General features: G+C 69.4%; 52 protein-coding genes, 1 tRNA gene and 4 pseudogenes (1 of these 57 running past the window's edge). 31 read left to right on the top strand and 26 right to left on the bottom strand.

Annotation, left to right across the window (positions count from 1 at the left end; all coding sequences use genetic code 11):
• On the bottom strand, window positions 1-403 hold the beginning of the coding sequence (locus ACIPYQ_RS15315; protein ID WP_401250797.1) for an epoxide hydrolase family protein. It extends 806 nt beyond the left edge of the window; the window shows 403 of its 1,209 coding nt (coding positions 1-403); it begins with the start codon at window positions 401-403; the stop codon falls past the left edge of the window.
• 290 nt (window positions 404-693) lie between these two features.
• Here ACIPYQ_RS15315 and ACIPYQ_RS15310 point away from each other — a divergent pair, with 290 nt between their 5' ends.
• Window positions 694-1,353, top strand: coding sequence for a ScbR family autoregulator-binding transcription factor (locus ACIPYQ_RS15310; RefSeq protein WP_401250794.1), 660 nt, complete (start codon window positions 694-696; stop codon window positions 1,351-1,353).
• 168 nt (window positions 1,354-1,521) lie between these two features.
• Window positions 1,522-2,418, top strand: coding sequence for an alpha/beta fold hydrolase (locus tag ACIPYQ_RS15305; protein ID WP_401250791.1), 897 nt, complete (start codon window positions 1,522-1,524; stop codon window positions 2,416-2,418).
• 46 nt (window positions 2,419-2,464) lie between these two features.
• Here ACIPYQ_RS15305 and ACIPYQ_RS15300 read toward each other — a convergent pair whose 3' ends face one another.
• Entirely contained in the window at window positions 2,465-2,905 is a 441-nt protein-coding gene (locus ACIPYQ_RS15300) for a hypothetical protein (RefSeq protein ID WP_401250788.1), read from the bottom strand.
• Window positions 2,906-3,007: 102 nt separating this feature from the next.
• Between ACIPYQ_RS15300 and ACIPYQ_RS15295 the strand changes: the two genes are divergently transcribed.
• On the top strand, window positions 3,008-3,355 hold the full coding sequence (locus ACIPYQ_RS15295; RefSeq protein ID WP_401250786.1) for a hypothetical protein: 348 nt from the start codon (window positions 3,008-3,010) through the stop codon (window positions 3,353-3,355).
• 94 nt (window positions 3,356-3,449) lie between these two features.
• Here the strand turns inward: ACIPYQ_RS15295 and ACIPYQ_RS15290 are convergent, their stop codons facing one another.
• From ACIPYQ_RS15290 to ACIPYQ_RS15280, 3 genes are all read right to left on the bottom strand, one after another.
• Window positions 3,450-4,547: a MerR family DNA-binding transcriptional regulator gene (locus tag ACIPYQ_RS15290; protein WP_401250783.1), complete on the bottom strand. Its 1,098-nt coding sequence runs from the start codon at window positions 4,545-4,547 to the stop codon at window positions 3,450-3,452.
• Entirely contained in the window at window positions 4,517-5,176 is a 660-nt protein-coding gene (locus ACIPYQ_RS15285) for a class I SAM-dependent methyltransferase (protein ID WP_401250780.1), read from the bottom strand. Before ACIPYQ_RS15285 ends, ACIPYQ_RS15290 begins: the two co-directional genes overlap by 31 nt.
• Window positions 5,177-5,287: 111 nt before the next feature.
• A complete protein-coding gene (locus ACIPYQ_RS15280; RefSeq protein ID WP_401250777.1) occupies window positions 5,288-5,428 on the bottom strand; it encodes a hypothetical protein in 141 nt (46 codons plus the stop codon).
• Window positions 5,429-5,803: 375 nt separating this feature from the next.
• On the opposite strand from ACIPYQ_RS15280, the gene ACIPYQ_RS15275 reads away from it, so the two are divergent.
• Window positions 5,804-6,187 carry a hypothetical protein gene (locus tag ACIPYQ_RS15275; RefSeq protein WP_401250774.1) on the top strand — a complete coding sequence of 128 codons (384 nt, stop codon included), beginning with the start codon at window positions 5,804-5,806 and terminating at the stop codon, window positions 6,185-6,187.
• A gap of 255 nt (window positions 6,188-6,442) precedes the next feature.
• Here the strand turns inward: ACIPYQ_RS15275 and ACIPYQ_RS15270 are convergent, their stop codons facing one another.
• Window positions 6,443-7,414, bottom strand: a complete 972-nt coding sequence (locus ACIPYQ_RS15270; protein WP_401250771.1) for a helix-turn-helix transcriptional regulator — start codon at window positions 7,412-7,414, stop codon at window positions 6,443-6,445.
• A gap of 97 nt (window positions 7,415-7,511) precedes the next feature.
• Here ACIPYQ_RS15270 and ACIPYQ_RS15265 point away from each other — a divergent pair, with 97 nt between their 5' ends.
• Entirely contained in the window at window positions 7,512-8,165 is a 654-nt protein-coding gene (locus ACIPYQ_RS15265; RefSeq protein WP_401250769.1) for a TIGR03086 family metal-binding protein, read from the top strand.
• A gap of 178 nt (window positions 8,166-8,343) precedes the next feature.
• On the opposite strand, the gene ACIPYQ_RS15260 is transcribed toward ACIPYQ_RS15265, so the two are convergent.
• Window positions 8,344-8,547 carry a cold-shock protein gene (locus tag ACIPYQ_RS15260; RefSeq protein ID WP_314247744.1) on the bottom strand — a complete coding sequence of 68 codons (204 nt, stop codon included), beginning with the start codon at window positions 8,545-8,547 and terminating at the stop codon, window positions 8,344-8,346.
• A 317-nt stretch (window positions 8,548-8,864) separates the two neighbouring features.
• Here ACIPYQ_RS15260 and ACIPYQ_RS15255 point away from each other — a divergent pair, with 317 nt between their 5' ends.
• On the top strand, window positions 8,865-9,473 hold the full coding sequence (locus ACIPYQ_RS15255) for a ferredoxin (RefSeq protein ID WP_401250765.1): 609 nt from the start codon (window positions 8,865-8,867) through the stop codon (window positions 9,471-9,473).
• Between the two features lie 58 nt (window positions 9,474-9,531).
• Here ACIPYQ_RS15255 and ACIPYQ_RS15250 read toward each other — a convergent pair whose 3' ends face one another.
• Window positions 9,532-10,125: a hypothetical protein gene (locus ACIPYQ_RS15250; RefSeq protein ID WP_401250762.1), complete on the bottom strand. Its 594-nt coding sequence runs from the start codon at window positions 10,123-10,125 to the stop codon at window positions 9,532-9,534.
• Between the two features lie 1,010 nt (window positions 10,126-11,135).
• Window positions 11,136-11,510 (bottom strand): hypothetical protein, encoded by a 375-nt coding sequence (locus tag ACIPYQ_RS15245; RefSeq protein ID WP_401250759.1) that lies wholly within the window; start codon window positions 11,508-11,510, stop codon window positions 11,136-11,138.
• Window positions 11,511-12,093: 583 nt separating this feature from the next.
• Here ACIPYQ_RS15245 and ACIPYQ_RS15240 point away from each other — a divergent pair.
• The gene (locus tag ACIPYQ_RS15240; protein WP_401250897.1) at window positions 12,094-13,437 is read left to right on the top strand and encodes a beta-propeller fold lactonase family protein; all 1,344 of its coding nucleotides are present in this window, start codon (window positions 12,094-12,096) and stop codon (window positions 13,435-13,437) included.
• 367 nt (window positions 13,438-13,804) lie between these two features.
• Complete coding sequence (locus tag ACIPYQ_RS15235) at window positions 13,805-14,926, top strand: tetratricopeptide repeat protein (RefSeq protein ID WP_401250756.1); 1,122 nt, start codon at window positions 13,805-13,807, stop codon at window positions 14,924-14,926.
• Window positions 14,927-14,945: 19 nt separating this feature from the next.
• On the opposite strand, the gene ACIPYQ_RS15230 is transcribed toward ACIPYQ_RS15235, so the two are convergent.
• Complete coding sequence (locus tag ACIPYQ_RS15230; protein WP_401250753.1) at window positions 14,946-15,311, bottom strand: hypothetical protein; 366 nt, start codon at window positions 15,309-15,311, stop codon at window positions 14,946-14,948.
• A gap of 1,450 nt (window positions 15,312-16,761) precedes the next feature.
• Between ACIPYQ_RS15230 and ACIPYQ_RS15225 the strand changes: the two are divergent.
• Window positions 16,762-16,995, top strand: a pseudogene (locus ACIPYQ_RS15225) (hypothetical protein); the annotation flags it as partial.
• Window positions 16,996-17,359: 364 nt separating this feature from the next.
• Here the strand turns inward: ACIPYQ_RS15225 and ACIPYQ_RS15220 are convergent.
• Entirely contained in the window at window positions 17,360-17,491 is a 132-nt protein-coding gene (locus ACIPYQ_RS15220) for a hypothetical protein (protein ID WP_401250750.1), read from the bottom strand.
• 544 nt (window positions 17,492-18,035) lie between these two features.
• Here ACIPYQ_RS15220 and ACIPYQ_RS15215 point away from each other — a divergent pair.
• On the top strand, window positions 18,036-18,599 hold the full coding sequence (locus tag ACIPYQ_RS15215) for a hypothetical protein (protein ID WP_401250747.1): 564 nt from the start codon (window positions 18,036-18,038) through the stop codon (window positions 18,597-18,599).
• Window positions 18,600-18,716: 117 nt separating this feature from the next.
• Here ACIPYQ_RS15215 and ACIPYQ_RS15210 read toward each other — a convergent pair.
• Window positions 18,717-19,122, bottom strand: a pseudogene (locus tag ACIPYQ_RS15210) (type II toxin-antitoxin system PemK/MazF family toxin).
• Window positions 19,123-19,288: 166 nt separating this feature from the next.
• On the opposite strand from ACIPYQ_RS15210, the pseudogene ACIPYQ_RS15205 reads away from it, so the two are divergent.
• Window positions 19,289-20,528: pseudogene (locus ACIPYQ_RS15205) on the top strand (IS701 family transposase).
• Between the two features lie 437 nt (window positions 20,529-20,965).
• Here ACIPYQ_RS15205 and ACIPYQ_RS15200 read toward each other — a convergent pair.
• Window positions 20,966-22,111, bottom strand: coding sequence for an integrase (locus tag ACIPYQ_RS15200; RefSeq protein ID WP_401250745.1), 1,146 nt, complete (start codon window positions 22,109-22,111; stop codon window positions 20,966-20,968).
• A 399-nt stretch (window positions 22,112-22,510) separates the two neighbouring features.
• On the opposite strand from ACIPYQ_RS15200, the gene ACIPYQ_RS15195 reads away from it, so the two are divergent.
• The 4 genes from ACIPYQ_RS15195 to ACIPYQ_RS15180 all read left to right on the top strand — a co-directional run bounded on the left by ACIPYQ_RS15195 (window position 22,511) and on the right by ACIPYQ_RS15180 (window position 28,197).
• Window positions 22,511-22,849 carry a hypothetical protein gene (locus ACIPYQ_RS15195; protein WP_401250742.1) on the top strand — a complete coding sequence of 113 codons (339 nt, stop codon included), beginning with the start codon at window positions 22,511-22,513 and terminating at the stop codon, window positions 22,847-22,849.
• 210 nt (window positions 22,850-23,059) lie between these two features.
• Window positions 23,060-23,473: a hypothetical protein gene (locus ACIPYQ_RS15190; RefSeq protein ID WP_401250739.1), complete on the top strand. Its 414-nt coding sequence runs from the start codon at window positions 23,060-23,062 to the stop codon at window positions 23,471-23,473.
• 619 nt (window positions 23,474-24,092) lie between these two features.
• Window positions 24,093-25,475, top strand: a complete 1,383-nt coding sequence (locus tag ACIPYQ_RS15185; protein ID WP_401250737.1) for a S41 family peptidase — start codon at window positions 24,093-24,095, stop codon at window positions 25,473-25,475.
• A 1,990-nt stretch (window positions 25,476-27,465) separates the two neighbouring features.
• The gene (locus ACIPYQ_RS15180) at window positions 27,466-28,197 is read left to right on the top strand and encodes a hypothetical protein (protein ID WP_401250734.1); all 732 of its coding nucleotides are present in this window, start codon (window positions 27,466-27,468) and stop codon (window positions 28,195-28,197) included.
• Between the two features lie 97 nt (window positions 28,198-28,294).
• On the opposite strand, the gene ACIPYQ_RS15175 is transcribed toward ACIPYQ_RS15180, so the two are convergent.
• Complete coding sequence (locus ACIPYQ_RS15175; RefSeq protein ID WP_401250731.1) at window positions 28,295-28,897, bottom strand: barstar family protein; 603 nt, start codon at window positions 28,895-28,897, stop codon at window positions 28,295-28,297.
• Window positions 28,898-29,276: 379 nt separating this feature from the next.
• On the opposite strand from ACIPYQ_RS15175, the gene ACIPYQ_RS15170 reads away from it, so the two are divergent.
• Window positions 29,277-29,669 (top strand): hypothetical protein, encoded by a 393-nt coding sequence (locus tag ACIPYQ_RS15170; protein WP_401250729.1) that lies wholly within the window; start codon window positions 29,277-29,279, stop codon window positions 29,667-29,669.
• Window positions 29,670-30,070: 401 nt separating this feature from the next.
• Here ACIPYQ_RS15170 and ACIPYQ_RS15165 read toward each other — a convergent pair whose 3' ends face one another.
• From ACIPYQ_RS15165 to ACIPYQ_RS15155, 3 genes are all read right to left on the bottom strand, one after another.
• Window positions 30,071-31,870 (bottom strand): WG repeat-containing protein, encoded by a 1,800-nt coding sequence (locus ACIPYQ_RS15165; protein WP_401250726.1) that lies wholly within the window; start codon window positions 31,868-31,870, stop codon window positions 30,071-30,073.
• Between the two features lie 841 nt (window positions 31,871-32,711).
• Window positions 32,712-33,002, bottom strand: coding sequence for a hypothetical protein (locus ACIPYQ_RS15160; RefSeq protein ID WP_401250723.1), 291 nt, complete (start codon window positions 33,000-33,002; stop codon window positions 32,712-32,714).
• Between the two features lie 130 nt (window positions 33,003-33,132).
• Window positions 33,133-33,429 (bottom strand): hypothetical protein, encoded by a 297-nt coding sequence (locus tag ACIPYQ_RS15155; RefSeq protein WP_401250720.1) that lies wholly within the window; start codon window positions 33,427-33,429, stop codon window positions 33,133-33,135.
• 398 nt (window positions 33,430-33,827) lie between these two features.
• Here ACIPYQ_RS15155 and ACIPYQ_RS15150 point away from each other — a divergent pair, with 398 nt between their 5' ends.
• From ACIPYQ_RS15150 to ACIPYQ_RS15135, 4 genes are all read left to right on the top strand, one after another.
• A complete protein-coding gene (locus ACIPYQ_RS15150) occupies window positions 33,828-34,865 on the top strand; it encodes a lysostaphin resistance A-like protein (RefSeq protein WP_401250717.1) in 1,038 nt (345 codons plus the stop codon).
• Window positions 34,866-35,176: 311 nt separating this feature from the next.
• On the top strand, window positions 35,177-35,455 hold the full coding sequence (locus ACIPYQ_RS15145; protein ID WP_401250714.1) for a hypothetical protein: 279 nt from the start codon (window positions 35,177-35,179) through the stop codon (window positions 35,453-35,455).
• A gap of 1,302 nt (window positions 35,456-36,757) precedes the next feature.
• Window positions 36,758-36,910, top strand: a complete 153-nt coding sequence (locus ACIPYQ_RS15140) for a hypothetical protein (protein WP_401250711.1) — start codon at window positions 36,758-36,760, stop codon at window positions 36,908-36,910.
• A gap of 964 nt (window positions 36,911-37,874) precedes the next feature.
• Window positions 37,875-38,954, top strand: coding sequence for a hypothetical protein (locus ACIPYQ_RS15135; RefSeq protein ID WP_401250708.1), 1,080 nt, complete (start codon window positions 37,875-37,877; stop codon window positions 38,952-38,954).
• A gap of 532 nt (window positions 38,955-39,486) precedes the next feature.
• Here ACIPYQ_RS15135 and ACIPYQ_RS15130 read toward each other — a convergent pair.
• Window positions 39,487-39,792: a hypothetical protein gene (locus tag ACIPYQ_RS15130; protein ID WP_401250705.1), complete on the bottom strand. Its 306-nt coding sequence runs from the start codon at window positions 39,790-39,792 to the stop codon at window positions 39,487-39,489.
• A 403-nt stretch (window positions 39,793-40,195) separates the two neighbouring features.
• Window positions 40,196-40,741, bottom strand: coding sequence for a hypothetical protein (locus ACIPYQ_RS15125; protein ID WP_401250702.1), 546 nt, complete (start codon window positions 40,739-40,741; stop codon window positions 40,196-40,198).
• 385 nt (window positions 40,742-41,126) lie between these two features.
• Here ACIPYQ_RS15125 and ACIPYQ_RS15120 point away from each other — a divergent pair, with 385 nt between their 5' ends.
• Window positions 41,127-42,014, top strand: coding sequence for an SDR family oxidoreductase (locus ACIPYQ_RS15120; protein ID WP_401250699.1), 888 nt, complete (start codon window positions 41,127-41,129; stop codon window positions 42,012-42,014).
• 250 nt (window positions 42,015-42,264) lie between these two features.
• On the opposite strand, the gene ACIPYQ_RS15115 is transcribed toward ACIPYQ_RS15120, so the two are convergent.
• Entirely contained in the window at window positions 42,265-42,891 is a 627-nt protein-coding gene (locus ACIPYQ_RS15115) for a transposase (RefSeq protein ID WP_401250696.1), read from the bottom strand.
• A gap of 17 nt (window positions 42,892-42,908) precedes the next feature.
• Window positions 42,909-43,856 carry an ISL3 family transposase gene (locus tag ACIPYQ_RS15110; RefSeq protein ID WP_401250693.1) on the bottom strand — a complete coding sequence of 316 codons (948 nt, stop codon included), beginning with the start codon at window positions 43,854-43,856 and terminating at the stop codon, window positions 42,909-42,911.
• Window positions 43,857-44,123: 267 nt separating this feature from the next.
• Between ACIPYQ_RS15110 and ACIPYQ_RS15105 the strand changes: the two genes are divergently transcribed.
• On the top strand, window positions 44,124-44,642 hold the full coding sequence (locus tag ACIPYQ_RS15105; protein ID WP_401250894.1) for a pyridoxamine 5'-phosphate oxidase family protein: 519 nt from the start codon (window positions 44,124-44,126) through the stop codon (window positions 44,640-44,642).
• Between the two features lie 18 nt (window positions 44,643-44,660).
• A pseudogene (locus tag ACIPYQ_RS15100) lies at window positions 44,661-45,081 on the top strand (IS5/IS1182 family transposase); the annotation flags it as partial.
• A 40-nt stretch (window positions 45,082-45,121) separates the two neighbouring features.
• On the opposite strand, the gene ACIPYQ_RS15095 reads toward ACIPYQ_RS15100, so the two are convergent.
• Complete coding sequence (locus tag ACIPYQ_RS15095; RefSeq protein ID WP_401250690.1) at window positions 45,122-46,024, bottom strand: NAD(P)-dependent oxidoreductase; 903 nt, start codon at window positions 46,022-46,024, stop codon at window positions 45,122-45,124.
• 51 nt (window positions 46,025-46,075) lie between these two features.
• Between ACIPYQ_RS15095 and ACIPYQ_RS15090 the strand changes: the two genes are divergently transcribed.
• On the top strand, window positions 46,076-46,432 hold the full coding sequence (locus ACIPYQ_RS15090; RefSeq protein ID WP_362236992.1) for a helix-turn-helix domain-containing protein: 357 nt from the start codon (window positions 46,076-46,078) through the stop codon (window positions 46,430-46,432).
• Window positions 46,433-47,520: 1,088 nt separating this feature from the next.
• Here the strand turns inward: ACIPYQ_RS15090 and ACIPYQ_RS15085 are convergent.
• Entirely contained in the window at window positions 47,521-48,531 is a 1,011-nt protein-coding gene (locus ACIPYQ_RS15085; protein ID WP_401250688.1) for a hypothetical protein, read from the bottom strand.
• Between the two features lie 320 nt (window positions 48,532-48,851).
• Between ACIPYQ_RS15085 and ACIPYQ_RS15080 the strand changes: the two genes are divergently transcribed.
• On the top strand, window positions 48,852-49,142 hold the full coding sequence (locus ACIPYQ_RS15080) for a hypothetical protein (protein WP_401250685.1): 291 nt from the start codon (window positions 48,852-48,854) through the stop codon (window positions 49,140-49,142).
• Window positions 49,143-49,727: 585 nt separating this feature from the next.
• Here ACIPYQ_RS15080 and ACIPYQ_RS15075 read toward each other — a convergent pair.
• Window positions 49,728-50,120 (bottom strand): hypothetical protein, encoded by a 393-nt coding sequence (locus ACIPYQ_RS15075; RefSeq protein ID WP_401250682.1) that lies wholly within the window; start codon window positions 50,118-50,120, stop codon window positions 49,728-49,730.
• Between the two features lie 166 nt (window positions 50,121-50,286).
• Here ACIPYQ_RS15075 and ACIPYQ_RS15070 point away from each other — a divergent pair, with 166 nt between their 5' ends.
• Both ACIPYQ_RS15070 and ACIPYQ_RS15065 read left to right on the top strand, forming a co-directional pair.
• Window positions 50,287-51,456, top strand: coding sequence for a sensor histidine kinase (locus ACIPYQ_RS15070; protein WP_401250679.1), 1,170 nt, complete (start codon window positions 50,287-50,289; stop codon window positions 51,454-51,456).
• Between the two features lie 136 nt (window positions 51,457-51,592).
• Window positions 51,593-52,249, top strand: coding sequence for a response regulator (locus ACIPYQ_RS15065; RefSeq protein WP_401250677.1), 657 nt, complete (start codon window positions 51,593-51,595; stop codon window positions 52,247-52,249).
• A gap of 133 nt (window positions 52,250-52,382) precedes the next feature.
• Here ACIPYQ_RS15065 and ACIPYQ_RS15060 read toward each other — a convergent pair whose 3' ends face one another.
• A complete protein-coding gene (locus ACIPYQ_RS15060; protein WP_401250674.1) occupies window positions 52,383-52,682 on the bottom strand; it encodes an ArsR/SmtB family transcription factor in 300 nt (99 codons plus the stop codon).
• An 83-nt stretch (window positions 52,683-52,765) separates the two neighbouring features.
• Here ACIPYQ_RS15060 and ACIPYQ_RS15055 point away from each other — a divergent pair, with 83 nt between their 5' ends.
• The 3 genes from ACIPYQ_RS15055 to ACIPYQ_RS15045 all read left to right on the top strand — a co-directional run bounded on the left by ACIPYQ_RS15055 (window position 52,766) and on the right by ACIPYQ_RS15045 (window position 53,822).
• Window positions 52,766-53,143, top strand: a complete 378-nt coding sequence (locus ACIPYQ_RS15055) for a hypothetical protein (protein ID WP_401250672.1) — start codon at window positions 52,766-52,768, stop codon at window positions 53,141-53,143.
• Between the two features lie 3 nt (window positions 53,144-53,146).
• Window positions 53,147-53,296 carry a DUF6192 family protein gene (locus tag ACIPYQ_RS15050; protein WP_401250891.1) on the top strand — a complete coding sequence of 50 codons (150 nt, stop codon included), beginning with the start codon at window positions 53,147-53,149 and terminating at the stop codon, window positions 53,294-53,296.
• A gap of 283 nt (window positions 53,297-53,579) precedes the next feature.
• Window positions 53,580-53,822 carry a hypothetical protein gene (locus ACIPYQ_RS15045; RefSeq protein WP_401250669.1) on the top strand — a complete coding sequence of 81 codons (243 nt, stop codon included), beginning with the start codon at window positions 53,580-53,582 and terminating at the stop codon, window positions 53,820-53,822.
• A 110-nt stretch (window positions 53,823-53,932) separates the two neighbouring features.
• Here the strand turns inward: ACIPYQ_RS15045 and ACIPYQ_RS15040 are convergent, their stop codons facing one another.
• Window positions 53,933-54,643, bottom strand: coding sequence for a hypothetical protein (locus tag ACIPYQ_RS15040; protein ID WP_401250666.1), 711 nt, complete (start codon window positions 54,641-54,643; stop codon window positions 53,933-53,935).
• A gap of 581 nt (window positions 54,644-55,224) precedes the next feature.
• Here ACIPYQ_RS15040 and ACIPYQ_RS15035 point away from each other — a divergent pair.
• Window positions 55,225-55,343 (top strand) — tRNA-Arg (locus ACIPYQ_RS15035).
• Window positions 55,344-55,482: the final 139 nt, after the last annotated feature.

The raw sequence follows: 55,482 nt of genomic DNA, 5'->3' as shown, positions 1-55,482 counted from the left end.
GGAAGGCGTCGGCCGGATCCCCGCCGTGCGCCCGCGGATCGGTCAACGGACCCGCCACCCGCTGGAATTCGACGAACGACCCCGGCCAGCCGTGGGTCATCAGCAACGGCGTCGCGTCCGGCTCGGGCGAGCGGAGGTGTGCGAAATGCACCCGCGCCCCGTCGATGAGCGTGGTGCACTGCGGCCACTCGTTCAGCCGCGCCTCCGCTGCCCGCCAGTCGTACCCGTCACGCCAGTACGCGACGAGCTCGCGCACCCGCTCGAGCGGAATTCCGTACGCCGACCCCGCCCCGGGCAGCTCGTCCGGCCATCGCACCCGCCCCAACCGCTCGCGGAGGTCGTCCAGCTCCCCCTGCCCCACTTCGAGCCGGAACCCGCGCAGCCCTTCACCAAGATCACTCATGGTCCGCATGCTAGACAGCCGGGCTTCCGGGGGGGGGTGCGGGCGGTGACGGACGGCGCTGCGTACGGAGTCAACACAGCGACAACGGAAGGCCGTTGCACCCGAACCCCGCCCGTACCCCTGCCCGTCCACCAGGAAGCAACAACGCAAATACCTCACAACTCCCCGAACCACTCCCCCACCTCGCGAAACAAGTACCTGTCGACTGGTTTTCTTTCGGGTGGCCCGATTACATTGACGACACACCGCAACGAAAACCGTTCAAAAACAGCGACCTGGGGGACAAGCACGTGGCGAGGGCCAGACAGGAACGGGCCGAGATCACCCGCCAGGCCATTCTCGACGGCGCGGCCGCGGCGTTCGACCGCAGCGGATTCGAAGGCACCAGCCTCAGTGACGTCGTCAAGCACGCCGGAGTCACCAAAGGCGCCCTGTACTTCCACTTCCCGTCCAAGGAAGCCCTCGCCCGCACCCTGATGGACGAGCAGTTCCAGGTCGCCGAGCACCTCCCCACCATCGAGAACCCGGGCCTGCAGACCGTCATCGACCTCACCCACCAGATGGCGCACGGGCTGCGCACCGACGTCCGCATCCGCGCCGCCATCCGCCTGGTCGTCGAGTTCGGCTCCTTCACCCACCCCGACCCCACCCCGTACGACACCTGGATCGCCACCTGTCGCAGCTGCCTGACACCAGCTCAGGAAGTCGGCGACATACACGCCACGGTCGACATCCAGGCCCTCGCCGCCCTGCTCGTCGCAGCCTTCACCGGCATCCAGGTCACCTCGCACGTCCGCACCCGCCGCGAAGACCTGCCGGCGCGGGTCACCGACCTCTGGAACTTCCTCCTCCCCACCATCGTCCCCCCACAGCGCATCGCCCGCTTCCACCCCACCGGCACTCCCCGGCCCGGCTCCCCCCGGCCCGACTCTCCGCCCCTCACCGGCTGACCCCGCTCAGGGCGGCCTCGCACACGCCGTGGCGAACCACGGGGGTGCTCGCCACGGCGTGGCCGAGGCCGCCCTGCCCGCAACTGTCACCCAGCGGATCCCGCCAGGTCTTCGAGCCACTGGCGGCGCGCGTACTTCAGAGCCCCTGCGGCGACTAGCGTGTGGGCCGTGCCAGAACGGAAAGCGCGGAATGTCGGCCCGTCCGGAATCGAGATCGCCTACGAACGCTTCGGTGCGCCCGGTGCACCACCGGCCCTGCTGATCATGGGAGCCGGCGCGCAGATGATCAGTTGGCCGGAGGGGTTCTGCCAGGCCCTGGTGGACCGCGGCCTGCAGGTGATCCGGTTCGACACGCGCGACACCGGGCGGTCGACGCACTTCCCTGACGCCCCCGTGCCGGATTTCGCGGCGGCCCTGGCCGGTGACCTGTCCACGGCGTCCTACACGCTCTCCGACATGGCGTCCGACACCGTCGGCCTGCTCGACGCGCTCAGCCTCGCCGACGCGCACCTCGTCGGCTCCTCGATGGGCGCGATGATCGCCCAGATGGCCGCGATCGAGCATCCGGAGCGGGTGCGCTCGCTGACGTCGATGATGTCCACGACGGGTGAACCCGGTGTGGGCGAGGCCGATTTCTCGCTCTTCGCCGAGCTGGGAGGGCCGCCCGCGGACCGGGAGGCCTTCGTCGACTGGCAGGTGCGCGCCCTGCGCCTCGCCGCGTCACCGGGGTTCGCGTTCGATGCGGCCGCTGCGGCCGAGCGGGCCGGACGCGTCTTCGACCGCGGGTACGACGCCCTGGGCATGCAGCGCCAGGGCCTCGCGGTCGTCGCAACGGGCGACCGCACCGAGCGGCTGCGGGCGCTACGGGTACCCACTCTGGTGCTGCACGGCGACTCCGACATCGTGTGCGACGTCAGTGGCGCCCGGGCCACGGCTGCCGCCGTCCCGGGTGCCGAACTGGTGATCGTGGAGGGCATGGGCCACAGCCTTCCGGAGCACCTTTGGCCCGAGCTCGCCGCACACATCGCCACACTCATCCACCGCGTCGAGCGGCGCCGGCTGTGACCGTCTCGCCGGAGGCGAGACCCCTGCCGCGTAGGTCACGCCTCCGTCAGCTCACATGCCCCGGCCCGGTCACGGCTCGTGCTTCCCAGGTGTCCCGGTCCGAGACGTGGACGGAGACCGGCCGGTCGAACCATCCAGCGGCTTCCGGAAGGTCCCTGATCAATGCGGGCGTCTCGGGCTCGAACCTCAACACGGCCAGCGTCTTCCAGCCGTGCGGAATCAGGTCCCACCCGAATCCGAACTGCTGGGTGACGGCGACGACGGTCGCGGTCACCGAAACGACAACGCTCGCGTCGGAGGCCCGGAAGCAGCAGTCGAAGCTTCTGCCCACCGGCACGTCGGCGTAGTTGTAGGAGAGGAAGAGGGCCACCTCGTTCGCGGAGAGCAGGGGAAGCCCTTGCCCGATGGCGGCGAGTGCGGACGCGTCGGCACGGCTTTCGATGAGCAGAACGCGGTCAGCGAGTGGGGTGTCCTCTTCGGTCCTCATGCCGTCATTCTCATGGCTCTGATGCCCGGGCCCGGCTACTCACGGCAGCCTGAGTAGCCGCCCCCAGGCGGTGCCGGCCGCTCTCCGCCTAGCCTGCTTCCCATGAGTTCCACGCAGCAGGCCGCCGAACCGGCAGACCAGGTAGACCAGGTAGACCAGGCAGAACCGCAGTCCACCGGCACGGGATCGCTGCTCCTGGGCATCGCCGGGGTCGCGACGATCGGCTGTCCCCTCCTCCCGGAGGCCCTCCCGCCCTTGATCCGCTTCTTCCCCCTCTACCTCATGCTCCCTCTTGGGATCTGCGCGATCGTCTGGGGCCTTCCCGACGTGTGGCGTTCGCGGCGGGGAGGGGTGCCGTGTCCGGTCCGGGCTCGCGTCGGGGTGTTGCTCGGTGCGGTGGCCATCGCGGTGCCGCTGGTCTTCCTCCTCTTCTACGTTCGCATCGGGTGAACCGTCACCGGCCGAGAGGAGGGAGGCGATCCGCGTCTGCTCGGCACGCTGGTGGCGTTGTGCCCGCCGGACAGCGGGCGGTGCTGCCAGACCGTCAGGCTACGAGCAGGCGGAGGCCGAGGTCTGCCGCGTCGAGGGCGGCGAGGTCGCTGTTGCGGTCGGCCCAGCGGCCGGACTCGAGGTCGTCGGCGAGGCTTCGTACCGCCCGCTGCTCGGCCTCCGGCCCGACCCTCGTCCACACCGATGTCGCACGGCGCACGTGCTCCTCCAAGTACGCCCCCGGTCGGCGCCAGTACGCCTCGAACAGGCCGTCGGCACAGTCCCACGGGACGGGCACCGGCTCGGCGCGTGCTCCGATCGCATCGGCCATCCCGGCGAGCGAGGGAAATCCTGCGAGGACGTCGGCGAACTCCGGCAGGTAGTCGCGGGTCAGCCAGAACCGGTCCTGCCATCCGGGCTCGTCGGTGTCGAACGTCAGCACCACCACGCGGCGGGCCACGCGCCGCATCTCGCGCAGCCCGGCTATGGGGTCGCCCCAGTGGTGAACGGTGGAGACGGCCATCGCGACGTCGAAGGAGTGGTCCTCGAACGGCAGCCTCTCCGCGCCCGCGGCTACGCACGGCGCCGAGCCGGGAGGCCGCTGCCCCCGCATGACCGCCGATGGCTCCACCGCGGTCACCTCGCGGTCAGCAGGTTCGTAGGAGCCGGTGCCGGCCCCGACGTTCAGCACCGTCTCCGCGTCTCCGAGCGCGTCCCAGATCTGCGCGGCGATCCGCGGCTCGGTACGCCGTGTCGCGGTGTAGGCGCCGCCGATCGCGTCGTACAGCCGTGCACCGAGTACCTCCAGTTGCTCTTCCGGTGTCACCTTCAGTCCCTTCGCCCGTGCCTCGAGTTCCCTGTCAATGGCCGTCACCATGGCGTCGGCGCGCTCACGCCGCTCCAGCAGCAGGCCGCGTAGTCGACGCAGGTGCGCGACCGCATCGGTCGACGGGTCGCCGACGAGTTCCGCAACCTCCCGGAGCCCGAAGCCCAACCGCCGATAGGCCAGCACCTCTCGCAGCCGCTCCACGTCGCCGGCCGAATAGGCCCGGTACCCGGCCTCGGTCCGCGCCGACGGCCGGACGAGCCCTATCTCGTCATAGTGATGCAGCGTGCGGACGCTCACGCCGGCCAGCTCTGCGACGCGTCCCACAGTCCAGTGATCTTCCACGCACCGACTATGCAGCCTGACGCCACGTGAGGGTCAAGCTGCAGCACTGGGCGCGTTGGGGGCTCATCGATGGGCCGACCGCCAGCCGGATCGTGAGTACGGGCCGCGCTCAACAGGGCGAGCATGGCCGCCATGCGGGTCGGGGGTTGCCAGGTCCAGGTGCGTACGGAGGTGAAGCCGGCCGCCAGGACCATGTGCGCGAGGGCCGAGAGCGCGGTGGGGAGCCACTTCTCATGGGCGGCGAGGAACATGCGGCCGCCGGGGCGCAGGATGCGGTGGAGTTCGGTGAGGCCGGCGGGTACGTCGGGCCAGAGTGGGAGGTTGTTGCCAGAGAGCAAGAGGTCGACGGAGTCGTCCAGCTCGCCGGTGCTGAGGCGGAGCCGGCCCCGGGCGATTGCGGGCGCGCAGCGGCGGCAGACCATGGCGAGCATGACCCCGGACGGTCCGACGCCGATCACATGGGCCGAGCGGCAGGCCGCGGCGTCGAGCCCGACGCCGGGGCCGGGGCCGGGGCCAACGACCAGGACGACCTCCTGTTCGGTGGGCGCGGCGAGGGCAGAGCGGTCAACCGTGTCGAGGCACGCCCGACGGGGACCCAGGTCGAGGGTCATTCCGGTGCGGCATGAGGATGTCGGCGGCGGCTTCGCCCAGACTCGCGAAGCGCCGGCGCACGCCGGCCACCGCGGCGGGAGCGTTGCCCACACCGTCGTGCGACGAGGCACTCAACTGCCGAGCGGCCGGCCGATACGGGACGGGTGAGGGCTGCCCTCGGCCTCGGAGGCGGCATTGACGATGATCTCCGGGACCGGCAGCCCGGTCCGGGCGAAGCGACCGAGCACCCGGTGTGCGTAGTTGGACGTCACCAGCCACCCATCCGCCGGTCGGCAGCGCCTCCAGCAGCTCCGCCGCCCCCTCGAACGCCCCGTAGACCCCCGAGCGCGCGTCCCCGTCCTCCAGCTCGTGCAGCAGGGCGAGGAACTTCTGGGGATCGCTCCCGGCAGCCACCTGCGCAAACGTCTCCATCGGCCACGTCCGCAACGCCACGCGGCAAACCTTGGAGTCACCTGTCACCGGAGGATCATGCCGGCAGTCCTGTAAGCCCGATCAACTCGGCGGCCGCGGGCGTTTCAACGCCCACCTGCAGACGCCCACCCTGGCCGACTCCGGACCATGCCCGCGGACGCGGGGTCGGCTCGGTCCGGGCGCAGCTCGTCGGACCATCCGCATATCGTGACGTCATGCTGAGTGATTTCTTGCAGGTGGGCGCTTTCGTCGCCGTCCTCTGGTGCTTCGTTACGGCCGTCAGGCGCGCGGCCCGTGGCGACCGGTGGGCACTGTGGACCCTGCTGCTGGCCGTCCTGACCGGCGTGCACTACCTGGTGGGCCTGACCCACCTCCTGGTCCTGGACATCCGCGAGATGTGCGAACTCACCCTTCACACCCGCTTCGACCCCGACGAACACGTCGAGACGCTGCTCCCCCTGTCGAATACCTGCAACGCCGACGACGACCTGGTCCCCGCCTACGTGAACCCCGCCCTCGCCGTCCTCGCCGCCGCAACCCTGGCAGCCGGCACGGCAACCGTCACACGCGCAGTCCGCGCACGACGCATTCCTGTCTGAGCGCGGAGGCCCGGCCCCGAACGCGCAACGTACGCAACCGGAAAGCCAACGGGCGGACGTTGTCGTGCCTGCCGTTGTTACCTGACCTGTGCGGTCAGCAGCAGGACCAGGGCCTCCCGCCGAAATCCCACCGGCCAGGCCCTGGGGCCGGGCTCCGTGACCCGCCGACCGGACACACTGGACACGCCGGGCACGGCCGGCGCCTGTTGCCCGGGCAGGACAAGAACGCACACCCCGAAAGCGGTTCGCCATCGCCTACTGGCCGTGGGGTGCGTGTGGTTCCTCCCCCGCGTACATCCCCGTGAGTTCGGCGGCGATCCGGGCCAGCCACTGTCGTACCTCCGGCGGCTCCAGTACCTCGACCCCCGCCCCCAGCCCGGCCAGGTGCCCGGCCAGGGCCTTGGCGGCCGGGCCGTCGACCCACACCTCGGTCCAGCCGTCGGGCAGCGGACCGCCGACGCGCACGCGGCCGCCGAGGAACCGTTGCAGCAGGGCCAGCGTGTCGGGGTGGACGCGGGCCCGGGCGGTCACCGCGTGCATGCCGTCCTGGAAGGCTCCGGACAGCGTCCGCCAAGCCGTGGCGAGGTCGAAGTCGGGCGGCCGGACCACCGGTTCGCCGGTCGGCTCGACGGAAGTGACCCGGCTGAGCCGGAAGGTGCGCAGGCCCTTGCCCGTACCGGCGACCAGGTAGTCCACCCCGGCCTTGGCCACGAGCCCGAGGGGGTCGACGGTGCGTTCGCCGACGGGTTTGCCGACGCCCGCGTACCCGAGGCGGACGCGGATCCCGTCCACGACGGCGCCCTGGAGCGCGGAGCGGTGGGCGGCATCGGCGGTGACGGCGTTGCGGGACCAGTCCGTGGCGTCGACGACCCCCGCGCGGGTCGCGGCATGGGCCTGCGCCCGCATGGTCGGCGGGAGGGCCCGGACCAGCTTGCGCAGCGTGGTGCGCAGTTCGGGGGTGGCCGACAGGGGGCCCGTGACGAGGAAGAGCGCCCGGGTCTCGTCGGCGGTCAGGCCGGTGAGGTCGGTACGGGCCCCGCCGACGAGGGACCAGCCGCCGCCGCGGCCGCGCTGCGAGTAGACGGGGATGCCGGCCGCGGCCAGGGCCTCCAGATCTCGGCGCGCGGTGCGCTCGGACACCTCCAGCTCGGCGGCCACTTCGGGGACGGTGACACGACCGCGTTCTTGGAGGAAGAGCAGGGTCGCCACCAGCCGGTCGGCTCTCATGTGCCCTTTTCCTCCTTCGTGGGTGCTGCGTCATCGCCTTTCATTCTCTTCGGAAAACTGGCCAGAAGGTGGCCACTTTTACTTACAGGATGAACCCATGAACAAGACCGAGCAGCTCATCGAGACCCCGTCCGACTCCACCGGTACCGTCGCCGCCCCCTCCTCCCCCTCCTCCCCCTCCTCCTTCGATCCGCGGACCGACCTCGCCGCGGCCGTCGAGCTGGCGGGCCGTACGCTGGCCGCCGTCCGGCCCGAGCAGTACGACGCCCCGACCCCCTGCGAGGAGTTCGACGTACGACGACTGTCGAGCCACCTCGTCGCCGTCGTCCGCCGGATCTCGGTGATCGGGCGCGGCGAGGACCCGTTCAGCGTCCCGTCCTTCGCCGACGAGATCGCCGACGGCGCATGGGCGGAGGCCTGGGTGCCGGGCGCCCGCGAGGTCGCGGAGGTGTGGGCGGATCCGGGCATCCTCGGCCGGCAGCTGCGCCTGCCGATGGGCGTCCTGCCGGGCGCGGCCGCCGCGGCCGTCTACACCCACGAACTCACGGTGCACACCTGGGACCTGGCCAGGGCGACCGGACAGGATCCGGACTGGGACCCGGCTCTCATCGAACGTGTGATCGGCGTCGTACGTCGCGCGCTGCCGGCCGAAACCCGCGGTGGGCGGATCCCCTTCGGAGAAGTGGTGGCCTTGGACCCCGAGGCCCCGGCCATCGACCGGCTGGTGGCCTGGGCCGGACGCCGGCCCTGAGGGCCCCGGTGCGGGGGACGGCCTCGTAGGTCGGCTGGAAGGGGCTGCTCAAGGTCAGCCCCGCAACCCCTCCAGTCGCGACCCGCGACCCGCGACGCCGCCCTGCGGAATCGGAACCTCTTGGACATGTGCGGGCAAGGGTCGGGTTCCGCGGCAGCAGCGGTCAGGCGAGAAAGAATCAGATGGGGCGGACCTGCTGCGCCTGGGGACCCTTGGGGCCCTGGCCAGTGGTGAACTCCACCCGCTGGTTCTCCTCGAGCGACCGGAACCCGGACGCATCGATCTCGGAGAAATGCACGAATACGTCCGGAGTACCGTCATCCGGCGCAATGAATCCGAACCCCTTCTCCGCGTTGAACCACTTCACAGTCCCCTGAGCCATGACACGCCTTCCCGATCTGCCCCAGCCCGCGAACACCGCGGCCGGCAGCAACCCGTTACTCCCCCACCCCGCACAGGCGAAACACCACCAAAGAGTGAAAAACTGGGAGGGAAAGAGACGAGACCGAACACGACAACTCCCCCGCCTCCACAACCAGGAGCCCCTCGACGGCCCGGACCATGCCATCGGGGACGTGGGCAGGGGCGATCCGGCCGAGTACGGCACGTGGGTCACACCGCCAACGCGCTGCGCCCGCTGCCCGGTATCGACCAGGGCACCATCCCTTCCCACCCCCGCCGTCTGACAGGATGCGGACCATGAGCTACTGGGATCCACTGCCGGCCGTCCGGGCCGCGGAGACCGGTCCGCTGCCCGCGCCGGACGGCGGCACGTGGCTGCCCTCCGCGGAATTCCGCGGCCGCTGGTGGAACCCCCGCCCCGAACGCTGGGCAGAACGCGACTGGCGCAACGTGCCGGGGCCGTTCTACGGGGCCGGGACCGACACGTGCTGGATGGGCCGGCTGATCGCCCCCGCGCACGTGCTCTACGACGACGAGTGGGGCGCCGAGTTCGTCTACCGGCAGCCCCGTGACACGGCACAGGCGCTGGCGCTGCTGGGCGCGGTCGCGCAGGACCCGATGGTCGGGTACGCCTGCGACGGTGACGACCATTGGACTCCGGAGCTCGTCCGCGACTGGTGGAGGGAGCGGGGCCGGGTGCGGGAGTGGGCCGCGGCCCTGGACCGTACGTGGTCCGTCTCGGACCGGGCCGCGGAACGCGAGGCGGCCGGCGGGAGCCGGGAGTACGTCGCGTACATCGACGGAGGCCTTGCGCAGGACCTCCGCCACTACCTCTTCTGGCTGTCCGAAGGCCGCCCGGCCAACCCCGGCGAACCCCTACCGCCCCTCTCCACGCGCGGCGCGTAGGCCGTCTCTTTCGGATCTTGTCTGACCGGCGCCGCCCGGAACGGTCAGACGAGTCGGCTCAGGCCGTCTGCCGCCAGCCGCCGCCCTCCACGGCCCAGCCTGTGATCTCGGGCTTGACCGGAGGGAGCGCCCACGGGTCCAGGGCTCCGTCGCAGAGCTCCGCCAGGAACTGGACCATTCCGCCTTCGTAGTGCCACCAGGGGCCGTTGCGGGAGCAGATGGTGACCGGCCAGTGCTCCGGATCATCCCCGAGCACACTCCAGAAGAACTGGTCGCCCTCCGCCGAGTCGCCCCAGGGCATCAGGCGCGTCGAGACGAGCTCCAAGGGGCGCAGTTCGGCGGGGTAGTCGGAGTCCCATCGCTTCGATTCCGTGCCCTCCGCCTTGGCCTGGCCGATTTCCTCCCCGGGCCAGGGGAGCATGATGTGCAGGAAGTCGTCCAGGCCGAAGGCCGGATACCACTCGGCGAGCGACTTGAAATCGGACGGCAGAGCCCTGCCGGCTCCTTCCTCGACCTCCTGCCAGTCGAAAACGGCCTGCGTCTGTCGGCGCAGTGCCACCAGCCCGGGGACGGTGCGTTCCAGTGCGGCGATCGCCTCGTCCGGGTCGAGGATCCTGCGTACCGGCTTCTGGGTTCCTATGAGCTCTTCCACAGACGCAGCCTGCCAGACGGCTCCGACAATCCCGCTGCTGGGTGATCCGAAGGAAACGGCGTTGCCCGCTCGACACAAGCTCGCCCCCTGGTGTTTCGGCGGACGTACCATCTCGCGTAGCGCATCGTCCGGATCGGTCGGATCAGTCGGCTACGGGGCGTGCAGTCCGTCGGCGGCGGTGATCCGGCACAGGATTTCGCGGTAGCCCGGCCAGTCCTGGCTGCGCCCGAACCAGTCCATCTGTACGACATGATGCAGGTGAGCCCACACCTCCCGCGGTGCCGCGCCCCTCGCCGCTGCTACGTGCTGCGCGCTCTCGTCGCTGTCGTCGCTGTCGTCGCTGTCGTCGCTGTCGTCGCTGTCGGTGGCACGATCGGCCCTTCAACCGGTCGCGGCCTGCACCGGTCCCGAGATCTCTCGCCTTCGTGTCGGTAGCCGTGGCCCGGCGCCGGGTACGTCCGGGAGTCGGGCAACGCCGTGGAAGACGATCAGCTCGAACTCCGACCACTCCCCCGCCATGGCGTTCCCATCGCCGGCTTCGTCCCAGCAGGAGCAGCGACCCCTCCCGGTCCACGTCCTGGCGCGCCGTGCGCCCCGGCCGCCGCGCGGTGTCCGGCGGCCGGCGAAGCGGGGGCGCGGGAGGTGCAGGGCGCCCGAACGCCACGCGCCGGCCAGCACCACCGTCCCGGCCAGCAGGCTCAGGAACAAGGCCGATGGTCTCGTGCCCGGACAGGTGGCTCACCAGCCACGAGCGGCCGGCACCGGCCCCGCCTTGATCCGTGCCTGCATCCAGGCGGGTCGCCTCCCCGGGTACGAAGCCGCTGCCCTTGACCGTCACCGTGAAACAGGAATGGTCGTCGGCCGCCGGGCGGTGCGATTCCAGCGGGCCCCGGTCCGCGGCGTCGCGCTGCGCCGTGAGCAGTTGGGCGACGCTGCTGGCGCAGGCCCTGGGCCGAACACCAGCCTGCCAGCTGATGAGACGGACCAGCACTCACTCACTGAGCAGCGCCTCAGACCCCGAAGACGCGAGTGACCCACTGATCCGTTCGGGCCTCGAAGTCCGACGCTGAGGTGATGCCCGAGGCCGGTAGGGAACCCGCGTCGTCGAGGCTGGCGATGAAGTCCACGTCGGCCCAGCCACCCCGGAACAGCACAACCGACAGCTCGGCCTCTCCCAGACCCGAGATGACCACGCCAATCGAGTCGGGGTCATGGACCCGAGCCCTGTGGGTCTCCAGAGACTGAGGCCACGACGCCTCGGCATCCCTCCAGGTCACCTGGCCCACTTCGAGGCCGGCCGTCCTCCAGCCCACCGTCTGGCCGGCCAGAACCCCAGCCACCTCATCAAGATCAATAACCCTCTCCATCAGGGGATCATCCCTCACGGACGAACCCGATGGTCCGGGCGTCCGGCACCGAGACCGCGAGACGAGGGCATCAGCCCCGACAACCGTTCCCACTTCTGACCTACGCAGCCACTCCTTCGATCCGGGCCATGCCGAGTACGCGCGAGAGGACCAACGACCTGCTCAACGCCCGCTTCGGGTCCGGCATGGCGGGGCCGGTGTCCAGTTGCCGCTGGGCCGGCTGCACGCTGCAGCTCTACTTCGGCCTGGGGCGCCGGCCCTCCCGTACAACGGTGGCCGGCGCCCGGTCCCGTGGAGGGCGGTCGGGTGGGGTGCGTCCGGTCGGGTGGGGGAGGCAGGGGTCTGGGGCGGGTCGGGTGCGGCGGCATGTGGAGGGGTGATCGTCTGGCGGCGCCCGTCTGCCCAGCGCGCGTTCGCCAGCGTCGCGAGGCGAGAGGGTCGTCAGCGTGGTCGAGGAAAGGGATTCGATATGGGCCGAGGACAGGGTCGGGCGCGGGAGGGTGAGCCAGAGGTAAGTGTGGCAGTCAGTGGCCGCCTTGAGGGGGGACTGTCGGGTAGGCGGTTTTGCCGGTACGTGCTGAGGCTGCTGTTGTCCGCAGCGGTGGCGGCATCGGCTGTAGTCGCCCTCCCAGCCGGCCAGGCAGCGGCGGTACCACCGGGGACCTACGCCTACATCACGAACTACAACACCAACACTGTCTCGGTGATCGACACCGCCACCAACACGGTGACGACCACCATCCCCGTCGGCAATGGCCCGCAGGGGGTGACGGTGGGGCCAAACGGTACGCGCGTCTACATCCTCAACAGCATCAGCGAGGACGTGTCAGTGATCGACACCGCCACCGACACGGTGACCGCCACCATCCCCGCTGGCGACTTCCCCTTCGGGCTGGCGGTGACACCAGACGGCACCCGCGTCTACGTCCTCAACTCCGTCGTCGGGACCGTGTCGGTGCTCGACACCACCACCAACACGCTGACCGCCACCATCCCCGTGGGCTCCCAACCCGTCAGGGTAGCGGTGACTCCGGACGGCACCCGCGCCTACGTCACCAACCGACTCAGCGACACCGTGTCAGTGATCGACATCGCCACCAACACGGTCACCACCACCATCCCCACCGGCGACGGCCCCTGGGATGTGGCGGTGACTCCCGACGGCACCCGCGCCTACGTCACCAATGTCGACGCCCTCGGCCTCGACAGCGTGTCGGTGATCAACATCGCCACCAACACGGTCACCGCCACCATCCCCGTCGGCAGGAATCCCAACGGCGTGGCGGTGACGCCGGACGGCACCCGCGCCTACCTAGTCAACTCCTTCGACAACAACGTAATGGTGATCGACATCGCCACCAACACGGTGACCACCACCATCCCCACCGGCATCTCTCCCGTCGACGTGGCGGTAACGCCGGACGGAACCCGCGCCTACCTCGTCCACTCCGCCACTGACATCGTGTCAGTGATCGACATCGCTACCAACACGGTGACCACCACCCTCCCTGTCGGTACCCCACGCGCGTTGGCGATCGCGGCCGTTGGCAACATTCCGGTACCGACCGATCCGGTGCCGACCGAGCTGAAGCTCAAGGCTGCCAAGAAGAAGGGCTCCAAAGGCGGCAAGGCGCTCACGCTGACCGCCCGACTGACCGCCGAAGGCCAGCCACTACAAGGCGAAACCATCGCCTTCGCCACCGACGGCACGACGCTCTGCACCAAAACCACCAACGCCCAGGGCCAAGCAACCTGCACGATCCACGGCAGGCATGCCAAGCACACCTGCTACACGGCAACCTTCACCGGCGACGACACCTATCAGGCATCCACAGCCACCACCTGCCCCCGCTCTCTCGACGGCAAGGACAAAGACAAGCACCCGTCCGGATCGCGCACAGCCGACGACGTCTTCACCCCGCCGCTTTCACCGGCAGGCACATGAACCCAACCCATTGACCAGGCAGCCCAGCCCTCCGCCACCACAGCCCTGCCCCTGCCCGGGCGGGGCGGGGCCGGCGCAGTGACGTTTGGGGAAGATCACACGTCTCCCTCCGGGGGGCCTCCATCTGGCCTCGGCCTTTCGGGGATCCGGATCCATTGGGTGCGGCCCGGTCAATAGGGCAGGGCGCGGATACCTTGGGCTGCTTGGCGCCCTGCGATGGTCCGGCCTTCAAGGACCGTGCAGGGCGCGGGCCCGGTTGCGTGCGGCCAGCATTCGGCCTACCGCACAACCGCAGCCCAACGCCGTACCACGTCCACAACGAATCGCCAGGCGACCCTACTTGCGGCTGTACTGAAAGCGCACGGAGATGGGCAGCCAGCACTTTCCCGGTTGGCCTTATGGCGTACCTCACAGAGCGGCACAATGCTGTTGCGTGAGCGTGTGGCTACGCAGGGGGATCGGCAGCCGGGAGGTCGGCATGGGGGCAGATGATGGTTCGTTGTACGACCAGGCGAGTGCTCTGCACCGGCGGGGGCGGCCCGAGGCTGCCGTGCCCTTGCTGCAAGAACTCCTGACGCAGGAGCCCGACCACATGGCCGCGCGCTACGCGCTGGGGATTTGCCTGACCGATACGGGCAGGTATGGCGAAGCACAAGCGCAGTTTCGACGTCTCCTGGACGACGATCCGCAGCACTACGAGGCCTCCTACCGCCTCGGTCGGCTCCTTCAGGCAGACACCGATCTGCACGGCGCGGCGGAGGCTTACGCCAAAGTCCTCGAAACTGCCCAGCAGGTCCTGGGAGTTGCCGAGTTCCGCGACACCGGAACCAGGCTCCGGGCCTGCCAGGACGCTCTCGGCCGCACAGCCCCTGCCACCCCCTCGATCCAGTCAGGACTGCCTGTCACCGGCAGGCCCATCACCCCGGGTCCGCCTTCCCTGCGCGCCCAGTCCGACACCCACCGTGTCGCCGACCGCGGCGCACCGAAGTACGAGGTGAACCTCAAGGCACGGCACCTCCTGTCCTCGATCGCGAAGCGCTTCCTGATCGCCGTCGCGCTGACCCTGGCCGGGTACGTCCTCACCGAGCTGGGCGTCGGCCTCGGTATGGCCGTGTACAACACGGTCCCCGCCCTCGTGGCGTGGATCTACTTCCTGTCCTCCTTCGTTCTTCTGCTGGTGAAACCGCGGACGAACGGCGCCGACTTCTACGAGTACGGTGTCGACATCAAGTCCGGTTTCATCCGCCGCAAGGTCCAGTTCGTCTGGTACTACCAGATCGTGGAGTCACCGAGCTACGTACGAACCTTCGGCACGTACCTCACCCACACGGCCTCGCTCGGCCTTCGCTACAACGAGTCGGGTGCCTACTCCACGGCCTACGTGGAGCTGCACGGCATCGGAACCCCGCAGCAGGTGAAGGACCTTGGCCGGTACGTCGAATCGCGGATCTTCCCTGAGCGACGCGATGTCCGGGGGATCATGACGTGATCCCGCCCGGTCGCGCGGCCTAACCCATCACCTCGGGCGGGGCCAGTAGGGCAATGCTCTCGAAGCTGCCTGCTCCATGGTCACCGTCCGCAGTGCCGTCTGGGATGCCATCCGTCACCGTGCCGTCAGGCAGCCCGCCGTCGAAGTCGAACGAGATCGACCCGAAGTCCCCGCCCGGAAGGTCATGCCCCTGCTGCGCGCCGCCGCTGGAAACGGAGGGCTGATGTCCGTTCCCCTGCCCGGATTCCCCGGAGGCGGAGGACGGCTGCGCGGGAGCGGCCTGGTCGCTCTGCTCTGTCTGAGGAGTGGCCGTCACCGTCTCTGGCAGCGATTCCGACGACAGGGTTGCCCCTGTGGCGGGCCCGATGACGGGGATCCCGTTCACCGAGTTCTCGCCTTGAAGCTGGCCGGCGTCGGGAGGAGGGGAAACGGGCGTCGTCTCGGTGCCTGCGTCATCGGGCGAAGCGGCCGGCCCAGCCGCGGGGGCTGTCCCCTCGTCGGAGCCCCCTGAGACCTGGACGGGGGTAGGGCTGGAAGCGGGGGGCACGGCAAGATGCCCATCGCCCGTCAGGGCGCCACCCGGCGACAGGGCGTGCAGCCCACCATGTGGAGCCCCACCATGGCCCGTGGATCCGGTCCCGGCCGGATGGGCGGGGTGCGCCACTCCTTGAAGGGTTGCGGGATCCGCGGCGGAGCCTGGTACTCCGTGCGCGTGCGGTGCGTTCAACAGTTCCTTGCCCGGGACTGCATGCGGCGCTTTGTCAGACCAGTCGGCCGAATGAAGTGGCTGTTCCTTGCCCTCAGTCGCGTGCAGTGCTTTTCCACCCCAGCCAGCCGCGGGCTCTTGCGCCGACGGCGCTCCGTGGTGTCCTGCAGGGCCCCCGCCGGCGTCCGAGTCCGGCGCACCTGCGTCCTGGGGAGGAGGCGAGGCCGGAGGTGGAGGAGGTTGGTTCTGCTCTGTGCCGGCGTCCGGACCGGACGCACCAGCGTCACTGCTGGGAGGTGGGGTGTTTGTCCACGTGGGAGGCCTGTGCCAGATGTCGTTCTGCGGAGCGATGCGCTCCTTGCCTTCGTTGTTCCCTCCACCGTCGGTTCCACCGGACGGTGTCGACGCTGGGTTCTGTCCGGTTGCGGGCCTGGTGCCGTGGTCTGGTGATGGCGGATTGCCTCGCCTTGGGAGCCTCCACCAGGGCCCCGTACGCCGCCCCGCGCCTTGACCGGTCCTGCGTCGACCCTTACCGGGCATAGAGCCACCCCCGATGAGTTGCATTTCCGCCAGCGCAGGCCAATTGTCCTCAATCTGGTCCGGATTGTCAGCAAGCCGCCTACTTCCAATAGACGCGATCTCCCGGTGCCCTCCACCAAGACCACGGCCTCAGCGAGACCTTCGCCGGGTAGGTACTCAGGGCCTCACCCGAGTGAGTGGTCCGATCACACAAGGACGGGCTCCGGGTGGAAGTCGACAGTACGGAAGTCGCGTGCGGTGGGGGTAAAGGTGCAGCGGGTGGAGCAGCGGACGCCGCGGGTGGCTTCGGCACCGGATCGGTAGCCGCACGCCTCCAGCAACCGGCCCGCGCTGGCCCGCCGGTCCCCGGCCGACGTGCGGTAGACCGGCGCTCTTCTCCCCTCTCGGCACCGGGTCACAGGCCCAGATCGAGGAGCGCGTTCTCCACGACCTGCCGCCCACGCCTCCGCAGTCGGCAACACGCGTCTGCCCCGCGGCGTTCACCAGCCGCGGTCACCTTCAGGACGCCCACCCCTGACCGTAACCGGTTGATCACCTTCACCTCGCCGAGCACCTCCAACGAGGCCGCCCCGAGCGCGGTCAGCCGGTGGACCGCGCGCTGGCCGAGGTCGCGCGCCGTGCGCTCGCCGACAAGGAACGCCTTCCGCAGGTGGAGGCCTGGTTCAAGGCAGAGACCGGCGGCGGCTACTCCCCCAGGGTGCTGGACGAGCTACGCGAGATCATCAAGGCCTTCGGGCGCCTACGGCTTCGACCGCGCGCACACCGTCGCCTTCGCGGTTCCTGCCCTTCAGTCCTCGTGGCTCAGGCGCACCACCCGGCAGCAACGGCCTCACCGCGACGATCACCGTCGCCTTCCAGGGCCACTACAGCCGGTTCGTCGACACGGCCGCTGACCTCTGACCGTCCCGTCGAAGACGACCGCGCGACGGTAGTCCGCTTCGGATGGCACTGCGATCCGTAGTCACGCCGGCCCGGCCACGCTTCTTGCCCTTGTGCCGGGCCTCGTACTGTCCGCGGTCGAAGGCCAGCGGGCGCCGCCCCCGGCGTGGGGAGGCTTGCCGTGGTCACCACGACGGCGATGGGCCGCCGATACCCCCATCGGCCCGCGGTGTGCAGCGGGCCGGCAGAGGTATCGGCGGTCTGGGGCAATGGAGAACCGCTCGCGGGTAGCCCTGCGAACGGGCCGCTCACTTGTCCCGTTGGGCGCCCCATTTGCGGACTCCCCAGACGGCGAGCGCCGTGCACGCAGCCGTGATCAGGCTGGCGGGGAGTTCGGTGAGCAGGCCCCGAACTACGAGGGTCAGCACTGCATCGATCATGGTGTCTCCCGGTGCGATTCCAATCGGTCTCACCTAGGTTCGACCTGGCCGCAGGGGCGCTGACGTGGTCGGACGTCGCCAGACAACTCAAGGCGGAGATTTACGAGTTCGGACGCTGTACGTTGTCCGTCGGACGTAGTTGGACACTCTGCGGGGATGACGCATGGCTCAGCTCACGCCTCCCACGCTTCCGCCTGGGCCTCGCAAGAGGCTGAGCGATGAACTCCACGCGGTTCATCGACGAGCAGGATGGCCCTCGGTACGGGAACTGGCCCACGCGCTTGGCACTGGAGTGGTCAGCTCAAGTCGTATCCACGACGCCTTCTCAAAGCCCCGACTGCCGACGTGGGGGCTCCTGCAGGTGTTGGTGGTTGAACTCGCGAACCGGACACCGGGGGCCGATGCGGCAACTGAGGTAAAGCGGCTCCACACCCTTTGGGATGAGGCTGCTCAAGCGGAGCCTTCGCCGCAGGCCGGCGATGAGCCGAGGCCTGGGCAGGCCGTGACGTTGCCTCATGCTCCCGCAGCTGACTGGTCCAGGCCTATGCACCGAAGCCTGCTGCTCGTCGACCTTGACGGCTTCGGCAACCGGGACGATCTCGAGCAGGCATACATGCGCCGAACGCTGTCCGGCGTCCTTGACCGCGTCGCAGCGGCTGCCGGAGTCGGCCCGGAGTCGCGGCAGCAAGCCGACCGCGGTGACGGCGTCATGGAGCTGATCGATGCCGCTGTTCCCGTGGCCGGCCTCCTGCGCACCCTGCTCAAAGTCGTTCCTGCGGACCTGAATGCGGTCAACCGGCTCGCATCGGACTCGGCCCGGATCCGTCTGCGCCTGGTTCTGGCTACGGGCAGCGTGGCCGTGGATGACCATGGGGGCTGGGTGGGCGCCGCGCTCAACGACGCCTGCCGACTGCTCGACGCAGACGTGCTGCGGCCGGCTCTGCGTGAACGAAACGACGACTACGCGCTGTCCGTATCGGGGTCCGTGTACTGGGGGACCGTGCGCCAGAATCACGACGGCGTCCCTGCGAAAGACTTCTACGAAGTCAACGTCCGCACAAAGAACGGCATGCAACAGATGTGGTTGTACCGGCCACCGTCAGACTAGTACTCCAGCCGTAGATCCTGATCTCGGTGGTGAGGGGTGCCGAGGCGGCAGGTGGCCGGCGTCGATCATCTTGCCCGAGATCGCCCACGCCGTCGCGGGCGTCGGCTCCTTCTCCCTCTACCCGAGTTCACCGCGACGGAGGGCCATCCCTTATCTCGCTGAGCTTCGCGGTCGTGGCCAGGGTCCGCTCCTGCGCTTGTTCAGCGAGTCGGAGGGCGTCGTCAATCTCGCTGAGCTTCACGGAGGACAGGACGGCCGCCCGCTCTATCAGGTCGTCCCGGGACACAGTGGTCAGCCACGTGCACGGGGTGAAGCCTGGACGCGGGAACGCGAGCCGCAGCACGCCTTCGAACGGCAGTCCTTCACCGGCGCCGACCGTCACTTCGATGCCCAGACCGCTGATGTCGACGCCCGCCGGAGCGACGACCTGCATCACCCGGATCCCGGACGTGTCGTCTCCCGACAGCAGTACGACCAACCTCCGCTCGTCGAACTGGACCCACCAGACTTCGCCACGTTGCACAAGTCCTCCAGACACATGACGGCAGGCAGACGCTGCGCGACCCTGACGCGCTGTGGAGACGGGTGCGGCCACCGTTGATCATCGGTGTGTGAAGACTGAAGATCATGCGGTGGCCACAGGTCACAGCGTAGACCCTGCCCGCTGGCAGGAGGCGTTCGAGAGCCTGATGGCCCGGATCGCTGGCCGGTTCGCACGGGTCGAACCCCGACGTCGGGTCGAGCGGTTGGTACTCGGGCTGCTGTCGGACCTGCCACGCAAAAACTGCTGGACCATCGCAGAGTGGGCCGGAGAGAGCACCCCGGACGGCATGCAGCACCTGCTCGGGCGGGCCAAGTGGGACGCCGACCAGGTCCGCGACGACGTGCGGGCCTACGTGGTGGAGCATCTGCGGGACGACCGGGCGGTTCTGGTGGTCGACGAGCCCGGCGACGTGAAAGAAGGGCACCGACACCGTCGGTGTCCAGCGCCAGTACACCGGCACCGCGGGCAGGATCGAGAACGCGCAGGTCGCCGTCTATCTCGTCTACGCCGGCCGCCGCGGACACGCCGCGGTAGACCGGGAACTGTACGTTCCGCGTTCCTGGACCTCGGACCACGACCGCTGCCGGGCCGCCGGACTCGGTGACACGACCGAATTCGCGACCAAACCGCAGCTTGCCGCCTGCATGGTCACCCGATTCCTGGACGCCGGCCACTGGGCCGCCTGGCTCGCGGGAGACGAGGTCTACGGCGGCAACCCGACGCTACGCGCCGTGCTGGAAGAACGCGGCACCGGCTACGTCCTCGCGGTGGCCTGCTCGTACGAAGTCAGCACAGGCGCCGGGAAGTTCCGCGCGGACACGCTGGCCAGGAAAGTGCCCAAGAGGGCCTGGCAGAAGCTGTCCGCAGGAAGCGGAGCCAAGGGCCACCGCTTCTACGACTGGGCCGTCATCGACCTCACCGACCCCCGGCCCGGGAGCCGGCAGTTGCTGATCCGCCGCAACCGCAGCACCGGCGAACTCGCGTACTACCGCTGCTACTCGCCGGCCGCCGCAGTGCCGCTAACCACCCTGGTGCGCGTCGCTGGACCAAGGTGGCGGGTCGAGGAGTTTTTCCAGTCCGGCAAGGGCCTGGCGGCCTTGGACGAGCACCAGGTCCGCCGCTACCCGTCCTGGTCCCGCTGGGTCACCCTGGCCATGCTCGCGCACCCCTTCCTCCCCGTCGTCCGCGCGAACGAACACGACCGCGATCCCGCACCAGACGCCCTCATACCGCTCACCTGCAACGAGATCCAACAGCTGTTCACCACGCTCGTCATCCGGCCCGCCTTTGACCCGGTCCACCGGCTCGGCTGGTCCGACTGGCGACGCCGCCACCAGGCCCGATCCCAGACCAGCCACTACCGGCGGCAAGCCGCTCGAACGTGAAGATCACGATTTACGGCTGGAGCATTAGGCGCAATGGCCTGTCAAGGGGTCATCTCATTTGGCGAGTCTGCGGGTAGCAGATGAGGGTGCAGGCGATGCTGGTGAAGGCGAGGAAATGCTCGGCTTTGCGCTCGTAGCGGCGGTGGAGGCGGCGGCCAGCGAGCTAGGCCGTGGTGCGTTCGATGGTCCAGCGACAGCGCCCGACCCGAGATTGAGGGGGCCGGCGGCACTCTTTCTCGCGCGCCCATATTCCTCCCCATCTCCGCGTATTGGGAAATAGGTCTCGACCCATGCGGCGCCGGATAGAAGGATGAAAGGGAACCTTATTAATCCTGGTCGCCCGGCCCGGCTCTCGCACCCAGTCGACGCCCAGCAGTCCTTCAGCGGGCGGCACGTGCGTACCACAAGCGCTCCACAGCACGCTGAGCCCGTCTCGTCTACAGGCCGATGCCGTACAGCGGGTTCAGCTCCTCGTCGAATGCGGCCGCGCGGTCGTGGTAGCCGGCGAAGGCGCGGGATCCGTCGGCCCAGCCGCCGTGCCGGGCGGCCTCGAGGGGGTCCTTCTTGGCGTGGCGGGTGGCCTCGGCGTAGCCGCGGCGCAGGGAGTGGCCGGTCCAGCGCGGGCTGCCGTCGGGAAGTACGTGGCCGGGGCGGGCAGTGAGCTCGGCGCGGTGGGCGGCGCGGGTGACGATGTCGGCGATGCCTTCGGCGGTCATCCGGCCGGTGGGGTCGCCGATGCGTTCGCCGTGGCGGTACATCGGGGTGTTGATCCGGCCGTGGCGGTCGATCCGGACGAACATCGGTCCGGTGGGGGTGTGGCCGTGGTCGAGCAGGGCGCGGCGGTAGGCGGCCAGGGTGCGGACGGGGCAGGTGGAGGCGTAGCTGCCGTAGGGGACGCCGAGGGGCTGGTCGGTGGTGACTTTGGGCCGGTAGAGGTTGTAGAGCAGGCCCTGGTTGTCGTCGGCCTCGGTGACGTCTTCCCAGTCGAGCAGGGCGGCTTCGCTGGAGCGAGCAGCGAGCGCGAAGCCGGTGGTGAGGGCGGCGGCGTCGCGGGCGCCGATGAGGGTCGTGGTGTCGGTGGCGGCGATCATCTGCCGGAGCACGCGCGGGGTGACGGCGGTGGCCTTGCGCGTCTTGCCGCGGGGGTCCTTGGCCGTCTTCAGTTCGGCGGCGTAGCCGCGCAGGACGAGGCGGGCGCCGGTCTGGGACGGCTGTGGGAGGCCGGCGGCCTGATGGGCGACGGCGATGGAGGCCATGGCGCGGTCGATGGAGGCGGGCTTGTACGGGCGGCCTGTGCGCGGCCGCGGAGTGAGGGTGCACCAGGTGACGTACTCGGTCAGCGTCTCGACGGTCGCGGGCAGTGGGCGGAGGCCCGCGGTCAGGGCCCATCCTTCGAACATCTCCCAGTCGCCGAGGTAGCCGCGGGCGGTGGCGGCCGGCACGCCCTTGGCCATGGCGGTGAGCGCGGCTTCGGACAGCTGCTGCCCGGCGACCGGGAAGGCGGCCTCGGCTCCGGGTGGCGCGGCGGATCGGAGAGCGGTGGTGGCGGAGGTTGCGTCGTGCTTCTCGACCGCGTGTCCCATGCCTGTCTTCCCGTCAGCCGGCGTCTGCGTTCTGACTCTTGATAAGGCAACTTATCAAGAGCCAGCAGGTGCCTGGAGGCCCTGCCGTGGAATGGGGCCACACTTGTGGAACGGCCGCTCGCACCCGAGTACATCCACCGCTACAGAGGAGACAACCGATGTCTCTGGTGGGTGCGCCCGGCGGCGGACCTGTCCCGCGCTGCCCGTCACGGACCTGCCGAAGGAAGCGCGCCCACGAGTGCGCGCACTGCAAGTCCCGGAGGGCGCAAGGGCGACCGGACCCGCCAGGGTTGCGGGGCTAACCCCCCGAGCCCGCACTGTGCCGCCCAGGACGCGATGCAAGCCCTGACGTCCTTACATGCTCCGCCTCTCATCATGACGTAGAAGAAGGACACCGACATGCTCACCGACGTGCTCACCGGCTGGACCGCGGACGCCCTGGGCGGCCTGACCGTGCTGACCGTGATCGCCGTGTGGGGCTGGCTGCGCCGACGGCGGTCGGCCCGGCCGGACGACGCCGCCCCTGCTGCCGGCCGGACGGTCCGTACGTACACCCTCCTCGGCGCCCGGGCCGCCGACGGCCAGCCCGTCCACCTGCCCACCAGCCAGCCCGCCGGAACGGTCGTGGCCTGGCGCAACGGGGCCGGCACCAATGCGGAACGGTTCGAACTGACCGAGGCGCTGCTGCCGGACGGCACGTACGCGGCGGAGCGGGTGGAGCTGTACCGGCGGCGGTAGTGCGCTCGGCTCTGATCTGGTGCGGGGGCCGGACTGGTGTTGCGGTCCGGCGCCCGCCCGTCAGGCCCGCGCGGTGGCTGAGGCCGCCGAGCTCATGGTCCTACCCGGCGACGGCGCGACCGCGCTGGCAGAGTTGCACGTGGAGGCCGGCAGGGCATGCGCGGCCGCCGCCGACACTCACGCACTGGAGACTCAATGAACCGTCGTATCTTGAGCGCCACGCTGAACGTCCCGCTTCCACCCGACGCAGCCTTCCGGCTCTTCACCGCCCGGGGTGAGCGCGACTGGGTGCCGGGCTGGGAACCCGTCTTCCCGGTCGAGACGCCGGACGACACCGCGCCGGGAACCGTCTGGCTCACGACGTCCCACGAAGAGGAGACGACATGGCTGGTCGCCTCCCGCGACTTCCCGCGGTCCGTCTCCTACGCCCGGATCACCCCGGGCGTCCGGGCCGGGACGGTCACCGTCACCCTGACGGCGACCGAGCTCGGCAGCGAGGTGACGGTCACCTACGACATGACGCCCCTCACCCCGGCTGCGGCCAAGGCTCTCGACGAGTTCGCCGCCGAGTACCCGTCCTTCATCCGTTCCTGGGAAGAACTCATCACCGCCCACCTGACTTGAACACCGCCGTTCGAGCGCGACGACAACGGCCGGGTCCTGTCGCTGACCTCGCCAAGTGTGAGTACCTGAGGTGGCTGCGGCCTCTTCGCCTTGCGGCTCACGGCAGGGCCTGTGCAGCGGGCGAACCCGACGGTGCGGCTTGACCGCTCGCTCGGGATCGCGTCAACCCAACTGCACTTGATCGGCGGCTTTCCCGTGCTCAGCCGGTCCTCCCGTGGTCGCACAGGTGATTCCACCGCACCTCGCCGACCGCGGGCACGGCAGGCGAGTACGAGGGACGTGCGGGGCGTATTGGGTAAAGGGTCCGAGCCCCCGCAAGGCGATGATCGGGGATCAGGCCGCGGACGCAGTACTGCTGTCCGGGATCTGCTCGGTGCCCGTGGAACGGAGGCCGGGCTCTCGCCCCGACCCGGCGGCCGGAGAGCAGCCGGGCGCTGGAGCTGCGCGGCTTGGCGCTGCCCTGGATCGGCCTGGCCTCTGGGTCGTGTCGTCCCGGGTACCGCGGGTAGCGGGGGCTGGCCCCACCCCCGATCGGCCGGGCAGCCGGATGGCCCGGTGGATCCGGTGTCGGCGACGGTGGGGCGGTACCCAGCAAGTCGCCTACAGAGAAGGCAAGATCGTGCGCATCGTCACGGCCACCGCCGTCGCCCTGGCCCTCGTCGGCGCAGCCGCGCCGGCCGCCACCGCCCACCAGCCGGCCACCGACGGAATCTGGCGCACCGACGGCTACGGCACCGTGCTGTCCATCCGGAACGGAACCCTCCAGGAGTACCAGACCACCGCCGTCAGCTGCATCGCGGGCGACACCGCGCAGCGGACCGGCCCCGGCTCCTACACCACGCCCGGAGGCACCGTCCTCACCGTGCGCACCCGCGGGGACCGCGACCGGGCTTCCGTACGCCTGGACGGCGACGTCGGCGAACGGAACCTGCGCCGGATGACGGAACTGCCCGGCGCCTGCACGCGTTCCGCCCCCGGGGGTCCGCTCGCCTCCTTCGACGTCTTCTGGCAGTCCTTCGAGGAGAACTACCCCTTCTTCGCCGCCAAGGGCATCGACTGGCATGCCGTACGCGACCGGTACCGGCCCACGGTCCACGAAGGGACGACCCCGGACGAACTCTTCGCCGTCTTCGGCAAGATGGTGGAGCCGCTCCACGACGCCCACGTCGCCGTCTTGGACGTCGACGGCGACGGCGACGGCATCCCCGACCGGATCTTCGCGCAGGTCCGCCCCGGCACCGTCCAACCCGACGGGATGCTCGACGCCAAGGTCAAGAAGTTCGTCGTGGAGCGCGACCTCAAGGACGCGCGGAACCTCCAGGACTTCGCCGCCGGGCGGATCACCTACGCCGACCTCCCCGGCGGGCAGGGCTACCTGCGGATCTCCGGCTTCGGCGGCTATGTGGGCGGCAAGGCCTCCTACGCCGCCGACCTGGCCGAGCTCGACAAGGCGCTGGACACGGTCCTCGGCCAGGAGCGCACCCGGCATCTGAAGGGCCTGGTCATCGATCTGCGGGTCAACGGCGGCGGCTCCGACGCCTTGGGGCTCCACATCGCCGGGCGGCTGACCGACACCCCCTACCTCGCCTACTCCAAGCGGGCCCGCAACGATCCCGCGGACCCCACCCGGCACACGCGCCCCCAGCCCCTGTACGTCACGCCCGGCCAGGGCCCCCGTTACACCGGGCCGGTCGCGGTGCTGACCGGCGGCTCGACCGTCAGCGCGGGAGAGACCTTCACCCAGGCCCTCATGGACCGGCCCGGCCGGACCGTGCGGATCGGGCAGCCCACGCAGGGCGTCTTCTCGGACTTCATGGTGCGCAAGCTCCCCAACGGCATGTCGGTCTGGCTGCCGAACGAGGAGCTGCTGACCCGGTCGGGCAGGACCTTCGACGGCACGGGCATCCCGCCGCACCTCACCGAACCGGTCTTCACCACGGAGGAGTTCGACCAGAACAAGGACTCGGCCTTCGACCGGGCCGTGAAGGTCCTGCGGGACTAGGGTCTGTCGTCAAAGTGGGTTTCCCGGGCTTCGACTTCGTCGAAGGTCAAGAACCGGCGACGTGCCTGCGTCGTTGCAGGATCCACCGATGTACGGGCGGTGTCAGGCCGCTGCCTACGAGGAATCCGAGCACGACGCTCTGGCTCGCGAACGCGATAGACCCGATGACTGCGCACAGAACCAAGCCGGTCACAACCATGCCCGTGACCTTAGCGCGCGGGGCTAACTGGTTCAGCCATTTCACCGTCGAATGAGTCGTGAGATATGCGGTGGAGCCGAAAGCGGCCGACGCCAGAACGGTTAGACTATTCATTCCGCAACCTTTCAGAATTCGGAAGCCGAGATGCGTCTCTTCGGCCACCAGGGTCAGCCGTGCTCCCTGTTCGGGAACACTTGGCTGCTGGTCTGTTTACCTGCAGTATCCGTCGCGGCACTGCCCTTGTAGCAGCCGCTTCCGGCCAGAGCTGCCGCCGGCGAAAGGATGCCGGCCCGGGGTTGACCTTGATTTTGACGCCCTGATCGGTCGCGACCGCGCCCCTGGCGAACCCTGCGAGGGTTCAGCCCCCGACGACCGCGGCCGCCCTTCAGCGCTGGCCGGGGTGGTCACGGTGACGAGCCCGCGGTCCGTCGCCATGACCGTGCCCGTGGTGCTGTCGGGGGCAACGTCGGCGGTACCGGTGCCGTTCTGCACTGTGGCCACGATCTGGTCCGCCGCGGCGCTGCACATCACAACGTCAGGGGAGGGCGGGCACGCCGCCTGCCCTTCAGGGCGTGTACCCCTACTGCAAGCGCGGCAGCACAGATGCCAGCAGCCAGCCAGGAGGCCGTGCGCCTGACCATGTCGGCCGGCGTCGGGGCAGGGTCGTGGCAGTCAGGGGCTGCGGGTTCCACCCGCAGTCGGGCCCAGACCTTTGACGGCATCCCCTTCTCTCGCCAGACCACGGTGTAGAGACCCGGCTTCGCGTCGCACCTGATACGGACCACCGTGGAGACCCTCTTCGCTCCGTACATGACCACTGGTCGCGTGAACACCGACGAGGTCAGCGTGACGCCTCCGTCGCTGCCCATCCCCAGGCCATCGGTGGCCGCCATCTCCCCGCCGGCCCGCACCGACCGCACGTCCCATGGACTCGCGGGCCACTCCACATCCGCAGGCCATCGCTCCTCCTGGGGCTCAGGCGGCAGCCCGGAGACCCGCCTCGCGCACGCCGCACGCTCCGTCCCCTCAGCCGGAGCCACCCGGACGCTCCCCCAGAGGCGCGTGACCTCGGAGGGGTTGCGGTCCCCACCTGATCCGATGCGCACCTCGTAGGAACCAGGTGCAGCGGTGCATGAGATCGTCATGACCGCGGTGACGTGCGGATCGTTCATCCTCATCCGGCCATCGGCAGTGAACGCTTCGGAGAAGACCCTGTCACCATTGCCGACGGCGTCCTGCAGGCCCACTGAGACGCTGACCTGCTCGCCAGGTCGAACCGACTGGTCAGCACCGCTTTGAAGCGGCGATGGCACATCCGTAGGCGGAGCGGCCTGTACGCCCTCCGCTCCGAGTGCCATGTACAGCGGAATCGTCAGGGCTGCGGCGCCGATCCATGCCCGTAATCGCACTATTTATCGCCTGCCTGGGTTCGTTGACGATCTTTCACACCAGCGCCCACTCTGCCCTCTTCGTCGAACTGATGCACCAACACACTGCGATGCCAGGCGGAGTGAACAGCCGGCTCATGTCACCCACGGCACCGCTGCGGCGGATCGGGCTCCGGCCATTTCGCGACCGAGCTCCTACCGGCACCCCGCGAGTCGTGGTCATGGACCGGTGATGCCGGGCCCACCACCACCGGCACGGCCTCGTCGAAGGGCATCTCACCCTGCCGGGGCACAAGTTCGCCGAAGACACCTCACGAAGTCAGGCATCAAGCTGACGAGGCCTCCCAATGGGGACTTGCCGAGCAGGTTCGACTCGGAGCTCGTAGGACGGTTCAATGCCTGGGTGGTGAACTGGGCACAGATGTACGACTGGCATTCCGACGTGGACCGAGTCCCCGAGCTTCTGGATCGTTTGGAGTACGGGGACGAGGACGAAGATGAGGCATGGACGGAGCTGGGACACCGGTTGATCCTGGAGCGCGACCTTGTGTCACCCGCCGGCATCGCCGCCCTGCCCCGTCTGGTGCGTCTGGCGGTGGGGAGCACGAAGGCACGGCACCTGGCCGGAGAAATCATGGAGCGCGCGGCAGGACACCACGGCGGTGACGATCTCCTGGCTGACAGCATCGATGCGATCGCCGAGTTCGGCATCCTCCTGGACCGGCACCTGCAGTCCCGGCCGGCCGACTACTTGGTGACTTTCCGCGCCCTGCTCGCGGTCCAGGAGCAATACCACTGGGCCAACGTCCTGGGGGACTTCACGGACGACTTCTACGACCTGCCGTGCCCACACTGCGCGACGCAGGTGACGATTGCCATCGGCGACTACGGGCGCTACTCAGCGATCCGCGACTGGAACCTGGGCGACGTGGACCGACGCGACCTCCGGCCGGCGCCCGACGAGGAGCTTTCGGGTGTCGGCCGGTGGATGCACGAGGTGGCCGTCCGGGATGGGGAAGCCGGACTCGCCGAGGGAATCTCCCACCTTTTCGGCAAGGCAGAGTGTCCGAGATGCGCCAGCGTCTTCACCGTCGCGGATGAGTACGAGGCCGCCAACTGCCCGGTCCTGCGGTAGTCGCGCGTACATGCCCGTCCCGCTCCGGCCGGGCCGCGCTGGGCAACCGCCGGACCCGACGAGCAGGCCCGCCACACGGGCACTTCACCGCATCCGCTCAGGCCGTCCGAGAGCCGTGTCCGGCCGGCGGCCAGACTGGGTCACCACCCCACGTGTCCTCAGCGGTCAGGGTGAGGACCAGCCGCCCGTCCACCACGGCTGCGGCCACGTCCTCGTCGTCGACGGCGGCCTCGGCGAAATCAGCGGGTGCGACGCGGTCGAGCAGGAAGACGAAGTGGAGGGCGAAGGGTGAGCCGTAGGAGTGGGGCTCACCGTCGGCGTCGACCATGAAGTTGGCCCGCCAGGCGCCCGCGCACAGGGTCCAGACGAGATCACCGAGGACTTCCGCGTCCAGCAGCGGGTCCGCGCCGTCGATCAGCACCGCGACGTCCTGCTTGCCGTGCCCGGGCCCGTGCCAGTCGCCGAGGCAGTCCACCATGGCGTCCCAGTTGTGCCCGAAGTAGCCGGGAAACCCCAGTTCACGGGCGAACGCCCGGTACAGACAGCCCTTCTCGTGCAGCTCCTCGCCGTCCAGGCGCAGAACGATCCCGCCCTGGGCCCGCAGCTCGGCCTCGGCCGCGGCCACCCAGGGGTCGGCGGAGGAGGTGAAGGTGACCCAGGGCGACCGGCGCTCGGTGAGGGTGGGAAGGAAGCTGCTCATGGGGCATGCTCGCACCCCGCCCGCCCGGGGCGCCCCCGAATTGCGGCTGCAGCCTGAGCGGTTACGGCGACGTCGGATGCTGATCCTTCCCCTGTCCGCTCTCACGACCAGCGCGGACGGTGTGGGAACGGCAGTACACTTCACCGCATCCGCTTCGCCGGGCGGCCAGCGGCGAGGCGGGGACCCGCTGCCAGCACGCCGTGCCACTGACGGACTCCGCCGTCGATGCGGGTGGGTCTGCCCGGCGGTACTGTCCCCAACGGGTTGGCACCCCGCCCGCACCGCACCGCCGCCAGCACACACGGCCACGCCCCTGCCGTCCACCACCCGCAACGTGATCAGCACCAGACCAGAAGCAGAGCTGCGTCGCTGTACCGGCATGATCCGTACACAGCAGATCGCCGGTGAGATGGCCACCCTGGACCTGGTGCCGGACCGCCTCACCCACGACGCCTCCTCCCTCGCCTCCTTCATGGTCGACAGCGCCGTCCGCCCGACCACCGCGGCCTACACGCGCCAGCAACTCCGCCGGCTGCTCCACGACGCCGTCCTCGGGCCCGCCGGACGGGCCTGGCTCCAGCACGTCGCCATGCACGGACCCGTAGCGGACACGGTTTTGGCCCTCGCCGACACCGGAAGCGACCCCCGCACCACCTCGACGACACCCAGCGGATCGCCACCTACGCCCATCAGCCCCGTCGCCCGCATCATCGATGTCTACGGACCAGCCCAAGCGGCCGAATGCCTCACCCCAATCCGGAACACCGCCTGACTCCCCCAGGTCACCCGTAGATCCGGTAGATCCAGGTAGGTACTCACCGCGGCTTCGTGAGGACCAAGAGGGCGTCGGCCTGGCGAGCTCCCGTCGGCACTCGAGCGCTCCGGTAGCGCCTGCTGCCTGGGCACGGTGGCGTCAGATGCCGCTGGTCCGCACCTCGGGCCCGCCCCCCTCCCACCGGATCGGCCCGTCCTCGGACAGCTCCACGTCCTCCAGGCAGGCTCTGCGCAGAAACCGGAAGCTGCCGCTTGGGGGTGGAGTGCTTCCGGAGCGGGCCCCGCCGCATGCTGCCGGTGAGCAGGAATCATGCGCGGATTCCCACATACCAGCGAGTCCACCAGGAGGACATCTCCAAGGCGGAGTACGCCGCACACCGCGCCGGTACGGCCGGTGGGCTACGGCTGCGCGTCCTCGTCGGACGGCGCGACGGCGGCGAGCCAGAGCTGGATCTCCATGTCCCCGTCGCCGACCAGGAGGTAGGACTGCAGAACGAGCTGCCGCGCGCCGACCTGCCACACCGTGGACGACTCGCCGTCGCCGGAGCGCAGGCACAGCTCGGCTCCCGGGAGCGGGTCGCCGAAACGGGCGGTGAGTCGGCCGATCACGTCGGCCTCTATCTCCCCGAACCGGTCGTTCGTCCAATCCTGGAGGAAGGAGAAGTCGTGCTGGTGCTCGGCGTAGAGGAAGGTCTGCGCGACCACGCTCATGGCGCCGAACGAGGTGCCGTCCGCGTCCGGGTCGTCCTCGGGCTCGGGTTCGGCGGGCTCGTATGGGTCCTCCCTGTCGTCGAAGATCAGCGAGCAGGGCTCGAAGGGGCGGGGCTCGGCGGCGAGAAGCTCGCCCGCAAGGTCGGCGACGTCCCGCTCCGGGGCTCCGGCGTAGACCAGGTAGGAGTGCGCCTCCCGGCAGTGTTCGGGCTCGACGCGCGCGAACGCGCCCTCGGTCGCGGTGGTCTCCCACAGGATCGTCCCGGCCCGGTCCACGAGGCGCAGGGCGGCACCGTCCGCGGTTGCCTCGACCCGGCAGACGTCCAGGCCGTCACGGTCCACGTGGGCCACACCGCCGTCGCGGGTGACGAACGCGGCGAGTCCGGTCCCGAAGCCGAACCCGAGGACCCAGCCCCCGTCGTTGGTGAGCGGTTCCAGGTGGTGGACGGGGATGAACCGGCCGTCGGAGCGCAGGACGCCCCACGCCCGCCCGGAGGGGCGGTCGGCAGCGGCGGCACGGGCCTCCTCGGGGTCGTCCTCGTCCAGGGGTTCGAGGTAGTGGGCCACCGCGGCCCCGGCGTCGTCGAAGTCCTCCGCCCACTCGTACTCCTGCTCGATCACCTCCTCCCCTGTGGCGTCGAGGTTGCCGTGCGCGTAGCCGTTGTCGAAGCGGACCAGCCCGCACCGGAAGTCCTCGGACAGCCGGTTCCTCGCCTTGATGACCACCTCGCCACGGGCGTTGAGGAAGCCCCGGAAGTGGTCGCCGACGGTGCCGCCGAGGACGTACGCGAGGCCGTTCGCGTCGAAGGAGTTGAGCATCGGGAAGGACGGCTCGACGACCCACTCCCCCGTCTCGTCGATCAGGCCCCACAGGTCGCCCACCCGGACGGGCGCCGCGCCGTCGGGGCCGAAGGGCCTCGCCCCGTCGAACCGCGGCTCGATGACCGTACGGTCCGCGCGATCGATGTAGCCACAGCGCCCGCTGTCGGCCACCCTCACGGCGGCGAGCCCGTTCGGCGCGAACCACCCCGCCGCGGCGTACTGCGGGCGTATCACGAAGCGGCCCGTGGCGTCGATGTAGCCCATCCCGTCCTCGGTGCGGGCGGCGGCCAGGCCGTGGCGGAATACATGGGCCTCCGTCAGGGTCGCCGGTATGACGGGTGTGCCGCCCGTCCCGGCATATCCCCAGCGGCCGTCCTCCGCCTGGAACCGGGAGAGCCCGTTGTCCTCGAACGCCTCGGTGTAGGGCAGCGACGGTTCGGCCAGCCACGCACCGCGGTGGTCGAGGTAGCCGCACCGGCCCTCCTGGTCGGCGGCGGGGGCGACGAACTCGCCCCGGCCGTCCGGGTGGAACACCCCGACCGCGCTCAGCTCCGGCGCCCGCACCAGCCGCCCGTCGGCGCCGACGAGGGCGTACCGCGCCCCGGAGCCGGCCGGCCCCGCGCAGGGGACGACGTAGGGCGGCCGGGCGGTGGTGCTGGACGGCATGGTGCGGCTCCTCGCGCGGGGGCCGAGGCAACGTCACCGGCTGCGCGGCCCGGGATGATCAGGAGTGGCTCATGCTAGATCGCCCGTCCGACAGCGCGTCCCGCGCAGGTGCCGGGGCGGGCAGCGCGCTGACGTCGGTGTGGCCCGTGGCCCTGCCGGAGCAGGTCCGGGTGAGCGGGGGCGCTCGCTGAACGGCCGCTGGCCTGGGTCGAGTCCCAAGGCCTGCGTCTCTCCACGAGGGTGCCACCTGCCCGCATGAGGCGCAGGCCTCCCGATCCCGATCGGAACCGATCGATCACGCGTGCCGGGCCGAGGAGGGCCAGGGGCGGCGTCCTGGCGCGGCCAAGTGCTTGACGGTCAGTCCAGACCTGCACGCGGACAGGGCGGCAAGAGTGTCGGCGTCTTCGTCGTAACCCAGCCGGACAGGCGGTCTTCGTCGTCGGCGTCGTCGGCGAGGAGCAGGCGCGGGTCCTCCAGCCGGAACCGGCGTGTACCGCCGCCTGCTCCGGCGACGGCCAGGGCGGCGGACGGTGCCTCCGCGGGTACGGCGACCTTGCCGTGAGCCAGTCACTGTCAGTGGCGATCACCAGGTCGCCGAGCTGCGCCACTGACACTTGGATGACCATGTCCGGATGACACTCCCCCGCAGACCGTCAAGGCCCCCGTGCAGCGCCAGGACTGTCACTCACCCGTCCCGCGTGCGCCCCAGCGGGCCGCACAGCGGATCAGAGCACGGCAACGCTGCTACTCCTCGCAAGCGATCTGCTATCTGATGTGCCAGCACGGTGCCGGGCGCCGGCCCGCGATCCCGTTGGTGGCAGCGTCAGCCTGGTTTGGGACGCTACAGTCCGAGGATCAGCCCCATCGCGGCCAGGCAGCCGAGGTGGGCGACGGTGAGCATGAGCCATTCGAGGATTCCCATACGCCAGTGATTGCGTGCCAGCACCCGCCACTGGTGGATCATGAATCCGACGGTGGCGGCGATCAGCGGGGCCCAGAGCAGAGTCCACCAGGACCAGACGCCGCCGAAGCGGAGTACGGCGCACGCTGCGCCGGTGAGCACCACCATCAGGGACCAGGCCGGCGTCTCCCGTGTGTCGTCGGAGTGCTCGGCGGCGAGCGGGTTGTTCACGGCTGACTACCTCTCGTGCTGGGGACTGGCGGGGATGGCGGAGGGCGCGCTGCACCGGTGGAGTGCGGCGCGCCAATGGGGTGCGGCGCGCCAATGGGGTGCGGCGCGCCTTCAGTCATTTCTCAACTGCTCAGTGGAACAGCTCCCTGAGGGTGCAGATGTCCATGCCGAGGCCCGCGGCCTGCAGCGGGGCCTTCCACTTCCAGTCGAGTGCCTCATACCACTTCAGGAAGTCGTCGTAGCTACCGCGCGCGGCTTTGGCCAAGCCGGGGATCTTCTGGGCACTCTTCTTGATCACGTCCCACCTGCTGGCGGTGGCAGCCTCACCGTTCGCGACGGCCTGGAGCTCGGTGCGCTCGGCCGCATTGAGCTCGATCGGCGTGTTCAGCAGTGCCCGCGCGATATCCCGGACCTGCTGCTCCTGCACCTCCGGCGCGGTGGCCGTGGCCGCCGGAGCAGGGGTGGTGTGCGCGACGCCGCCCCTGAGTCCGAACGCCAGGGCACAGGGGGTGGAGTCCAGGTATCTGGTTGCCGGGTCGGCGGCTTGGACACTTTCGGCCCGCAACCGCGCCTGGCTTCGCCCCCCTTGTGCGGATTCAGGAACGCAGCCCAGTTGGGTGATTGCGCCTGCTGGGCGCGGCCTCCGGCGTGCCGCCTCGTCGCTCGGCTCTTCGAAGGATCGACTCCGTTTACGGCTATCCGCGTCTCACTTCGGCACTCCCGTCTGCCTGCGCCGCGTACCCCCAGCTGAGCACCGTCGTGGTCAGTGGCGACAATCAGCTGATGGGCTGCGGAACTCCTGGCGCCATGACGAATCCTGATGCCATGACGAACGACACAACGCCTCCCGGCTCAGCACCGGCATCCCCCGTGCAGGCCGGCCCCCTGGCCTTTCACCGGATGGCGCTGTCCACCGGGCAGCACGGCTGGTGGCGACCGCTGGCCGGGACGGCCGTGGTGCTCATGGGCACCGCCGTGATGATGGTTATGTTGGCCGCTGGCGCCGAGATCGCGGGAGAGCTCGCGAACCGCCCCCTCGACTCCGAAGGCACGGCAACCTGGGGCGACATCGGGGATACCGCACTGGGACTGCTGTCCGTAGCCTTCGCGATCCCCGCAGTGCTTCTCGCCGCCCACAGTGTGCAACACCGCCCGATGGGGACCGTTACATCGGTCGAGAGCCGGCTCCGCTGCCGCTGGCTGGCCATATGCCTCGCGTTGGCCTTGCCCTTGGTTCTGCTCATGGTCGCGGTTCAAGCGCTGATGCCGGCCCCGGCGGGCGAGAGCGGGGACCTCGCCTGGGCGGGCGCACCGGCGTTCCTCACGGGCCTTGCGACCGTGTGGCTCCTGGTGCCGTTCCAGGCCGCGGCCGAGGAGTATGCGTTCCGCGGCTGGCTGCTGCAGGCGGTCGGCGCCTGGTGCCGCTCGCCGTGGGTGGCGATCGCACCCCAGGCGCTGCTCTTCGCCGCGGCCCACGGCTGGGGCACCATGTGGGGCTTCACCGACCTCGTCGTCTTCGGCGTGGTGACCGGCTGGCTGACCATCCGTACCGGCGGGCTGGAAGCCGCCATCGCCCTGCACGTCCTCAACAACCTGGTGAGCATGAGCATCGCAGCCGGGTTCGCCGGCGCCTTCGCCTCGGACGACACCGCCGCCGACATGGACTGGGCCGCCGTGGCCATCGACGTCCCCATGGTGCTCCTGTACGCGACGGCCGTGCTGTGGGTCACCCGCCGCCGCGAACGCGCAAGCGGCACGGACATGCCCGGCGGGCCGAACACGTCACCGCCACCGCCCACCCCACAGACTGCCGCGGCCGCACACCCCACCGGAAGCTACGCGGACCCGGCCGCCGAAGCCTGACCAACGGACACGCAGCGCAACAGGACGCAGAACGGCGTCCCTCTGGTCGGCGGCTACGCGGTCGCGGACACTCCCCGCGGCACCGCTCAGGTGTTTGAAGATCTCCGTCGGCTCCCACTGCACTCGACGAGATGCGGCAGCCATAGGTGGGGAGGTATCGGCCATTCCTCTGGGGAGCCCTGACGGGGTGAAACGGGACTGACATCCTCGTTGTGCCCATGACATCACGTTCGTAGTGAAAGGGGACACCTGTGCAAATCCGAGGGCTCATCAGGTCCGCGACCGTGTTGGGTGTTGCGACGTTGATCGGAGTGGCCACCGTAACGTCCGCGTCAGCGGCGACCGTCGGCCGCGGAGCCAACAGGGCCGAGGCCTGGTCGGGAGGGGCACGCGCGTACGACGGGGAGCGCGACGGCAACGGCGTGTATGCCGAGGTGTACACGGCGGCCGGCGGGCACACCTACGTCTGGGACGGCAACGGCAGCAACGGCAACTGGGGGCCGTGGACCGACTTCCCCGGCACCCGCATCACGCAGTTCCGCGTCTGCGAGGATCACTCGGGCTGCTCCACCTGGGTCTACAACCCCTAACCTCCCCTTCCTGAACACGCGATACCTAGCCCTGACCCCTGACCCCTGACCCCTGCCGCCTCCCGGCGGCAGGGGCGTCGCCACATCCACACCCCGGAAGGATTGGCGCACCACGCGCAGAAGGCCACCTCCCCTGTCCGAGGGTGCCCAGGGCGGAGTCGGCTCCCACTCCTCGGATCCGCCGCCGCTCCACTCCACGAAGCCGCCGGTCGGTGATCTCGACATCCTCCGCGTCCTCCCGGCCCGCCCGCAGCGAGGAAGACTCGAATGTCGGCGAAACGATGGGCGAATCCCATGGCGACGCGGTGGTACCGCACCCGGCGCCAGCCCTTCGCGTCCAGCAGGTGGACGACCAGCTCGGCGGACATGAGCGGAGCCTCGGGCGGGACCGAGTCCCGCAGCATCTGCCCGCGCCCAAACGGATGGCGCCCGCCCGGGAACCGCGGGAACACAGGCACCTGAGGCGGGGTCCCTACCGAAGCGTCGTCCCGGCCGCAGCCAGCGACCTCGCACTGCCTGCCCACTCTCTGCCCCAGCCACGGCCGCCGTGCGCGGGGGTTCGCGCCGTCATCGTGCGCGCCCCGCGGTCTTGGGGCGGCGTCTGCTGCCGGTGGGCGGGGACCGCGGCTTCCGCCGGGGCCGGCTGCCCGGGGGCCACGGCCGCGGGGGCGTGGAGCGGAAGCAGGCCGCCGCCGGGGAGACCCAAAGCCGGGACGCAGGCGCGGGCGGCGCGTACAGCGGCGTCGCTGGGGAGTGAAGGATCGCGTCCACGAGGCGGCCCGCCAGCGTGGAAGCGAACCCTCCTTCCAGGGGGGGGCTGTGCCGAGGCGGGCCAGATGGGCAGCGAGGACATCGGGACCTCCGACTTGGCGGAGCTGCTGGATACGGGCCGCATGCCCGTATCCAGACCCGGTGGAAGTGCTTGCGGTCGCAGCGCATGCGTACGCGTACTCGTGCGCCCATGCCCGGCAGCGAACGAGGGTAGGCCTCGGAGCCGATGAGACGGAGGCGGGGATGGGACGGGCGAGGGGACCCGGCAGGCGCATGGGGGGGCATCGTGGCAGCACTCAGTGCGGCGGCTCTGACGAGCGGCTGCTCCGCGCTGCCCGACAACGCGGAGCTGCGCGCCATGGCCACTACCGCCGACGCGCAGCAGAAGCGGGATGCCGAAGAGATGAGGCTCCGCGCGCTGCTGCGCCGCTTCGACGGGATCGAGGGCTGCACCCGGGCTTCACGGCGGTCTCGGACGTGTGCACCGGGCCGAGTGACGGGGGCTTCAAGAAGGAGGCCACCGTCCACCTGATGTCCTGTTCGATGAGCGCCGAGGCCGCGTACGGGGTCGAGGGCGACATCACCGAGGTCCTGCGCCGCATCGGAGCCTCGGGCATCACCACCTGGACGGCGAACGTCAACGCCCCCGGCAGCGCCTCGAGCGGATCCTGGACTACGCGCTGATGTACCAGCAGCAGAAAGGTGTGTACCCCCAGGAGTCGGGCGGGCTCCTGATGCCGACTCCGAACCTGGCATCCGAGAGCGGGGACCTGTCCGTCGGCCGGAACCTTCCGCCTCTGCCCGACCACCCGCCGCGGTCGGGCCAGATCGCGGAGAATCCCTCATGCCGAGCCGACTTCATCCCGTACTCCCGCTGCGCCACCGACCCGGCCCCGCCACCGGCCGTCGCGGACCTCCGAGCCCGGTACGGAATGGTCCTCAGAGCGGCGACGGGTTCTGGCAGTGACAGGCCCTATCTCATCGATCTCCGCCCCGGGAACAAGACGGGTTGAGGGCGGTCCACGGAACATCCTTGTCTTTGTCCACGAGAGCGGGTTCCGGCAGGCCCCGGCTGTGCACCACCGCTGCACACGGGCCGACCGGCAGCGGCAACAGGCGGGAGCCGACCAACAGGCCTGCACCCACGGGGAAAGGTGCTGGATCGATTCGGTGAGCAGGCTGATGACGGCCTTGCCGTCGGTGCCGGTCTCACTGGGGATGCCCCGGTATCCGGGTTTGCCGCCGGTTCCGGCCGTCCAGTTGACGGGGAGTTCTCCGCCTCCGACCCCGCCGCGCCCAGGCCTGTTGAACGACCCGTTGTCGTCCTTGCCGCCGTCCTCGCCCGCGTGTGCCACTTCGGTTCCTCGCCTTCGGCCAGCCCGGGCAGGTTCCCGCGACTCCGCCCTTCTCGCCGTCGGTGAAGGAGTAGGGGCGCCAGCGGCCGCCGACGCCATCGGGAGCGGTGGCAAAGACAGCGGCCGGGAATCCGAAGCAGGGAGTCAGGAGGCCAGTGACGGATCAAGCACGACTACCACGAGCTGAAGATCGCTCCCGATAAGAACCAGATTCACCTGCAGATGACAGTCCGAGAGATTTGAAGGGTCCTGGCTTGATGACGCCGGACAGACCTCAGGCCTAGGGTGTGCCGGTGATCTTCAAGAGGAAGCGGAAGGCCTCGAGCCTGACCGCCACTGTGTCCGAACTGCAAGAGGCGGTCGCTGCTCGCGACGGCGAGCGCACCGAGCGTGCCTTCACCGCCATGATGAACGGTGTGCAGTCGGCGTCGGACCCTGAACGTGTCCTGGCAGGGCCCCAGCTGGCGGCCCTGCTCCCCGCCTTCCCGCCCACCGGTCCGCGACCGATGCTCGCGATGGCGGCCGGCTTCTGCGTCGAGCGTGGGGCCGATCCCGTGGCCTGTGCCGAACCGATCCTCGACAGCGTCCACCGGGACCTGCTCGACGCCCTCGAGTTCGCCCGCCGCTGGACCGCCACCGGCGCAGCCAAGGACGAACTGCCGGAGCCGGACGAGAAGATCATTGACGACGGTCTGCTGGCCCGCCTGGGCGGCGACGTGCACGAGGCTACGCGGCTGGCGCTGGCCTGGTGCGCGGTCGAAGAGTGGCAGCCGCCCGCGCTGGCCGTGCTGTGCCGCAGCGCCGAGGTGCGCCGTCGGCACGCATCCGCGGTCCTTCCCACCTGCCGCGACCTGGCGGCCCTGGAACGGCACGACCTCAAATGTCTGGCCTACGCGCTGGCGGTTCTGGACGACGAACCCCTCGTCGTGCTGCACAGGCCCACCGGGACCGGGTTCGAGATACGCATCGGCGGCATCGGGGACAACTTCCAGCTGCACACACTCCTCGCCCACGTCCTCGTCGGCGGCGGCTACGTCCCCGGCACGAGGCCTTCAGCAGAGAGCGTCCACCTGGCCACGGACCCCGAGCCGGCCCAGGGACGTACCCAGGCCATCGCGACCGGGGCCTTCGAACTGCTCGCTCCGGACGGCGAGCGGATCTGGAACGAGGGGCTGCCCGACGACATCCCCGTGGTGGAGGGACACCGCCTGCTCGTGCTCGACGAGCCGGCCTACCAGCGCAGCTGGAACGCCGACCGGTTCTTCCCACACCTACCGGGCACAGCCGAGCTGACTCGCGTCCTGACCGCAGACGAGACACAGACCTGGCTCGCCCGCACATCACCCGGCAACCCAATCCGCAGGCCTTCCTGACCCGACGGACCAGGCCGGTGGAGCCAGAAGCCGGAGCCCGGACCTGGCCTCACCACCACTCCCACCAGCCCGGCAGTGGTCGGACCCCAAGGCGGCCGGACGCAGATGTCAGGCCCCTGGGCCCGCCCCGGGCAGGCCGAGGAGAACGGCAGGGCGTGCCCGGGACGGCATGCACCCAGCCCTTCAACGACCGGGCACACCACCAATTCCGCACCCCGGCTGCCGCGGTGCGAACGTCGCAGTTCTATGCATCCGGCAACCCTGCGAACGCGGCCCCAAGGCGTAGACGCGCTCACGCTCGCACGCACAAGGGCGATGCAAAGGGCGATGCAGAGGGGTAAGGCAGTGCGCTGAGCCTCTTTCAGCAGCAGCCCAGGCGGGTGGGGAAGGGCCAAGGCGCACGTCCGGTCGTTCAGCGCGCCGTTCAGCGGTTGACGATGTGGCCGAGGCCATCGAGGTTCGTCCAGAAGACCGGCACCGGCTGTCAGCAGCGCCCCGGACACGAGCAGTCCGGGGCGCTACTGTTCGGTGTTCAGGCTTCGACGTAGGCCACGATCGTGATGGTCCGCACCGCGGTCACGTAGTAGATCACCCGGACCCCGTCGATCTCGTCCCCGTAGTCGCGCGTCAGGGTGCCTGGGACCTCGGTGCCGAGTTCCGGGTTGACGCTGGTGGCGACGATCGCGCGGTCCAGGCTGTGCGGCTCGTTCGCGGTCGGTTTGGTGAGCTGGATGAGTGCGGGCTCGACCCTGACGACGCGCGAGCGGCGCGCGTCCCCGGTGACCGGCTTACGGCGCGCGGTGCGGTCGAGCGGCAGGCCCCAGCGGGCTTCGAACACGCTGAGGAGAACTTAACGCCGGTCCAAGCGAGCCACCGCCCGGCTCCGGTGAGGTGCCCGGTGGGGCCTGCAGGCACTGGCCGGGAGATGCCGCAGCGGTCCGCCGACCTGGCCCAACGTCGACGCTCGTCACCGGAGTTGTCAGTCTTCTGGTGTAGCGCCTCTGGGAGCCTTGGGGGTAGGGATCACGAGTGGTGGCAACGCAGACCTGGAGATGGGTCCGGTCGCAGTGCAGAACATCCAGGAGGGTCTGCGTTCCGCGGTCGGGGAGTTGTGTGAGTTCGCGATGGGCACCTCGGCAGTGGCGGGCGCCAGCCTCTTCGTCATCACCAGTGGGCTGGGCCGTTTCTTTCAGATCACCGGATCGCTGCTCTGGGATGTAGCGCCCGCTCCACCCCGGGCTTCACTGCCGCCGACCAAGAAGGGCAGCCTGCTGCTTCTTGAGTCGCGCGAAGCGAGTGGTGGCGTACTCCTTCAGCTCGGGCCCCGGGAACTGGATCACGGACTTGTATTCGCCGAACTCACCAGATGCCCAGCGCGCCGCGGTGATCTCGTAGCCAGCGACATGGGCGCACAGTACGAGCAGGACAGGCGGCACCTCCTCCTCGATGAGGAGGTCGGCCTTCGTGACGACCACATCGCGCATCTTCTGGATGTTGGGCAGGAAGACGGTCGTGGCCCAGATGCGCCACTCGGCGAGCTCCTCCTCGGTGGGGGGAACGTCGTGGTCGAAGGGGTGGACCCCATCAGGGCGGGCATACCGCTCGCAAAACGCCTCATAGGCACGACTGTTGGCCTCCATGAGCGCGAAGAGCGGGCCGTAGAAGTCGCTCAACTGCTGGCTCACTCGGGCGAGCCGGGCCTGCCGCTGCGCGAGTCGCAGCCCATTGAAGTACGTCGCCAGGTATCCGACGAAGGCCAGACTGACAGTCGTGATCACGGTGCCCATGGCGAGGATAGTAGGCCCGCTTCCTTCAGACCATCTGATCGTTGGTCTGGTGGTGCCGTTGACTGACGTGCAGTGGGCGCGGATTGAGCCATTCCTCCCAGACCGGCCGCCAAAGCGGGGGGCCGGTGGCGGGACCACCGCGAGGTGATCGACGCGATCGCCTGGAAGTTCCAGACCGGATCGCAGTAAATTCACCTGCCCGAGAAGTACGGGCAACTGGCGCAGCGTCTACAACCGGCTTCGCATGTGGGCCGTCGATGGCACTTGGTGTTGAACGACGCTGAAGACGGTGGCGGCGAGAGGCCGCGCGACCGGCTCTGGATGTCCGGACTGCGGCCGCTTCTCGGATGCATCATGATGCGTCGACGTCTTATAGTGAGAAACTATGTCTCACTTAATGAAGCCCCCTTCCATTGTTGTCACCGGGGCCACTGGGACGATCGGCCAACCGGTCGTCGCAGGGCTGCTTGATGCCGGTCACACGGTGCGCGGAATCTCGCGACACCCGCAACGTGCCTCACTCCCGGATGGTGCGGACGTGGTCTTCGGCGACCTGGACGACCCGTCCACACTGAGGCACGCATTCGACGGTGCCGCGCAACTCGTCCTGATCGCGGTCCCTGAGACCGTTGAGGCGGTCGTCTCTCGCGCAAAACAGGCGGGCGTCGAGCACGTGGTTGTGGTCTCCTCCGCCGCCGTAACGGCCGGCTACGACACGACGTACAACGCCGTCGTCGAGCAGGCCGTCATGGACTCAGGACTGGATTGGAGCATCGTGCGTCCCGGTGAGTTCGCGACGAACTCACTCCTCATATGGGGACCAGCGATCAAGGCAAGTCGCCGAGCTGTGGAGCCCTTTCCTGATCAGATCGTGCATCCCGTCCATGAGGCCGACGTTGCCGACGTCGTCCTGGCCAACCTGCTCGACCCACACCGCCTCGGACGGATCGACACGATCATTGGACCGGAAAGTCTCACCAAACGCGAACAGGTTGCAGTGATCGCAGAAGCGATCGGAGAACAGATCACGCTCGATGAGGTCTCCGCCGAACAAGCCCGCGACTTCTACCGAGCCCAAGGGGGCTTCGCGGCCGCGAACGCAGACTTCCTGTTCGGGTTCGAAAGCTACGACGGCATCGAAGGCATCACAGATGAACCCGATAACACGAGGGCCCCGGAGGACGATGCCTACCTCACACTCGACCAGATAACGGGAACTCCAGCTCGCACCTTCCGCCACTGGGCGCACGGTCACGCCTCCGACTTCATTTGAGCAATGGCAGGGGCAAGCACTCTCAGAGGTCGCTTCCTCCCGATGTTTCATCCCGTAGTTTGCGTTTCATCCGGCTATACCGCGTCGCACCACGAGATGGTGGCTTCGCCGGTGAGGCGGCGGGCCATCAGGTCGGTCATAGCGGGGTGGATCATGGCTTCAGAGCGGGCGGGTTCAGGAGCGGTCAGCACCCCGGGACCGTTGCCAGTTCTTGGTTCTGGCACAGATCTTAGGGAGTCGTTGCGGGGTGTCACTGGAGCAGGATCATCTTACGGAGTAGTTCGAATCCGGCTCGACCGTAGAGCTGTCTCTTGATCTTCTTGATGCGGTTGACGGCGTCCTCGATGCTGCCGGAGCTCCAGTCGAGAGTGAGCCCGGCTGTCACGGCGTCGAGGTCTCGGAGCAGGTGGAGTGCGAAGCCGCTGAGGCCGGGTAGCTGGCTGGCGTCGACTGCGTCGATCCAGGCGGGGAGGGTGGAGCCGAGGCGATCGGTGAGTATCTCGTCGAAGTCGCGAACGTGTCCGGCGGCAGTGTCCAGTTCGGGGCAGCGGGCCAGGACCTCCTTCAGGCCAGCCCGGTCTTCGTCGGCCAGGGTCGCGGGGTGCCGGGTGAGCCAGCCGGTCACCTGCCGCACGGTCGGAGGCCGGGACGGTGCGTCGGCCGGAGCCCCGCGGAGGGTGGCGAGGTGGCTACGGACCATCTGGTAAGTAACGGGCGCGTTGTTGGCAACGAGATCGCTGTGGAGGTGGGTGACGCTGGTGCATCCCTCGGCGAATCGCCGCTCCAGGTAGGGCTTGTAGGGGTCCAGTCTGCTGGGCCGGGCCCGGTTCTCACGAATGGTGTCCTGCCAGCGTGCGGCGTTCGCGTATCGGAGCACGGTGTTGAGGCCCCAGCTCAGGTGCCGGGCGATCGCCCGGCTGAGGGACCTTGGGCAAGGAGCTCGTGGACCAGAGCGTGCGCGGCCTTCTTGCGCTCGGCCCGCCGGCCGACGGGCACCTGGTCGTCCTGCGGCCGGCCGGAAGCTGGTCGGGTGGTCTCCGGCAGCATGCCGCTGGGCGAAGGATTGCGCAGGCAGTCGCGGTGGGCGGCAACGCAGATCTCCACGGCCCGGCCGAGGCCCTGCCACAGATGGAACCGGTCAGCGATCTGCCGAGCGTCGGGGGCACCGCGCCGTGCGCCCTCGGCGTAGGCACCGGCCGGTTCCCGGCAGATGATCTCCACGCCGGGGTGGTGGGTCAGCCAGGCGGCCAGCGGCCCGGCTTCACATGTCGGGAGCACGTCGACCACGCGATTGTCTTCGACGCTGGTCAGGACGGTGGAGTAGGTCTGGCCGCGACGGATCGCGAAGTCGTCCACGCCCAGCACCCGCGGCGTGCTGACCCGCGGATCGGGCAGCGCCATGACCCTGCGCAACAAGGTCACCTGTCCCGCGCCGAAGCCCAGCTGGGCAGCCAGCCAAACGCCGGCCCGCCCGGCCAGCGCGAGCCCTACTCGCTCCAGGGCGTGGTTGAGCCGAGTGGTGAACCGTGCGTGCGGGGCGGCCAGCCGGGAGAACGGCTCGGCAAACGTCCGGCGCAGGCAGTCCGCCGCTCCACAGATGAAGCGCCGGGCCGTCAGCCGAATCACAAAGCCCTGTTGGGCGAGCGGCAGGTCCTTCAGCCTGCGCTGGTATCGATCGTGGATTCGGTCCGAGAAGCGGCCGCAGTCCGGACATGCAGCCCCGGTCGCGCGGCCTCTCGCCGCCACCTCGACCGTGCCGAACGCGGCCATAACCGCCTCGACATCCACTTCGCCGATCCCCTCGAACACCAGCGAGTCCCAGAACGGTGCATCGGTCAGCATGACCAGCACCATCACCGTCCACAACCGACCGCAGCAGCAGCAGCAGCAGGCAGACACCTGATGGAGCATCATCCCTCATCGTCGGAGTACAAGGCGTACGCGGTCGCACGCGAACCCGACTCCTCGCAACCGAACAACGAGGTAACGCTCCGCGACGACTCCCCAAGATCTGTGCCAGAACAGAGTTTTGACGGCACCGCCGACGGCCTGGCTGCTCCGGCTCCGGCTCCGGAGATCCATGGGCTGTGAGGCGTGGGACAATCGATCATGTCTGTGACCAACCCGTGGCTGGCTGGCCCGTCCCCCAAAAAGCGCCTCGATCGGGAGCGTCTGGAAGAACGAATACTCAACCTGCTCTCGTCGCAGAACATGTGCGTGATCGCGACGGCTGGGCCGGAGGGGCCGCTCGCAACGCCGGTGCGGTACTTTCACCTCGACTTCGCGGTGATGTTCAGTACGGCTCCGGCATCACCGAAGATGAGGAACCTCGCTGCCGACCCCCGGGTGTCGGTGGGCATCTTCGCTCCGCTGGTCGGGCAGGCCAGCAGCCGAGGGGCTCAGATCTTCGGTCGGGCTCGCGTGCTGTCGGAGGACAATCCCGATTTCGAGCACTACTGGCCGGCTTTCCGCTGGCAGTCCGACCATGTCGAGCGGTCGCGTTCTCTCGACGAACCTCCGTCCGGGCCTCTCGTCGTGGTCGAGGCCGAGCGGATCGTCTATACCGAGCACTGGTTGCGGCGCGAGGGCTTCGCGCCGCGTCAGTTCTGGACCAGGTCGGGCCGGTAGTCCTCGTTGTCGTGGCTCGGAGCGTCCTGGCAGGCCGCCCAACGCCGATTCACCCACGGAACCGATGCCCGTGTTTGGGCCAAGCTCCACCGCGTGATTCTCGACGAACTGGACGCCTGCGGAGAGCTGGATTGGTGCGGTGTGCGATCAACTCGGTGAGCCTGCGGGCGGCACAGGGGGGCTACTGACCAGACCGAATCCGACCGACCGGAACGGACTGTCCCTTTCGCTGGGTTTCTCGGCCGCCGCCATGCATGACAGCCTCGGCCTGGAGCCGCTCGTGCGCGGGATCCCACCGATCCGTTCCCGTCGTGTGCCATGTCGGCGACGGCCTGCAAAACGGCGCGGCACGCCGGCCCAGGGCTACGACCACGTCCACCTGCGCCGATGGCTCCGCGAACGCGGCATCTGCCATCTGCCACCGCATCGCCGGCTCGACCAGCAGTCCGCTTCGACACAACCCTCCGCGCGGCGGCGCGTCAACGCGCTTCGGAGGTACGGCCGAGGAGTTCGGTGACGCGGATGAAGCCGTCCGTGCCGTGGCCGAGGCCGATGGCGCGGCGGGCCTGTCCTTCTGCCGCGCGAAGGACGGAGGCATCGATCCCGTGCGCCTCCGAAGCCGCCACGATGTGTGCCATGGAGGAGACGGCCGAGGTGATGGGGTTGCCCTCGCCCGAGTAGCCGCCGCTGTCCACGTCCTCGGCGGTTTCCGCGAAGATCCCGGGCAGGATCGCGCCGATGCCCTGGGCGAACGGGGCGAGCTCCCGGGCGCTGATGCCCTCGGCGCGGGCCACCGCGAGGGCGTGCGCGTACCCCGACATGGCGGTCCAGAACACGTCCAGCAGGGCGATGTCGTAGGCGGCGGCCCGGCCGATATCCTCGCCGAGGTGGTGGTGGGTGCCGCCGAGGGCGTCGAGGACCGGGCGGAGCTCGCGGTGCAGGTCCGCCGGCCCGCTGTGCAGGAAGACGGCGTCGGGGCCGCCGATCGTGGCGGTCGGGGTCATGATCGCCCCGTCGACGTAGCGGATGCCGTTGCGGGCGGCCCAGTCGGCGGTGTCCCGGGCGCGGGCCGGGGTGTCGGCGGTGAGGTTGACGACGGCACGGTTCTTGAGGGCGTCGGTGACGGCCGCCTGTCGCAGGACGGAGTCGGCCGCGTCGTAGTTCACGACGCAGACGACGGTCACGGGGCTTGCGGCCACGGCTTCCTCGGGGGTTCGTGCCCCGGTCGCTCCGCGTTCGACGAGTTCCCGGTCCCGGCCGTGGGTCCGGTTCCATACCGTGGTCCGCAAGCCTGCGGAGAGAAGGGCGCCGGCCAGCGCCCGCCCCATCGGTCCCAGGCCGATTACGGTCACGTCGCAGGACGGGGAATGTTGTGCAGGCATGACGGTGCTCCTTGGAAGTAGGCGTATACGACGGAAGAGAGAGGTCGGGGGATGACGCGTGGCCGGGCACAGGACCCGAACGTGTGCGGGGTGACCGCCGCGATCGCCGTGATCGACGGCAAGTGGAAGACGGCCCTGCTGTGGCTGCTTGAGTCCGGTCCGCTGCGCCCGGGCGAGCTGCGTCGTCGGCTGCCGGGGCTGAGCGAGAAGGTGCTGACGCAGGCGCTGCGGGAGATGGAGGAGGACGAGCTCGTGCACCGGGAGGTGTACGAGGTCCGGCCGCCGAAGACCGAGTACTCGCTGACCGCGTACGGACGTGAGCTGTCTGAAGCGCTCGGCCCCGTCTCGCAATGGGGTCACGGCCGACTGGACCGGCTGGCCCGCTCGCAGTCCCGGGCCGTGTCCTGAGCTGCCGTTCTCTCCTTCCCTGACAGGCGGCCCGCCCGACTCCCCTACCCTCGCGCGAACAGCTTCAGCTGCCAAGTACCCACAAAAAGGTGGGTGTCAGGGCGACAGGCGGGCCGGCCGTCGCGGACGCGACGCCAACAACGCTGGCCGCCTCGCGGCATGTCACCACGCTGGACCTGGCGGTGGGGCAGTGGGTGACGAACGTGGGCCGGCCCGGCGGGTAGGCAGGTCGGCAAAGACTCTGACCGGGCGCAGCGGCGGGCCGCCGTCCTGGCCGTGATCGATCCTGGCTGGAACCCGCGGACGCTGGGGTGGACCGGCGGCTGGCAGTGCCACCACGCCTACCTCGCCCGGCTCCTGGCCGAGGGGGGCCCGTCTGACCGCGATCGTCGCGGGCGTGGCCCGGCACGGCGAGGACGTCGGGCGGTGGGTCGCCACCCAACGACGCACTTGGGAGCAGCTGAACGAGGAACAGTGGGCCCGGCTCGGCGAACTCGGTGTGAGGAAGGCACTACGGGCCCGCAAGACGGTGGCGAAGACGGCCGCGGCGCCTGCCGCGCGCGGGCAGAGAGGCGTTCCGGAAGGGGTTGGAGGCCCTCGCGCAGTACATCGTGCGGGAGGGCACCCTGCCTGGGCGGGCGGATGTGCAGGAGATGCCCGGCGGGGACATCCAGCGCGTCGGGGGCTGTGGCTCGCAAGCGCACGCCAGCGCCGCGACCGGCTCGACCAGGCGCAGCTCGCCGTACTCACCCAACTCGGAATCGACTGGGCGCAGTAGCACCTTCGGAGGTGGCCGTTCGATGTGGGTCGAGCGCACCTCGCGGCGGACGCGCTGCGGCCTCGGCCAGGTGACCGGCCTGGGCTGCAGCGCGTTCGAGTCCTCTGCAGCCTTGCTTACCGCGTAGCGGGGCGTCCTGGTCGCGGCCGCCGATGACGGGAAGCTCGGGTCAGGGTGCCGGTGACGGCGTCGATGACCGCTTCGGCGGTGTCCGGTCTTCTGATCTTGGTGCACGCTCTGTACCCGGCGCGGTGCCGCGTCGACATGCCCTTGACCAGGATTCTTTGTGCGCTGAAGGTCACTGACTGCATCAGGCGTCAGGCCAGGGTTCCTCGTCCCAGGGATCGATGACGCCCGGTTTCGCATTGTTGAGCATCTGGTCGAGAGTGCGGACGAGGCCCTTCTCGTCGACGTGCGCGATCCAAGGCACCCTGTCGAAAAAGTCGACCAGGTCATCAGTGAGGAGGGCGTCGACCATCGTGCGCAGCTCGTCCGGGACAGGATCGTCCACGAGGCAGAGCCAGGCGAGCGCGGCGGACATGCGGACTTCTACGGGTTGTGCGGGTTCGCTCCAGAGGGCACGAGCCCATGTGGCGACGTGGAGGTCGGCGTTCTCGACGGTGAGTTCGGCTACGGCCAGGAGGAGGCTGGCGCGCACCGTGGGATCCTGCTCGGTGGCCAGCCGGGTGCGGAGGGCTTCGGTGACGCAGGTGGCTCTGCCCGAGGTGGTGGCCAGGGCGTAGCAGGCGGAGGTGCGGACGTCGGGGTCCGGGTTGTGGAGGTGTGGAAGGAGCAGGTCGACGTCGGCTGTGATGGCGTTACGTGACGCCTCGATGGACCAGTTCATGGCGTAGCCGCTGCAGTCGCACGACCAGCCTTGCGTGACCACTTGGAGGAAGGTGTCGCGAGTGCCGAATCCCCAGTGCTGCTGCCTTGCCACCACGTTGGCGAGCCGGATCGTGCTCGCCCGGTGGTGCGCCGCCGGATCGGCGGCGACGCGTAGGAGGAACGGTACGGTCAGCGGGGCAACGGAGCCGACCGTGCCCTGGTGGACCAGGCTGTCCCAGAGCTGCTCCAGTGCCGGTCCGGACACGTCGGCGTCTGCGGAACGCAGCCGGGTCAGCAGTTCGGGCACGTCGTCACCCGGGCCGCCGTGGGCGTGTCTGAAGCGGCTGAAGGGTACTTCGTGGACACGGAATCCGTCCTTGACGTCCTGCGGCATTCCCGCGACCACCGCACGCACGTCGAGGGCGGTCCCCTCGTACAGGTCGAATCCGTGTGTGCGTACCTGTTCGTGATCGAACACGAGCTCCTCGGACATCAGCTTTCCCCCGTGACATTGCTGGCTGGAGGTCTTTGTCTACCACGAGGCGCGGACATCGCCTGACGGTCCCTCGGGCAGACCTGCGTCCTGGTGAATTCAACCCGCAGGTGTGTCCAGGTCTCCAGCCATTGCCGAGCCTTGGCCAGGTCCCCGTAGTCAGCGGACGGGCGTGTGTCCTCGCTGAGCACCGCTTGTTCCACACGTAGACGAGTCCTCGCCGCCGGCACGGCATACGCCCGACCCGCACACCACAGCGTCGGCACCGTACCTCGCAGAGCAGGCTGACAAGCGGTATCGGGGATCAGCACACTGAGGACATGCGATACGAGGAGAAGGCGAAGCTCGCCGCCGTGAGAGCCCTGGTCCCGGTGGTCATCCTCGTCATCTCGCCCGTGCTGTTGATAGCCGGAGCGCCGGTCCGCCGCCGATACCTCCGCTACACCTACCGGGATGAGGCCCCGCTGATTCTGGACAAGGAGCAGGACCGAATCAGTGTCCACTGGTTCGTCGTGGTGAGCCCACTTCTCGCTTGGCTCTGCTGGCCCACAGAGACACTCGTCCGACTCATCTCGCGTCGAAGTCGAGGTCGAGGTCTAACGGCAGGGTAAGTGCCTGCGTCCGAGCCGTCCATGGCAGATAGGTGGACGAGATCGCTTGGCTTGGATGCTCGTTGACGTGCTTGTGCCGCGGGCACAGGATTGTGACGACCCGTGGCTGAGGCAGCTCGAGCATGGTCAACCCGGGTGGCGGCGGGCGCGGGGGGCCATGTCGAGTGTGCAGGGCGCCTGGCGAGTGAGCGCACCGGGGGTGTTGTCGTAGTGTCCGTGGTGACTGATCACAAGCCCGGAGAGACGCTCGCCGTGGCTCGGACGCCGTGGGGCTCGTATGTCCCTTTGGACCCCGATTTCACGACTGCCACCCTGGCTGTCGTCCTCCCCCTGTTTCCTCTGGCCGGTGGCGTCTTGTGCGGGTGGCTTGGAGTGAGGACGTCGTGCCGGGCACGAGGTGTTGTGCGCCTCGTCCGGGAGACCGGCGGGTCATCAGGGTGATGGCAGCCCAGGTGTTCAGGGCTTCGCCGTGCTGGACGAGCTGTTCGTGGTCTCTGGCGTGACGTCGGGCTTGCGTGATCCTCTGCTGCTCGGCTGAAGGCCCGGTCCCGAGTTCATGGCCCTTGCCGCCGTCGCCGCCACGGGTCACTTCTCCTGCAGGTTGACGAAGCAGGAAACGGTGCCCTCGGAGTCCGAAGCGTCCTGGCTCTCCCGGAGCGCGCCGTCGACGTAGACGCGGCAGGCGGTGCCGGGCGGCGCGTGGAGGACGGTGACGTTGTTGAAGCCGAAGCCGACGTTCTGCGAGACCGTCCACGGCAACGACTCCCTCGTGGCCTTCGTCTGGTCGTTCCCCCCGGAGAAGCTGTAGCCGATTTCGGCCTGCCCCGTCCCCGTCACCTCGAACTTCACGTCCCAGTTCTCGCCGAACAGGCCGCAACCGGTGAGCGTCGTGGCGGCGAGCAGCGTCGCGCCGGTCGCCAGCAGCGCGGGACGGGCCACGCGGTGCAGGAGGGGGAAACGGGAAACAGCGGAATTCACGGGGGCTCCAGACGTTCTGTGTGCGCTTGCGCCGACCATTCTGAGCGGTCGGGGCTGGCCCTCCCAACGGTCAAAAGAAGGCATTCGGACCGGGGGCCTCCACCGAAAGTACGCACTCCTCTTCCCGCCTTCGTCCCTCTGACCAGCGGCGTCTATCCTCTTCGCCATGCCGCCCCCGCTCCCGACCGCCCTCACTTCTCCCAAGCTCGCCGCCGGCCTCCTCGCCGCCCTGCTCACGGTGGTCGACGCAGGTGTGGTCAGCAGGACCAGGCTCGGACTCGCCGTCCTGGCCTGTGAGGCACTCGTATGCTGCACGGTGGTCGCCACGTCGCGTGCCCTTCGTACCGGCCGACACTGGACGGCCTGCGTCCTGGCTGCAGGCGCGTCCGTCCTCTCACTGCTGGTGACCTCGATGGTGCAGGAGTCCGTACTGCAGCGGACCCCTGGCTGGGCCGAGCTGGCGGGACTGCTGCTTCTGGTGTGCGTGACCTGCCGCTACTCCCGTGGACTGCCGCTGGTGCTTTCCGGGGCCGCACTGTTCGCCGCGACGGCGCGGCTCGGCCAGCGGGCACCCGGGCTCTCGGACGTGCCGCTGCTCAGCCCACTGGACGGGTTCTTCACCTTGCTGCCGGCAGCCTTCGCCGTGCTGGGCGTTTATCTGCGCGCCGAGGACCGTCGCCGGCGCTCGACAGCCGAGCAGGTGCGGCAGGCCGAACGACTGGAGCTGGCGCGCGACCTGCACGACCATGTCGCCCATCACGTCACGGCCATCATCGTGCAGGCCCAGGCGGGCGAACACATCGCGGAGCGTGATGCCGCCACCGCCCGGCGGCTGTTCTCCGACATCGAGCGGGCCGGTCAGGACGGGCTCGTGGCCATGAGCCGTATGGTGCGGCTGCTGCGCGACCCCGACGCCCGCGAGCAGGCCGCCCCGACCACTCCGGCCCTGACCAGGGTCGGCGATCTGGTACGCCGTGCCGACACACCGCAACAGCACACCTGGCTGACCGTCTCCGAGGAGGTCGACAGCACCGCCTGGTCTCCGCAACTGGCCAAGTCGGTCGAGAGACTGGTGCAGGAAGGGCTGACCAATGTCCGCAAGCACGCCCGTGGCGCCACCTCCGTGCACGTCCTGCTGGAGAGCGAAGGGGATCGCGTCGTCATACGGGTACGGGACAACGCGAGCGGCGGCCAACGCGCACGCCCCCGGTTCCGCCCCAGTGGCTTCGGCCTGATCGGGCTGACCGAACGGCTCACCGAACTGGGTGGCGAGCTCAACTGCGGCCCCATGCCCGAGGGCGGCTGGGAGCTGGCCGCCGCGATACCCCTGAAATAGCCGCCGGCGGTCGCCGTCACCCGCCGCACACAGCTGTGCCAACCTTGAGCCCGGCAGCGAGGCGTCGCCGGGACCCAACCCCGACCCAGACCCCGACCCCGACCGACCCGACTTCGACTTCGAGGAGCACCCGCGCGTGACTGTCACCGTCGTGATCGCCGACGACCAGGAGATGGTACGGACCGGATTCCGGCTGATCCTGGAAAGCCACGAAGGCATATCCGTGGTCGGCGAGGCGTCCAACGGTGTCGAAGCCGTCGAGGCCGTGCGGCGGCTTACCCCCGATGTATGCCTCATGGACATCCGGATGCCGGGTCTCGACGGCCTCGAGGCGACGAGACTGCTGCGGACCGGCCCTCATGCCGCGGCGTCCGGCACGAAGATCGTCATCGTCACGACGTTCGACCTGGACGAATACGCCTACCAGGCGCTGCGTGCCGGGGCCAACGGCTTCATCGTCAAGAACTCGGGCTCGCGGCTGCTCCTGGAAGCGGTACACGCGGCGGCCCAGGGAGAGTCGCTCATCTCACCGTCCACCACGGTGCGGCTGCTGAAGCACCTCAACAGGCTCCCGGCTCAGCGGAACACGGAGCAGCTCCAGCGCCTCACACCGCAGGAGCTGAAGGTCGCCACCCTGGTCGCACGCGGGCGCACCAACAACGAGATCGCCACCGAACTGACCCTGGCGGTCAGTACGATCAAGAGTCACCTGAGCCGGATCCAGGAGAGGCTCCCGGCCCGCAACCGTGTGGAGATCGCGGCTTGGGCCTGGGAGCACGGCCTCGTCTCCTGAGCCCGGCGGACCGTGTGCGACCCGTCCCGCTGCCCCGTCGAGGCGCCCCGAGGCCCGCAGCACTGCCGAGGTGGGCAACCGCCAGACCGGAGTCAGCCGGGCATGAAGGCGCCGAGATTCCGGCGCAGCAGGTTCATTGGTTGTCTTCGGCCAGCACCGCGGCGAGGAGTCCCGGGAAGCGGGCGTCGAGCTCGGCGCGACGCAGGGTCATCAGACGAGCCTTTCCCGCCCTGCGGGTCTGGGTGATTCCGGCTTCGCGCAGGATCCGCCAATGATTGGACAGCGTCGATCGGGGCACGTCGACGCCGTCGGGGCTGCACGCGCTCTCGCCGCCGTCGGCCATCCGGCGGACCAGTGACAACCGCACCGGATCGCCCAAGGCATGCAGCACAACAGCCAGGTCCAACTCCTCAACGCCGAGCTGTCCTCCCACTGATCCTCCTCGTCTTCGCCCGCGTGACATGCGTAGTATGCAGATCACTTCGATGTTTCGGGAAAGTTGAAATGATCTAGGAGATGGCCGTGCCAGTTCTCGCCACCCTTGCCCGCGTCTACGTCGACGACTTGGACGTAGCCCTGCCGACCTTCGTCGAACTTGCCGGAGAGCGGCCGCGACTGCGGTTCACCTATCGGGACCTGGAGCTTGCGAGCGTCGGCGGCTATCTGCTTCTGGCAGGTTCGGAGGAAGCTCTCGCTCCGTACCGCGGCACCCACGCCACCACGATCGTGGAGTCCATCGACCAGGTCCTGCGCATCACCGAGCAACATGGCGGGGAGATCCTCGACGGCCCCAACGAGGTCCCGACCGGCAGCAACCTGACCGTGCGACACCCTGGCGGCGCGACGATCGAGTACGTGCAGTTCCACGCGACCGCACGATCAACCCTGGCGTGAGGGATCTCCTTCACGGTCCACCGGATTCTCGGGGCTGTTGCAGAGGAGGCCGAGAGGTGGGCATCACTGGATGATCCGCCGTTCAACGAGCGCAGTGGGCGGCGGCAGCGGACGCCGGATGGCGCGAAGCGGCTCCTGAGCAGCACCCAATGACCGACCGCAGCCGCCGTCACCCGCAACCGGCACCGCGGCAGCGGCACGCCGAGCGCCTCCGTCAGCCGGTCCGCGCCCACCGGGCCCGGCAGCGCGGCACGCACCGCCTCCGGGTCGGCGGCCTCCACCACCGCACGCGACCACCGGCCCGGCCCGACGACCGGGATACGCCGGAGACATTCCAGAAGATTCCATTTGCTGTCAATAGCCGTGCCTTTGATACGAGTTGGGGGCTCGCAGTAAAGGGGTGTCGGGCGCCGGCGGCCTCACCCCCGGAGTCGTCATGGACGGCAAGACCGACTCCGAACATCACGTGACGCTGGCGCTGGCAGGGACGGTCTACGTCAAGGCCGACCCCCAGTACGGGGCGATCTCCCCTGGTGATCTACTCACCACGTCATCCACTCAGGGCTGCGCCATGCGTGTGTCGGACCACGGGCGTGCGGTCGGCGCGGTTCTCGGGAAAGCGTTGTCGTCCCTGGACGGCGAACCGGGACTCCTGCGCATGCTCGTGAGACCGTCCTGAGTTGCCCAGAAAGGCTCAGCTTCACCTTACGGGTGGCCCGTCCCCGTCCCCGTCCCCGTCCCCAAAGGGATCACAGTCAGACCTAGGACGGGTTCGGAGCCTTGCGATGGTCAGGCAAGCCACCAAACGGTGATTGCGAGTACGGCCAGCAGGAGAACGACGGCGGCCAGGAGGGGGGCCTTGCTGCGTCGACGGGGCCCGGCAGGCGCGGGCGCGGGGGCAGGGGCGGGCGGCGCTGCGTAGCTGGGCGGACTGGTGATGAGGCCGACTATGGGTGGTTCACGGGGAAGCCAGAGTTGCTCGCCGTTGCGGCCGTATGCGCCCTGCTGAAGGCCGACGCCCCCTTCCTTTCGCCATCTGTTTCCCGATGCGTCGGTGAAGTCGATGACGAGCTGCAGCAGGAAGCTGGTGGGGTCGTCGCTGGGTGTCGTGGTGACGGGGAGGGGAACGGAGCGCCGGTCACCAGGGCCGAGTCCCTTTGGCGCATCGGTGATGTGATGTCCGGCGTAGGTGATGCGTAGGTCGAGGATGGCCTGGTTGCTGGGATTTGTGATCTTCAGGTGTGGGGTTGCCGACCCTTCGTGAATACCGGAAGGCACGACCGTGATGTTTGTTTCGATCATCGACGCTTGGGTCAGGTCGTTCCTGCGGTCGGCGACCCGGGCCCGAGCCTCAAGGCGTTCTTCCTGGGCCTGTAATCGGGCTTCGCGCTGGTCGAGGACTGCAGCACGTTGGACCTGGTGCCGGTGAGCCAGGTAACTGATGACGAGAGACCCGATGGTGACGACGGCTCCTACGACGGCTACGACGGTTGCGATCATCCGAATACTCTGGCGATCGACGAGGGCTCTGTCAGCCGGTTCCAGGCATTCCGTATCGAGGGCGGTACGCCCTGTCCGCCGATGCCCGGAGCAGCCGATGTCGGCCCGGGTGCTGTTACCCGTCCAGCGGCCAGGAGAGGGACCAGGGCCCTGGAGCGGGTGGTCCCGAGCCCGGTGGCGACCGTCTCGGCGGACCCGCCGCCGTCGCACAGCGCGCCGGGCGCCTCCCGCCCGACGCGGGCGGCGATCCGCTCCAGCACACCGGCGGCGCGCAGCGCGCTGCGGTGAGGTCGACGTCCGCTTCGTACAGGGGCTGGTCGCCGATCGTGTCCCAGTCCAGGGGTACTGAGCCGGGCCGCGCCATCCGCACGCACACACTGCCTGGAGCGCGTCGGCGCGCTCGCGTGCGCATCCCCGAACTCCATCGTCCACCAGCCCCACTCCACCAGCACACCGCCCTCCCCCACATCCCCACCGACAGGCCGGCCGGATGCCTCCGGCTTCCCGGATAAGGATTCGTCCTCAGAGAACGGTGTCTCTACCCTTGGTCGCAGCGGGAAGCGCGCATTCCCGCAGGTTGCGGTGCCGTGGCAGAGTGGCCCATTGCGATCGCCGTGGGCGAGGTTCCTCCCACGGCGACTGACGGAGACGGGGCGGACCTGCTCCCATCTGTCCGCGGGTTCGAATCCCGTCGGCACCGCAGCCGACCTGGACTTGGTTCACAGCGCAGGGCCTGCCGCATCGCCGCCAGGTCCACTGGGGTTGTGCCGGAGCCCGAGGACGGACGGACCGCAAACCGCAACGGCCCCCGCGTCACGCCGGTTGGGCGCCGGACAGGC

Origin of the sequence: Streptomyces sp. NPDC090045 (assembly GCF_044747975.1) — a bacterium.
Classification (GTDB): Bacteria; Actinomycetota; Actinomycetes; order Streptomycetales; family Streptomycetaceae; genus Streptomyces.
Note: the sequence above shows the minus strand (reverse complement) of the source record. Positions and strands in the feature narration are given on the sequence as shown.

Coding starts and splice junctions, on each gene's coding strand:
- ACIPYQ_RS15215 (WP_401250747.1), top strand. CDS start 18,036: ATGCACCGAAGCCTGCTGCTCGTCGACCTTGACGGCTTCGGCAACCGG.
- ACIPYQ_RS15285 (WP_401250780.1), bottom strand. CDS start 5,176: ATGACCCTCGACCTGGGTCCCCGTCGGGCGTGCCTCGACACGGTTGAC.
- ACIPYQ_RS15235 (WP_401250756.1), top strand. CDS start 13,805: ATGGGCAGCCAGCACTTTCCCGGTTGGCCTTATGGCGTACCTCACAGA.
- ACIPYQ_RS15120 (WP_401250699.1), top strand. CDS start 41,127: ATGTCTCACTTAATGAAGCCCCCTTCCATTGTTGTCACCGGGGCCACT.
- ACIPYQ_RS15070 (WP_401250679.1), top strand. CDS start 50,287: ATGCCGCCCCCGCTCCCGACCGCCCTCACTTCTCCCAAGCTCGCCGCC.
- ACIPYQ_RS15140 (WP_401250711.1), top strand. CDS start 36,758: ATGTCCTGTTCGATGAGCGCCGAGGCCGCGTACGGGGTCGAGGGCGAC.
- ACIPYQ_RS15110 (WP_401250693.1), bottom strand. CDS start 43,856: ATGCTGACCGATGCACCGTTCTGGGACTCGCTGGTGTTCGAGGGGATC.
- ACIPYQ_RS15295 (WP_401250786.1), top strand. CDS start 3,008: ATGAGTTCCACGCAGCAGGCCGCCGAACCGGCAGACCAGGTAGACCAG.
- ACIPYQ_RS15045 (WP_401250669.1), top strand. CDS start 53,580: ATGGACGGCAAGACCGACTCCGAACATCACGTGACGCTGGCGCTGGCA.
- ACIPYQ_RS15090 (WP_362236992.1), top strand. CDS start 46,076: ATGACGCGTGGCCGGGCACAGGACCCGAACGTGTGCGGGGTGACCGCC.
- ACIPYQ_RS15165 (WP_401250726.1), bottom strand. CDS start 31,870: ATGCCGTCCAGCACCACCGCCCGGCCGCCCTACGTCGTCCCCTGCGCG.
- ACIPYQ_RS15080 (WP_401250685.1), top strand. CDS start 48,852: ATGCGATACGAGGAGAAGGCGAAGCTCGCCGCCGTGAGAGCCCTGGTC.
- ACIPYQ_RS15270 (WP_401250771.1), bottom strand. CDS start 7,414: ATGAGAGCCGACCGGCTGGTGGCGACCCTGCTCTTCCTCCAAGAACGC.
- ACIPYQ_RS15105 (WP_401250894.1), top strand. CDS start 44,124: ATGTCTGTGACCAACCCGTGGCTGGCTGGCCCGTCCCCCAAAAAGCGC.
- ACIPYQ_RS15095 (WP_401250690.1), bottom strand. CDS start 46,024: ATGCCTGCACAACATTCCCCGTCCTGCGACGTGACCGTAATCGGCCTG.
- ACIPYQ_RS15040 (WP_401250666.1), bottom strand. CDS start 54,643: ATGATCGCAACCGTCGTAGCCGTCGTAGGAGCCGTCGTCACCATCGGG.
- ACIPYQ_RS15055 (WP_401250672.1), top strand. CDS start 52,766: ATGGCCGTGCCAGTTCTCGCCACCCTTGCCCGCGTCTACGTCGACGAC.
- ACIPYQ_RS15255 (WP_401250765.1), top strand. CDS start 8,865: ATGAGCTACTGGGATCCACTGCCGGCCGTCCGGGCCGCGGAGACCGGT.
- ACIPYQ_RS15195 (WP_401250742.1), top strand. CDS start 22,511: ATGCTCACCGACGTGCTCACCGGCTGGACCGCGGACGCCCTGGGCGGC.
- ACIPYQ_RS15260 (WP_314247744.1), bottom strand. CDS start 8,547: ATGGCTCAGGGGACTGTGAAGTGGTTCAACGCGGAGAAGGGGTTCGGA.
- ACIPYQ_RS15275 (WP_401250774.1), top strand. CDS start 5,804: ATGCTGAGTGATTTCTTGCAGGTGGGCGCTTTCGTCGCCGTCCTCTGG.
- ACIPYQ_RS15220 (WP_401250750.1), bottom strand. CDS start 17,491: ATGATCGATGCAGTGCTGACCCTCGTAGTTCGGGGCCTGCTCACCGAA.
- ACIPYQ_RS15125 (WP_401250702.1), bottom strand. CDS start 40,741: ATGGGCACCGTGATCACGACTGTCAGTCTGGCCTTCGTCGGATACCTG.
- ACIPYQ_RS15265 (WP_401250769.1), top strand. CDS start 7,512: ATGAACAAGACCGAGCAGCTCATCGAGACCCCGTCCGACTCCACCGGT.
- ACIPYQ_RS15175 (WP_401250731.1), bottom strand. CDS start 28,897: ATGAGCAGCTTCCTTCCCACCCTCACCGAGCGCCGGTCGCCCTGGGTC.
- ACIPYQ_RS15150 (WP_401250717.1), top strand. CDS start 33,828: ATGACGAACGACACAACGCCTCCCGGCTCAGCACCGGCATCCCCCGTG.
- ACIPYQ_RS15085 (WP_401250688.1), bottom strand. CDS start 48,531: ATGTCCGAGGAGCTCGTGTTCGATCACGAACAGGTACGCACACACGGA.
- ACIPYQ_RS15170 (WP_401250729.1), top strand. CDS start 29,277: ATGATCCGTACACAGCAGATCGCCGGTGAGATGGCCACCCTGGACCTG.
- ACIPYQ_RS15200 (WP_401250745.1), bottom strand. CDS start 22,111: ATGGGACACGCGGTCGAGAAGCACGACGCAACCTCCGCCACCACCGCT.
- ACIPYQ_RS15300 (WP_401250788.1), bottom strand. CDS start 2,905: ATGAGGACCGAAGAGGACACCCCACTCGCTGACCGCGTTCTGCTCATC.